Origin of the sequence: Ideonella azotifigens (assembly GCF_021043325.1) — a bacterium.
GTDB classification, from domain to species: Bacteria; Pseudomonadota; Gammaproteobacteria; order Burkholderiales; family Burkholderiaceae_C; genus Ideonella; species Ideonella azotifigens.
Genome location: NZ_JAJNKD010000014.1, coordinates 111,621 through 167,006, shown reverse-complemented (window position 1 = coordinate 167,006; position 55,386 = coordinate 111,621). Strand labels below are relative to the sequence as shown.

The 55,386-nt window shown below is 66.7% G+C and carries 55 protein-coding genes and 1 tRNA gene (2 of these 56 running past the window's edge); 15 read left to right on the top strand and 41 right to left on the bottom strand.

Annotated features, from left to right (window positions below; genetic code table 11):
- Positions 1-815 carry the 5' portion of an inositol 2-dehydrogenase gene (gene iolG / locus LRH25_RS24490; protein WP_141288635.1) on the bottom strand. 196 nt of this gene lie to the left of the window's left edge, so the window shows 815 of its 1,011 coding nt (coding positions 1-815); it begins with the start codon at positions 813-815; the stop codon falls past the left edge of the window.
- Between the two features lie 47 nt (positions 816-862).
- Positions 863-1,645 carry a TIM barrel protein gene (locus LRH25_RS24485; RefSeq protein WP_141288640.1) on the bottom strand — a complete coding sequence of 261 codons (783 nt, stop codon included), beginning with the start codon at positions 1,643-1,645 and terminating at the stop codon, positions 863-865.
- A 345-nt stretch (positions 1,646-1,990) separates the two neighbouring features.
- On the opposite strand from LRH25_RS24485, the gene LRH25_RS24480 reads away from it, so the two are divergent.
- The 4 genes from LRH25_RS24480 (at position 1,991) to LRH25_RS24465 (ending at position 6,067) form a co-directional block, all read left to right on the top strand.
- Complete coding sequence (locus tag LRH25_RS24480; RefSeq protein ID WP_141288636.1) at positions 1,991-2,929, top strand: sugar ABC transporter substrate-binding protein; 939 nt, start codon at positions 1,991-1,993, stop codon at positions 2,927-2,929.
- A gap of 126 nt (positions 2,930-3,055) precedes the next feature.
- Positions 3,056-4,180 carry an ABC transporter permease gene (locus LRH25_RS24475; protein WP_141288637.1) on the top strand — a complete coding sequence of 375 codons (1,125 nt, stop codon included), beginning with the start codon at positions 3,056-3,058 and terminating at the stop codon, positions 4,178-4,180.
- Between the two features lies 1 nt (position 4,181).
- Complete coding sequence (locus tag LRH25_RS24470) at positions 4,182-4,970, top strand: ATP-binding cassette domain-containing protein (RefSeq protein WP_141288638.1); 789 nt, start codon at positions 4,182-4,184, stop codon at positions 4,968-4,970.
- Between the two features lie 62 nt (positions 4,971-5,032).
- Positions 5,033-6,067: a LacI family DNA-binding transcriptional regulator gene (locus LRH25_RS24465; RefSeq protein WP_141288639.1), complete on the top strand. Its 1,035-nt coding sequence runs from the start codon at positions 5,033-5,035 to the stop codon at positions 6,065-6,067.
- Positions 6,068-6,192: 125 nt separating this feature from the next.
- On the opposite strand, the gene LRH25_RS24460 is transcribed toward LRH25_RS24465, so the two are convergent.
- Positions 6,193-6,588, bottom strand: coding sequence for a DUF2917 domain-containing protein (locus LRH25_RS24460; protein ID WP_231012668.1), 396 nt, complete (start codon positions 6,586-6,588; stop codon positions 6,193-6,195).
- Between the two features lie 153 nt (positions 6,589-6,741).
- Here LRH25_RS24460 and LRH25_RS24455 point away from each other — a divergent pair, with 153 nt between their 5' ends.
- A complete protein-coding gene (locus LRH25_RS24455) occupies positions 6,742-8,250 on the top strand; it encodes an aminotransferase-like domain-containing protein (protein ID WP_231012666.1) in 1,509 nt (502 codons plus the stop codon).
- 2 nt (positions 8,251-8,252) lie between these two features.
- The gene (locus tag LRH25_RS24450; RefSeq protein ID WP_141286671.1) at positions 8,253-8,663 is read left to right on the top strand and encodes a PPC domain-containing DNA-binding protein; all 411 of its coding nucleotides are present in this window, start codon (positions 8,253-8,255) and stop codon (positions 8,661-8,663) included.
- A 22-nt stretch (positions 8,664-8,685) separates the two neighbouring features.
- Here LRH25_RS24450 and urtE read toward each other — a convergent pair whose 3' ends face one another.
- The 6 genes from urtE to LRH25_RS24420 form a co-directional block, all read right to left on the bottom strand.
- On the bottom strand, positions 8,686-9,378 hold the full coding sequence (urtE, locus tag LRH25_RS24445) for an urea ABC transporter ATP-binding subunit UrtE (protein WP_141286673.1): 693 nt from the start codon (positions 9,376-9,378) through the stop codon (positions 8,686-8,688).
- 3 nt (positions 9,379-9,381) lie between these two features.
- A complete protein-coding gene (gene urtD, locus LRH25_RS24440) occupies positions 9,382-10,260 on the bottom strand; it encodes an urea ABC transporter ATP-binding protein UrtD (protein ID WP_141286675.1) in 879 nt (292 codons plus the stop codon).
- Positions 10,257-11,447: an urea ABC transporter permease subunit UrtC gene (urtC, locus tag LRH25_RS24435; RefSeq protein ID WP_141286677.1), complete on the bottom strand. Its 1,191-nt coding sequence runs from the start codon at positions 11,445-11,447 to the stop codon at positions 10,257-10,259. Before urtC ends, urtD begins: the two co-directional genes overlap by 4 nt.
- 36 nt (positions 11,448-11,483) lie before the next feature.
- A complete protein-coding gene (urtB, locus tag LRH25_RS24430) occupies positions 11,484-13,067 on the bottom strand; it encodes an urea ABC transporter permease subunit UrtB (protein ID WP_141286680.1) in 1,584 nt (527 codons plus the stop codon).
- Positions 13,068-13,212: 145 nt separating this feature from the next.
- Positions 13,213-14,472 (bottom strand): urea ABC transporter substrate-binding protein, encoded by a 1,260-nt coding sequence (gene urtA / locus LRH25_RS24425; protein WP_141286696.1) that lies wholly within the window; start codon positions 14,470-14,472, stop codon positions 13,213-13,215.
- 169 nt (positions 14,473-14,641) lie between these two features.
- Positions 14,642-15,700, bottom strand: a complete 1,059-nt coding sequence (locus tag LRH25_RS24420) for a glycosyltransferase (protein WP_141286682.1) — start codon at positions 15,698-15,700, stop codon at positions 14,642-14,644.
- Positions 15,701-15,928: 228 nt separating this feature from the next.
- On the opposite strand from LRH25_RS24420, the gene LRH25_RS24415 reads away from it, so the two are divergent.
- Complete coding sequence (locus LRH25_RS24415; protein WP_141286684.1) at positions 15,929-16,522, top strand: hypothetical protein; 594 nt, start codon at positions 15,929-15,931, stop codon at positions 16,520-16,522.
- Between the two features lie 25 nt (positions 16,523-16,547).
- On the opposite strand, the gene LRH25_RS24410 is transcribed toward LRH25_RS24415, so the two are convergent.
- Together LRH25_RS24410 and LRH25_RS24405 are read right to left on the bottom strand one after the other, a co-directional pair.
- Positions 16,548-17,579, bottom strand: coding sequence for a stealth family protein (locus LRH25_RS24410; RefSeq protein ID WP_170200795.1), 1,032 nt, complete (start codon positions 17,577-17,579; stop codon positions 16,548-16,550).
- A gap of 165 nt (positions 17,580-17,744) precedes the next feature.
- Positions 17,745-18,752, bottom strand: coding sequence for a stealth family protein (locus LRH25_RS24405; protein ID WP_170200794.1), 1,008 nt, complete (start codon positions 18,750-18,752; stop codon positions 17,745-17,747).
- Between the two features lie 117 nt (positions 18,753-18,869).
- Between LRH25_RS24405 and LRH25_RS24400 the strand changes: the two genes are divergently transcribed.
- The gene (locus LRH25_RS24400; RefSeq protein WP_231012663.1) at positions 18,870-19,802 is read left to right on the top strand and encodes a hypothetical protein; all 933 of its coding nucleotides are present in this window, start codon (positions 18,870-18,872) and stop codon (positions 19,800-19,802) included.
- Between the two features lie 116 nt (positions 19,803-19,918).
- Positions 19,919-20,821, top strand: coding sequence for a hypothetical protein (locus LRH25_RS24395; RefSeq protein WP_231012661.1), 903 nt, complete (start codon positions 19,919-19,921; stop codon positions 20,819-20,821).
- 7 nt (positions 20,822-20,828) lie between these two features.
- Here the strand turns inward: LRH25_RS24395 and LRH25_RS24390 are convergent, their stop codons facing one another.
- The 6 genes from LRH25_RS24390 to LRH25_RS24365 form a co-directional block, all read right to left on the bottom strand.
- Complete coding sequence (locus LRH25_RS24390; protein WP_231012658.1) at positions 20,829-21,818, bottom strand: response regulator; 990 nt, start codon at positions 21,816-21,818, stop codon at positions 20,829-20,831.
- Complete coding sequence (locus tag LRH25_RS24385; RefSeq protein ID WP_141290008.1) at positions 21,796-25,305, bottom strand: hybrid sensor histidine kinase/response regulator; 3,510 nt, start codon at positions 25,303-25,305, stop codon at positions 21,796-21,798. The genes LRH25_RS24390 and LRH25_RS24385 overlap by 23 nt, the downstream gene beginning before the upstream one ends.
- A gap of 162 nt (positions 25,306-25,467) precedes the next feature.
- Positions 25,468-26,487: a recombination-associated protein RdgC gene (locus tag LRH25_RS24380; RefSeq protein ID WP_231012656.1), complete on the bottom strand. Its 1,020-nt coding sequence runs from the start codon at positions 26,485-26,487 to the stop codon at positions 25,468-25,470.
- A 19-nt stretch (positions 26,488-26,506) separates the two neighbouring features.
- Positions 26,507-27,127 (bottom strand): GNAT family N-acetyltransferase, encoded by a 621-nt coding sequence (locus tag LRH25_RS24375; RefSeq protein WP_141289032.1) that lies wholly within the window; start codon positions 27,125-27,127, stop codon positions 26,507-26,509.
- Between the two features lie 15 nt (positions 27,128-27,142).
- On the bottom strand, positions 27,143-29,887 hold the full coding sequence (secA, locus tag LRH25_RS24370; RefSeq protein WP_141289033.1) for a preprotein translocase subunit SecA: 2,745 nt from the start codon (positions 29,885-29,887) through the stop codon (positions 27,143-27,145).
- A gap of 247 nt (positions 29,888-30,134) precedes the next feature.
- Positions 30,135-31,169, bottom strand: a complete 1,035-nt coding sequence (locus LRH25_RS24365; protein WP_141289034.1) for a M23 family metallopeptidase — start codon at positions 31,167-31,169, stop codon at positions 30,135-30,137.
- A 15-nt stretch (positions 31,170-31,184) separates the two neighbouring features.
- On the opposite strand from LRH25_RS24365, the gene LRH25_RS24360 reads away from it, so the two are divergent.
- On the top strand, positions 31,185-31,502 hold the full coding sequence (locus LRH25_RS24360; RefSeq protein WP_231012654.1) for a hypothetical protein: 318 nt from the start codon (positions 31,185-31,187) through the stop codon (positions 31,500-31,502).
- A 23-nt stretch (positions 31,503-31,525) separates the two neighbouring features.
- Here LRH25_RS24360 and LRH25_RS24355 read toward each other — a convergent pair.
- The 6 genes from LRH25_RS24355 to petA form a co-directional block, all read right to left on the bottom strand.
- Positions 31,526-31,601 (bottom strand) — tRNA-Thr (locus tag LRH25_RS24355).
- 133 nt (positions 31,602-31,734) lie between these two features.
- Positions 31,735-32,328: a ClpXP protease specificity-enhancing factor gene (locus LRH25_RS24350; protein WP_231012653.1), complete on the bottom strand. Its 594-nt coding sequence runs from the start codon at positions 32,326-32,328 to the stop codon at positions 31,735-31,737.
- Positions 32,329-32,355: 27 nt separating this feature from the next.
- Positions 32,356-32,967, bottom strand: coding sequence for a glutathione S-transferase N-terminal domain-containing protein (locus tag LRH25_RS24345; protein WP_141289726.1), 612 nt, complete (start codon positions 32,965-32,967; stop codon positions 32,356-32,358).
- A 129-nt stretch (positions 32,968-33,096) separates the two neighbouring features.
- The gene (locus tag LRH25_RS24340; RefSeq protein ID WP_141289725.1) at positions 33,097-33,885 is read right to left on the bottom strand and encodes a cytochrome c1; all 789 of its coding nucleotides are present in this window, start codon (positions 33,883-33,885) and stop codon (positions 33,097-33,099) included.
- Positions 33,886-33,908: 23 nt separating this feature from the next.
- Positions 33,909-35,342, bottom strand: coding sequence for a cytochrome b (locus tag LRH25_RS24335; protein WP_141289724.1), 1,434 nt, complete (start codon positions 35,340-35,342; stop codon positions 33,909-33,911).
- Positions 35,343-35,376: 34 nt separating this feature from the next.
- On the bottom strand, positions 35,377-35,973 hold the full coding sequence (petA, locus tag LRH25_RS24330; RefSeq protein ID WP_141289723.1) for a ubiquinol-cytochrome c reductase iron-sulfur subunit: 597 nt from the start codon (positions 35,971-35,973) through the stop codon (positions 35,377-35,379).
- A gap of 269 nt (positions 35,974-36,242) precedes the next feature.
- Between petA and mscL the strand changes: the two genes are divergently transcribed.
- Positions 36,243-36,665 (top strand): large conductance mechanosensitive channel protein MscL, encoded by a 423-nt coding sequence (gene mscL / locus LRH25_RS24325; protein WP_231012651.1) that lies wholly within the window; start codon positions 36,243-36,245, stop codon positions 36,663-36,665.
- A gap of 13 nt (positions 36,666-36,678) precedes the next feature.
- Here mscL and pdxA read toward each other — a convergent pair whose 3' ends face one another.
- Both pdxA and LRH25_RS24315 read right to left on the bottom strand, forming a co-directional pair.
- Positions 36,679-37,704 carry a 4-hydroxythreonine-4-phosphate dehydrogenase PdxA gene (gene pdxA / locus LRH25_RS24320; protein WP_231012649.1) on the bottom strand — a complete coding sequence of 342 codons (1,026 nt, stop codon included), beginning with the start codon at positions 37,702-37,704 and terminating at the stop codon, positions 36,679-36,681.
- A complete protein-coding gene (locus LRH25_RS24315) occupies positions 37,701-38,456 on the bottom strand; it encodes a Nif3-like dinuclear metal center hexameric protein (RefSeq protein WP_231012646.1) in 756 nt (251 codons plus the stop codon). Before LRH25_RS24315 ends, pdxA begins: the two co-directional genes overlap by 4 nt.
- A 20-nt stretch (positions 38,457-38,476) precedes the next feature.
- Between LRH25_RS24315 and LRH25_RS24310 the strand changes: the two genes are divergently transcribed.
- Positions 38,477-39,703: a Do family serine endopeptidase gene (locus LRH25_RS24310; protein WP_141285436.1), complete on the top strand. Its 1,227-nt coding sequence runs from the start codon at positions 38,477-38,479 to the stop codon at positions 39,701-39,703.
- A gap of 46 nt (positions 39,704-39,749) precedes the next feature.
- Here the strand turns inward: LRH25_RS24310 and tatC are convergent, their stop codons facing one another.
- The 14 genes from tatC to LRH25_RS24240 form a co-directional block, all read right to left on the bottom strand.
- On the bottom strand, positions 39,750-40,544 hold the full coding sequence (gene tatC, locus LRH25_RS24305) for a twin-arginine translocase subunit TatC (protein ID WP_141285438.1): 795 nt from the start codon (positions 40,542-40,544) through the stop codon (positions 39,750-39,752).
- Positions 40,541-41,044, bottom strand: coding sequence for a Sec-independent protein translocase protein TatB (gene tatB / locus LRH25_RS24300; RefSeq protein WP_141285440.1), 504 nt, complete (start codon positions 41,042-41,044; stop codon positions 40,541-40,543). The genes tatC and tatB overlap by 4 nt, the downstream gene beginning before the upstream one ends.
- Positions 41,045-41,126: 82 nt before the next feature.
- Positions 41,127-41,363, bottom strand: a complete 237-nt coding sequence (gene tatA, locus LRH25_RS24295) for a Sec-independent protein translocase subunit TatA (protein ID WP_141285442.1) — start codon at positions 41,361-41,363, stop codon at positions 41,127-41,129.
- A 167-nt stretch (positions 41,364-41,530) separates the two neighbouring features.
- A complete protein-coding gene (locus LRH25_RS24290) occupies positions 41,531-41,878 on the bottom strand; it encodes a histidine triad nucleotide-binding protein (RefSeq protein ID WP_141285444.1) in 348 nt (115 codons plus the stop codon).
- A 1-nt stretch (position 41,879) separates the two neighbouring features.
- Positions 41,880-42,245 carry a DUF4870 family protein gene (locus LRH25_RS24285; RefSeq protein ID WP_141285446.1) on the bottom strand — a complete coding sequence of 122 codons (366 nt, stop codon included), beginning with the start codon at positions 42,243-42,245 and terminating at the stop codon, positions 41,880-41,882.
- Positions 42,242-42,592, bottom strand: a complete 351-nt coding sequence (locus LRH25_RS24280) for a phosphoribosyl-ATP diphosphatase (protein ID WP_141285448.1) — start codon at positions 42,590-42,592, stop codon at positions 42,242-42,244. The genes LRH25_RS24285 and LRH25_RS24280 overlap by 4 nt, the downstream gene beginning before the upstream one ends.
- Before the next feature lie 34 nt (positions 42,593-42,626).
- Positions 42,627-43,031 (bottom strand): phosphoribosyl-AMP cyclohydrolase, encoded by a 405-nt coding sequence (hisI, locus tag LRH25_RS24275; RefSeq protein ID WP_141285450.1) that lies wholly within the window; start codon positions 43,029-43,031, stop codon positions 42,627-42,629.
- Between the two features lie 22 nt (positions 43,032-43,053).
- Entirely contained in the window at positions 43,054-43,503 is a 450-nt protein-coding gene (locus LRH25_RS24270) for an NUDIX domain-containing protein (protein ID WP_141285452.1), read from the bottom strand.
- The gene (locus LRH25_RS24265) at positions 43,500-44,393 is read right to left on the bottom strand and encodes an ATP-binding protein (protein WP_141285454.1); all 894 of its coding nucleotides are present in this window, start codon (positions 44,391-44,393) and stop codon (positions 43,500-43,502) included. The genes LRH25_RS24270 and LRH25_RS24265 overlap by 4 nt, the downstream gene beginning before the upstream one ends.
- A gap of 125 nt (positions 44,394-44,518) precedes the next feature.
- Positions 44,519-46,375 (bottom strand): bifunctional metallophosphatase/5'-nucleotidase, encoded by a 1,857-nt coding sequence (locus LRH25_RS24260; protein WP_231012639.1) that lies wholly within the window; start codon positions 46,373-46,375, stop codon positions 44,519-44,521.
- A gap of 164 nt (positions 46,376-46,539) precedes the next feature.
- Positions 46,540-47,196 (bottom strand): nucleoid occlusion factor SlmA, encoded by a 657-nt coding sequence (gene slmA, locus LRH25_RS24255; protein WP_141285476.1) that lies wholly within the window; start codon positions 47,194-47,196, stop codon positions 46,540-46,542.
- A gap of 41 nt (positions 47,197-47,237) precedes the next feature.
- Positions 47,238-47,951 carry a pyrimidine 5'-nucleotidase gene (locus tag LRH25_RS24250; RefSeq protein WP_231012637.1) on the bottom strand — a complete coding sequence of 238 codons (714 nt, stop codon included), beginning with the start codon at positions 47,949-47,951 and terminating at the stop codon, positions 47,238-47,240.
- 8 nt (positions 47,952-47,959) lie between these two features.
- A complete protein-coding gene (argB, locus tag LRH25_RS24245; protein ID WP_141285456.1) occupies positions 47,960-48,868 on the bottom strand; it encodes an acetylglutamate kinase in 909 nt (302 codons plus the stop codon).
- 156 nt (positions 48,869-49,024) lie between these two features.
- Positions 49,025-51,130 carry a pectate lyase-like domain-containing protein gene (locus LRH25_RS24240; RefSeq protein ID WP_231012635.1) on the bottom strand — a complete coding sequence of 702 codons (2,106 nt, stop codon included), beginning with the start codon at positions 51,128-51,130 and terminating at the stop codon, positions 49,025-49,027.
- 418 nt (positions 51,131-51,548) lie between these two features.
- Here LRH25_RS24240 and LRH25_RS24235 point away from each other — a divergent pair, with 418 nt between their 5' ends.
- Positions 51,549-51,839 (top strand): copper-binding protein, encoded by a 291-nt coding sequence (locus tag LRH25_RS24235; protein WP_141285458.1) that lies wholly within the window; start codon positions 51,549-51,551, stop codon positions 51,837-51,839.
- Positions 51,840-51,906: 67 nt separating this feature from the next.
- Entirely contained in the window at positions 51,907-52,455 is a 549-nt protein-coding gene (locus tag LRH25_RS24230) for a phasin family protein (protein WP_141285460.1), read from the top strand.
- Between the two features lie 66 nt (positions 52,456-52,521).
- Here LRH25_RS24230 and LRH25_RS24225 read toward each other — a convergent pair whose 3' ends face one another.
- Together LRH25_RS24225 and LRH25_RS24220 are read right to left on the bottom strand one after the other, a co-directional pair.
- Positions 52,522-54,015: a carboxypeptidase M32 gene (locus tag LRH25_RS24225; RefSeq protein ID WP_141285462.1), complete on the bottom strand. Its 1,494-nt coding sequence runs from the start codon at positions 54,013-54,015 to the stop codon at positions 52,522-52,524.
- Between the two features lie 95 nt (positions 54,016-54,110).
- Positions 54,111-54,593, bottom strand: coding sequence for a YqaA family protein (locus tag LRH25_RS24220; protein ID WP_141285464.1), 483 nt, complete (start codon positions 54,591-54,593; stop codon positions 54,111-54,113).
- Between the two features lie 145 nt (positions 54,594-54,738).
- Between LRH25_RS24220 and dusB the strand changes: the two genes are divergently transcribed.
- A protein-coding gene (gene dusB / locus LRH25_RS24215) for a tRNA dihydrouridine synthase DusB (RefSeq protein WP_141285466.1) crosses the window boundary here: on the top strand, positions 54,739-55,386 show its 5' portion. Its footprint extends 396 nt past the window's final position; 648 of the gene's 1,044 nt are visible here — the first part of the coding sequence; the start codon lies at positions 54,739-54,741; its stop codon lies beyond the right edge, outside the window.

Below are 55,386 nucleotides of genomic sequence, written 5' to 3'. Positions count from 1 at the left end.
AATTCAGGCTTGGCGCTCAGGGCGCCGGCTGTGGTCGTCTTGGCGACGGTGTTCTCCAGCATGTTGCCGGCTTGCAGCAAGCCAGTTGCACCCAGCAGCTCCAGGCGCTGGTCGTAGCCGTAGACGGCGCGGCGGCTGTTCTTGATCACCGCGATGCGCCCATCGGCAAAGCGGAGCGTGGTGACAGCGGTGTCGACATCACCGGCCGCGCCGATGGCTGGATCGACGATGCTGCTGCCGACCGCCGTCACTTCGACCGGTACGCCGCCGAAGATCCAGCACGCCATGTCGAAATCGTGAATGGCCATGTCACGGAACAAGCCCCCCGACACCTTGATGTAGCTGACCGGCGGCGGTGACGGGTCGAACGAAGTGATCGACAGCAGCTCGCCCGCGCCGATTTCGCCCGCGTCGAGCGCATGCCTCACTGCTGCGAAGTTCGGATCGAAGCGGCGGTTGAAGCCGATCATCACAGGGCGCCCATGGCGTGCGGCAACCGCCTGGCAGGCCAGCGCGCGTTCGAGGTTCAAGTCCACAGGCTTCTCGCACAGCACGGCCTTGCCCGCAGCGGTGGCCGCCTCGATCAGACCGGCGTGTGTGTCGGTCGATGTGGCGATCAGAACGGCGTCAATGTTGCGGTCCTGAATGATGTCATCGACCGTGCGGGCCCGCGCGCCGTATTCCGCGGCGAGCTTTTCGGCGGCCGGGTGGTTGACGTCGGCAATCGCAACCAGCTTGCTGGCCGTGTTGGCAACGATGCTCTTGGCGTGAACGTTGCCGATGCGACCAGCGCCCAGCAGTCCGACTTTGATCATGGTGTCGTCTCTTTCGATGGTGATTGGGTGGATGCGATGCCGGTCCGTCAGACCGTGAACGCGGAACGGAAAGCTTCGAGGCCAGCGTCGGCGTCGCCGGAAGCGAACGCCTCCATGCAGACGGTGCCGCGGTAGCCCATGCGCTTGAGGGCGCGTGCCACGCCGGCGTAATTGATCTCGCCGGTGCCCGGCTCCTGGCGACCGGGCACATCGGCCACCTGCACCTCTCCGATCCAGGGCAGGCAGCGGCGGCAGAGTTCGATCAGGTTGCCCTCGCCGATCTGCGCGTGATAGAGGTCCAGGTTCAACCTCAGACCGGGGCGATTGATGGCAGACACCAGCGCCAGCGTGTCTTCCGCCTTCGCAAAGGGAACGCCTGGGTGGTCTACGGCGAGGTTGAGGTTTTCGATCATGAAGGTGACGCTGTGCTGCTCAGCCAGATCGGCGATGCGGTTGAGCGTCTCGCGCGCCTTCAGCCACATCGCGCCGGTCATCGTTTCGCAAGGCGTGACCGGCAGGCCACGGTCGCCAAGTCCGGTGCCGTGCAGGTTCAGCCGCGCCACGTTCAGACGCTTGCTGACCTGAATTGCTTCGGCCGCGGTCGACAGCAACTCGGCAGCGCCTTCGTCATCGGTGAGACGCCCGCGCAAATAGCCTGTCATCGACGAGAACCGCGCGCCGGACTTCTCCAGCATCGTCAGATCGTGGTTGGACCAGTTCCAGATGCCGACGTCGAAGCCCATTTCGGTGAGCCGCGACAGGCGCCAGGACATCGGCTTGTCGGGCCAAAGCATTTCGGCACAGGCGGCCAAGGCAAACGGAGCGGGCATGAGGGTGCTTTCAGGAAGTGGTGGGAGATCTGTAAGGGTCGGAGCCGGGCCCGCAGGGCCTTGGCCCTCCAAGAGAAAATTCTAAGCAATGAATGCATCCGGTTGCAATGCGCGCATCCACTCCCATTGCCAGTGTTTACCCTGTAATCTGAGGCGCAAGCTGTTGGCAACGCAGTGGAACCGCCCTCTAAGTGAAACCATTTAGAGATTCGTTTCCGGAAGCACTCTATGATTTATGCGCCCGGTTGCATCCGCCCGGTGCGGCAGCGCAGGGCGTCACGCAAGTGATCACTTGAGTTGCCAAAGCGGCTCACAGACCGTTCCTGCCCATCCCATGGAGACAACATGAAATTCCCTTTCAACACCGCGAAAAGCATTGCCGTAGCCGTAGTGGCCCTGCTGGTTTGCGCTGGCGCACACGCCCAGAACATCGCCGTGGTGACCCACGGTCAGGCCAATGACCCGTTCTGGTCGGTTGTGAAGAACGGCGTCGAAGCCGCGGCCAAAGACTCGGGCGTCAAGGTGACTTACCGAGCACCGGAGTCCTTCGACATGGTGGCCATGAGCCGCCTCATTGATGCCGCCGTCAACCAGAAGCCTGACGGTCTGGTGGTCTCTGTGCCCGACGCCTCTGCGCTCGGCGCCGCGATTCAACGTGCCGTCAAGGCAGGCATCCCGGTGATCACGATCAACGCGGGCCTCGAGTCCTCGAAAAAGCTCGGCGCCCTGCTGCACGTCGGACAGTCGGAGTACGACGCGGGCAAGTCCGCCGGCGAGAAGCTGAAAGAGATGGGTGGCAAAAACGGCATCTGCGTCAACCAGGAAGTCGGCAACGTTTCACTGGACCTGCGTTGCAAGGGCTTCGCCGATGGCTTTGCCGGCAAGACGAAGGTCGTGCCCACCGGCAATGAACCGTCCGAGGTGCGGGCCAAGGTGAAGGCCGCGCTGGATTCCGACACATCGATCGACACGATCATGGCGCTCGGTGCCGCGACCGCCGGCGAGCCGGCGGTCGCGGCGGCCAAGGACTCAGGTCGCCTGGCCAAGATCCGCATCGCGACCTTCGACCTCTCCGCTGGTTTCCTGAAGGCCATCGCCGCCAAAGAAGCCGCCTTCGCGATCGACCAGCAGCAGTTCCTGCAGGGCTACATGCCGGTGTCCTTCCTCGCGTTGCACGCCAAGTTCGGTCTGATGCCGGGTGGCAACGTGCCATCGGGTCCGAACCTGATCACATCTGAAAAAGTGTCGCAGGTGATCGAGCTGTCGGCCAAGGGCATTCGCTGAGCTGACGCATCAGACCGTCGCCACCCCGTCAAGGGAACTGGCGGCGGCAGACGCCACCTTCGGAACTCACGCCATCTTTGGCGCCACCCTCCGCTTCCATTTCTTTCGCTACCCACGGCCGACCACATGAATCCCCCAGGCATCCTCCAGTCGAGCCCCGCCGTCCCGGTCGACGAACGCATCAAACGCATCTCACCCTTGGCGAAGTTGATGCGACGACCCGAACTCGGCGCCGTCGCCGGACTGATTCTGGTGACGGGCTTCTTTCTCGCTGTCGCCGATCCGGTCATGTTCAACCTGGCCGGACTGGTGAACTTCCTGACACCGGCGGCCCAGCTCGGGATCATGGCGCTCGGCGCGTCGCTGCTGATGATCGGCGGCGAATTCGACCTGTCGATCGGCTCGATGGTCGCCTTCGCCGGGCTGATCTTCGGTGCCAGCATCACTGTGCTGCACCTTCCGCTGCTGGCGGCGGTGCCCTTGACCCTGGCGGTCGCGGGCATCATCGGCGTGGTGAACGCCGCGATCGTGATTCGCACCGGCTTGCCCAGTTTCATCGTCACGCTGGCGGCATTGTTCATCCTGCGCGGACTGAGCCTCGTGGGCCTCAAGTGGGCGACGGGTGGATCGACCCAGCTCCGAGGCATCGCCGAGGCAGTGCAAGGCCAGGCGTTCCTGGGCCTGTTCAGCGGCAAGGTCTTCGAGGGCTTGTTCGCCACATTGACCGAGCACCGTTGGCTTCCCCGCTTCGACAATGGTGAACCGATGATCACCGGCCTTCCGGTAGAGATCGTGTGGTTTGTCGGCCTCACCGCCCTCGCCACCTGGGTGCTGCTGCGCACACCCCTGGGCAACTGGATCTTTGCGACGGGCGGCGACCCGGCGGCGGCCAAGAACTCGGGGGTACCGGTGCGCCATATCCGGATCGGCTTGTTCGTCGTGGCTGCCATGTGCGCCGCGCTGGTCGCCATCATCACCGTGCTCGACAGTGGCTCCACTGACGCCCGCCGCGGCTTCCAGAAGGAATTCGAGGCCATCATCGCCGCCGTCATCGGGGGGTGCCTGTTGACAGGCGGCTACGGCTCTGCGGTCGGTGCGTTCCTTGGCTCGATCATCTTCGGCATGGTCATGATCGGGTTGACCTACACTCGCATCGACCAGGACTGGTACCTGGTCTTCCTCGGCGGCATGTTGTTGGTCGCCGTGTTGTTCAACAACAGCATCCGCAAGCGCGTGACCGGGGAACGTTGAGATGAGCCACCCAGAACATCCGCTGCTCGAGATGCGCAACATCGAAAAGCAGTTCGGCAATATTGTGGCCCTCGCTGGCGTTTCGTTCGCGGCGCATGCGGGCGAGTGCCACTGCCTGCTGGGCGACAACGGCGCGGGCAAGTCGACCTTCATCAAGACCATGTCGGGCGTGCACCCACCGACCAAAGGAACGATGCTCGTCAACGGGCAACCGGTTGTCTTCGATACCCCTCGCACGGCCATGAACGCTGGCATCGCCACGGTGTTTCAGGACCTCGCGATGATTCCGCTGATGTCGGTCACCCGCAACTTCTGGATGGGCCGCGAGCCAACCAAGGGCTGGGGTCCGTTCAAGCGTTTTGACGTCAAGTTCGCCAATGCCGTGACGATGGCCGAGATGTCGAAGATGGGAATCCGGCTGCGTGAACCTGATCAGGCGGTCGGTACCCTGTCGGGCGGCGAACGGCAGACGGTTGCGATCGCGCGCGCGGTGTACTTTGGCGCCAAGGTGCTGATCCTCGACGAGCCAACTTCGGCACTCGGTGTGCGCCAGACCGCCAGCGTGCTGGCGACGATCGACCGCGTTCGCAAGCAGGGGGTCGGCATCGTCTTCATCACGCACAACGTGCGGCATGCGATGGCGGTGGGAGACTGCTTTACGGTGTTGAACCGGGGCCGCACGCTTGGCACCGCGCGGCGCGGCGAAATCAGCGCGGAGCAGTTGCAAGACCTGATGGCCGGCCGGCAGGAAATCGCTTCGCTGGAGGGCTCGCTCGGCGGCACGGTCTGATTCGCTCGGGCGGCTGATGCCGAGTCGATAATGACAGCCCGACAAAAGCGACGCCAACGAACATGCCCCAGCACCGCCCCGTCGAGACACGCGCCAAGAAGGTTACCGCCAAGGATGTTGCCGAGAGGGCCGGTGTGGCCAAGTGGACGGTATCGCGGGCGTTTGCCGAAGGGGCTTCAGTCGCGCCGGAGGTGCGTGACCACGTCCGCAAGGTGGCGGCCGCCATGGGGTATCGGCCGAACCTGCTGGCGCGCAGCCTGACCACCCGCAGCACGAACCTCATCGGCATCCTGGTCGATGAACTGGGAAACCTGAATCAACTGCGCGTGCTGAACGAAGCCACCCGCCAGGTGCAGGCGCAGGGTTACAGCACGCTGCTGCTCAACATCAACCCCGACTATGGTCCTGCCGAGGCGCTGCGGCTGGCCGATCAATTCCAGGTCGACGGACTGATCTTCCTGGGTGCCACGTTGACGCGCCAACTGATCGAGCTGGCGCAGAACATCAAGCACATTCCGCTGGTGGTATGCCTGCGCAACAGCGGGGAGGCCGGCATCCCCTACGTCAGCACGGACGGCCACCCCGCGGGCGCAGAGATTGCGGACCTGCTGATCGAGCAAGGCTGCGAACGCATCGGCTACATGGCCGCACCGATGTCAGAGCGCACCGGACTGCGACGCCTGGAGGGTTTCAGGGACAGGCTCCAATCGCGCGGGAAGACCTTGTCGGTCGTGCTCGAAGCCAGCCATTACCGTCGCGGCGAGGGCATGAACACCATGCTGCGATACCTCGAGGCCACCCCGCGCGCCGAGAGAGTGGAGGGGCTGTTCTGCGAGAACGACATTCTGGCCATCGGCGCGATCGATGCGCTGGTCGCCACCAACAACCGCAACAAGATCGCCATCGTCGGCTTCGACGACATCGAACTTGCCAGCTCACCCAGCTTCGAGCTCACGACCTACCGGCAACCGGTGGATTTCCTGGTCAGTGAAGCCATTCGACGCATCATCGAGCCCAATGCCGAACAACTGGGCTCGTTGATGGCTCCGGGGACCTTGGTCCTGCGCAACTCGCATCGGCACACAGCGGGTCAGTAGCGCTCATGCGCAGCACGGCCAGATTGGTGTCCTGGTCGTCGTCCACCAGCGGGGCCACGGCCGGGAAAGCCCCTTTGTATTTCTTCAAGCGGATCAGCCTGCGGCGGCCCGCTTCAGTCCAACGATCACACCACGCGCCGGGCTGGCTGCCAGCCGCCGCTGCGCCACCGCCGCCAGGCTTGGCCCCAGCGCTGCCTGCGGCCCGGCGTTGGCGCTTGCACTTGCAGGCACAAGCGGGCCGCCCCGCGCCAGATGCGCGGCTCCGCCTCGACCAGCACCGTCACGCCGGCCGGCACCTCGACCTGTTCGCCTACCGACAGGAACACATCGTCCCCGCAACCCGGCCAGGTGACCCACACCGCGCCGGCCTGCACCTGCAGCCGCCACGGCGCCGCCGAGGCGCCCAGCACCGGCCCTGCCCGTCCGGCCGGGCCCAGGTGGACGAGCTGGCCCTGGGCCAGCACAAAGGACGCGCCCGGATCGACCAGGCGGAGCGAGACAGGGGCGGTGGTGGGGTTCATGGGCTCGACCTTAGGCAAGCCCGCAACCGGCGCACAGGCACAACGCGGCGGCTTGTTGCGGTACAGATGCGGTACCTCTGCTGTTCTGTACCGGTCGATCCAGCCACCCTCTGTACCGGTTCTTCACGCAAGACCGGCCGCAGAATCAAGGCCATGCCGCCCGTCGAAGCCGCCGCCACCCCGGAGCCCTCCCTGTACGCGCAACTGGCCGAGCGCATTGGCGCGCTGATTGCCAGCGGCGCGCTCAAGCGCGGCGACCGCCTGCCCTCGGTGCGCGACATGGCGCAGCAGCAAGGCGTGTCCATGGCCACCGTGCTGCAGGCCTACCGCACGCTGGAAGACCAGCGCCTGGTCGAGGCCAGGCCGCGCTCGGGTTATTTCGTCACGCTTCGGCGCACGCCCGTCGCTACCGCAGGCCGCGGCAGCCCGCCCGCCCCGCAGCCGTTGACCGAGATGACGCAGCCGCCCAACCAGTCCCAACCGGTGGAGCTGCCGGACATCGTGGACCGGGTGATGGCCGCCGCCAGCGACCCGTCCATGGTCTCCTTCGGGGCCGCCTGCCCCGGTGGCGACATGTTCCCCACGGATCGCGCGCGCCGCGCCATCACCCGCGCCGCGCAGCGCCACCACCACGCGCTGAGCCGCTACCCGTTTGCGCCCGGCACGCCTGCGCTGCGCGAGGCGATTGCCCGCCGTGCGCTGGCCATCGGCTGCCAGCTGGACCCGGCCCGCATCCTGGTGACCAACGGCTGCGTCGAGTCCATCAGCCTGTGCCTGCGCGCGGTCACCCAGCCGGGTGACACGGTGGCGCTGGAGTCGCCCACCTACTGGGGTTTCCTGCAGATCCTGCAAAGCCTGCACCTGCGAGCACTGGAGATCCCCACCGACCCGCGCACCGGCATTTCGCTGCCGGCCCTGGAACTGGCGCTGGACACGCAACCGGTGAAGGCCGTGCTGGTGGTGCCCACCTTGTCCAACCCGCTGGGCGCGACCATGCCGCTGGCCGCCCGGCGCCAACTGCTGCAACTGCTGGAAGCGCGCGACGTGCCGCTGATCGAAGACGCGCTGATCAACGACCTGGCCGGCCGCGCCGAAGGCCGCCGCGCCGTGAAGTCCTTCGACACGCGCGGCCAGGTGATGATCTGCAGCTCGTTCTCGAAGACGCTGGCGCCGGGGCTGCGGCTGGGCTGGGTCGAGGCCGGCCGCTGGTCGGCACAAGTGCAGCGCCTCAAGTCCACCCTCAGCGGCGGCCACACCGAATTGGTCGAGATCGCGATGACGGACCTGCTGAACCAGCCCGGCCACGAACCCGCGCTGCGCCAGCTGCGTGCCCTGCTCGCCAGCCGCCTGGACCAGGCCCGCCGGCTGATTGCCGCGAGCTTTCCCGCCGGCACCCGCATCACCGCCCCCGAAGGCGGCTTCACGCTGTGGCTGGAATTGCCACGGGCTGTGGACGCGGTGGCCCTGTTCCACGCCGCTTTATCCGAACAGATCTGCCTCGCCCCCGGCCCGATGTTCAGCAGCACCGGCCGCTACAGGCACTGCATCCGCCTGGGCCTGGGCCGCGCCTGGGGCACGGCCGAGCAGCAGGCACTGCAACGCGTGGGTCAGCTGGCCAGGCAGATGGCCGACGCGGCAGGCGCGGCGCCCAAGGCGGCATGACGATGCCACTGCTGCCCTTGCGCCTGCCGCCCGGTGCGGACTTGCGGGAGGCCCTGGAAGAGGCTACTCGACAACCCGGCGTGGGTTCGGCTTTCGTCGTCTCCGGCATCGGCAGCCTCACGCAGGCCAGGCTGCGCTTCGCCCAGGCGGATGTGGAGACCGTCATCGAGGGCCCGCTGGAAATCCTCAGCCTGAGCGGCAGCCTGGCAGAGAACGGCGTACACCTGCACATGGCCGTTTCGCGCGCTGACGGCAGCGTGCTGGGCGGCCATGTGGGGCACGGCTGTGCCATCCGAACCACCGCCGAAGTCTTGCTGGCGCTGCTGCCGGATTGGCAGTTGACGCGCGCGCACGACGCCGAGACTGGCTACCAGGAATTGGTGGCGATGCCGAGGCCGCCGAAACGCGGCTGAGCGACCGGTCTCATTGCGGCGTTCAGATCGACATCAGGTCCCGCACGCCGTTGGCTTCCATGTCCTCGCCCCGCCCGCGGGCGATGATTTCGCCGCGTTCCATCACCAGGTACTGGTCGGCGAGTTCGGCGGCGAAGTCGTAGAACTGCTCGACCAGCACGATGGCCATGGTCTTGCGGTCGGCCAGCATGCGGATGACGCGGCCGATGTCCTTGATGATGCTGGGCTGGATGCCTTCGGTGGGCTCGTCGAGGATCAGCAGCTTGGGGCCGGCGGCGAGCGCGCGGGCGATCGCGAGCTGCTGCTGCTGGCCGCCGGAGAGGTCGCCGCCGCGGCGGTTGATCATCTGCTTCAAGACCGGGAACAGCTCGAAGAGTTCGGGCGGAATGGCGGTGCCGGCCTTCTTGTAGGCCAGGCCCATGCGCAGGTTCTCCTCGACCGTGAGCCGGCCGAAGATCTCGCGGCCCTGCGGCACGTAACCCACGCCCTTGCGCACGCGCTCGTAGGGCGTGTCCTTGGTGATGTCCTGGCTGTCGAGCTGGATACCGCCGGTCTTGATCGGCACCACGCCCATCAGGCTTTTCAGCAGCGTGGTCTTGCCCACGCCATTGCGGCCCAGCACGACCGTGACCTCGCCGAGCTTGGCCTGGAAGCCCAGGCCGCGCAGGATGTGCGAGCCGCCGTAGTACTGATTGAGTCCGTCTACTTTCAGCATCGCTCAGCGTCCCAAATAGACTTCGACCACTTTTTCATTCGACTGCACATCGGCCAGCGTGCCTTCGGCGAGCACGCTGCCTTCGTGCAGCACCGTGACCTTCTTCCAGCCCTGCGTCAGTTCGCCGACAAACTTCATGTCGTGTTCGACGACGACCAGCGAGTGCTGGCCTTCGAGCGACAGGAAGAGTTCGGCGGTGCGTTCTGTCTCCTCGTCCGTCATGCCGGCCACCGGCTCGTCGAGCAGCAGCAGCTTGGGGTCCTGCATCAAGAGCATGCCGATCTCCAGCCACTGCTTCTGGCCATGGCTGAGCAGGCCTGCGGTGCGCTGCGCCTCGGGCAGCAGGTGAATGAGTTGCAGGATCTCGGCAATGCGGTCCAGCTGGGTGCCGGTGAGGCGCGAGAAGATGCTGGCGCGCACGCGGCGGTCGGCCTTCAGTGCCAGCTCCAGGTTCTCGAACACACTGAGCTGCTCGTAGACCGTAGGCTTCTGGAACTTGCGGCCGATGCCGATCTGCGCGATGTCGTTTTCGCGCAGGCGCAGCAGGTCGATGTTGGAGCCGAAGGAGGCCGTGCCGTGGTCCGGCCGCGTCTTGCCGGTGATGACGTCCATCATCGTCGTCTTGCCTGCCCCGTTGGGACCGATGATGCAGCGCAGCTCGCCAACGTTGATCGCCAGGCTCAGCGCATTGAGGGCCTTGAATCCGTCGAAGCTGACGGTGATCTCGTCCAGGTACAGCGCCACGCCGTGCGCAAAGTCCGGCTGGGCGCCGTGCAGCACGCGGCCGAAGGCCGCGTCACGGCCGCCGGAAGAAGCTTCCTGCAACCTGGCTTGCGCGGCGGCCAGCTGGGCGGCGCCGGCTTCCTGCAGTTCGGGGGTCATGCGCGGGCCTCCTGTGCAATCTCGGTGGCTGGGTCCGCACCTTGTTCGGCAGCCCTTGACTGCTTGAGCTTGGCCGACGTGCTGGCGCGTTCCCGCAGTTGCGCGACCAGACCGACCAGACCATTCGGCAGGAACAGCGTGACGGCGATGAACAGCGCGCCGAGGAAGTACAGCCAGAACTCCGGGAAGATCTGCGTGAATGCGCTCTTCGCGCCGTTGACGAAAAACGCGCCGACGATGGGGCCGATCAAGGTGGCCCGGCCGCCGACTGCGGCCCAGACCGCGATCTCGATCGACGAAGCCGCGCTCATCTCGCCGGGGTTGATGATGCCGACCTGCGGCACGTACAGCGCACCTGCCACGCCGCACATCATGGCCGACAGGGTCCAGATCGCGAGCTTGTAGGCCAGCGGGTCGTAGCCGGTGAACATGACGCGGGTCTCGGCGTCTCGGATGGCCTGCAGCACGCGGCCGAACTTGCTGTTGACCAGGTAGCGCGCCATGACCCAGAAGCCGATCAGCACCAGCCCGGTCAGCACGAACAGCACCATGCGGGTGGACGGCTGGGCGATGGGAATGCCGAGGATGCGCTTGAAGTCGGTGAAGCCGTTGTTGCCACCGAAGCCGGTCTCGTTGCGGAAGAACAGCAGCATGGCCGCGAAAGTCATGGCCTGCGTGATGATGGAGAAGTACACGCCCTTGATGCGCGAGCGGAAGGCGAAGAAGCCGAAGATCAGCGCCAGCACACCCGGCACCGCGACCACGCAGATCATCTGGAAGATGAACGAGTCGCTCCAGGCCCAGGCCCAGGGCAGCGCCTTCCAGTCGAGGAAGACCATGAAGTCCGGCAAGTCGCTCTTGTAGTTGCCGTCATGGCCGATCTGGCGCATCAGGTACATGCCCATCGCGTAGCCGCCGAGTGCGAAGAACAGCCCGTGGCCCAGCGACAGGATGCCGGTGTAGCCCCAGATCAGGTCCATCGCCAGCGCGCAGATGGCGTAGCACATGATCTTGCCAATCAGCGCCACCGCGTAGTCGCTGAGGTGGAACACGCTGCCCTCGGGCACCACCAGGTTCAGCAACGGCGCCAGCACCGTGACGACGATCAGCGCCAGCATCAGCCCGGTCCAACCGGCCTTGCCGAGCAGCAGCCCGCGTTTGGGAGGAGGAAGCTTCAAGGTGGTCATCTCGCTCATTCCGTTGATTCGTCGGGCATCAGGCGATCAAGCTTCAGCACTTCTGCCCTTCATTGCGAAGATGCCTTGCGGGCGCTTCTGGATGAAGACGACGATGAAGACCAGCACCATGATCTTGGCCAGCACCGCGCCGGCCCAGCCTTCGAGCAGCTTGTTCAACACGCCCAGGCCCAGGGCAGCGTAGACGGTGCCTGCCAGTTGGCCCACACCGCCGAGCACGACGACCATGAAGGAGTCGACGATGTAGCTCTGGCCCAGGTCCGGGCCGACGTTGCCGACCTGGCTCAGCGCGCAGCCGGCGAGGCCTGCGATGCCTGCCCCCAGCGAGAAGGCGTAGGTGTCGATGCGGGCGGTGTTGACGCCCATGCAGGCGGCCATGCGGCGGTTCTGCGTGACGCCGCGCACGAACAGGCCCAGCCGTGTCTTGGCGATCAGCAGCGCCACGCCGCCCAGCACCGCAAAGGCAAACACGATGATGGCCAGGCGGTTGTAGGGCAGCGTGAGGTTGCTCATCGCGGCCACGCCACCGGACATCCACGAAGGGTTCTCGACCGGCACGTTCTGCGCGCCGAACAGGCCGCGCACGCCCTGCATCAGCACCAGGCTGATGCCCCAGGTCGCCAGCAGCGTTTCCAGTGGCCGGCCATAAAGCCAGCGGATGACCAGCCGCTCCAGCACCGCGCCGACCAGCGCGGCGGCCAGGAACGAAGCCGGCACCGCGAGCAGGATGTACCAGTCGAACAGGCCCGGCAGGTAAGCCTTGAACAGGTTCTGCACCAGGTAGGTGGCATAGGCGCCGATCATCATCAGCTCGCCGTGGGCCATGTTGATCACGCCCATCAGCCCGTAGGTGATGGCCAGGCCCAGGGCCACCAGCAGCAGGATGCTGCCCAGGCTGATGCCGGTGAAGACCACGCCCAGACGCTCGCCCCAGGCAAGACGGGCCGAGACCTTGTCGACCGAGCTGAGCAAAACGCCGCGCACTTCGGCGTCGGTCTCGCCGCCATCGGCCAGGCGCGCCTGCAACAGGCTCTTGACCTGCGACATGCCGCTCTCGCCCAATGACTGGGCGGCGGCCAGGCGCTGCGCCTTGTCCGGCGAGGCGATCTGCAACGCGGCGCGCATCAGGCCCAGGCGGTCTTTCAGTGAAGCGTCGGTTTCGGCGGCCAGCGCCTTGTCGATCAACGGCAGCTGGGAAGGGTCCAGCGTGTCCTTGGCAAGTTCGGTCACCGCTTCGCGGCGCAGCGCGACATCCGGTGACAGCAATTTGAGACCCGCCTGCGCCGCCTGCAAGGCGCCGCGCATGCGGTTGTTGTTGACCACGTCTTCGGCGTCTTCCGGCAGCGTGGCGATGGCACCGGTGGCCGCATCGGTGACCTTCTCGCCGTCGACGATCAGCACCTGCGCCGGCGTGAGCTTGACGGCATCGTCCAGCAGCGCCGAAACCAGCTTGGGCAAGCCGGTATCAGCACGCGCGACAGCATCGTTCAGCGCAGCAACGCGGGCATCCGTGTCCCCCGACGAAATGGCCTTGGCCTGCTCAGTCGTGAGGGCGTGCGCAGGCAGCGCCGCAAACAACACCAGCCCGAGTCCCGCAAGAAATCGAATCATCTCGAGAACCCTCGATTGAGAAGAAACGCGGGCCGCCAACGCCGCCCGCGCCTTCAAGCAGCCGCCGTGGATCCGGCTCTGCCGGTCCACTGGTGGCGCCCCAGTCAACAACGGCTGGGGCCGCAGCTTTGCTGCGGTAGGGGGGTTATTTCTTCTCGGGCACGTTCTTCTTGCCCTTGTTCTCGGGAATGTAGTCGCTCCACGGGTCGGCGACGACCGGGCCCGGGGTCTTCCACACCACGTTGAACTGGCCGTCGGCCTTCACTTCGCCGATGAAGACCGGCTTGTGCAGGTGATGGTTTTCCTTGTCCATCGTCGAGGTGAAGCCGCCCGGCGCCTTGAAGGTCTGGCCGGCCATTGCGGCGATGACCTTGTCGGTGTCGGTGGACTTGGCCTTGGCAACCGCCTGGGCCCACATGTGGATGCCGATGTAGGTGGCTTCCATCGGGTCATTGGTCAGCGGCTTGTCCTTGTGGCCCGGGATGCCCTTGGCCTTGGCGTAGTCGCTCCATTCCTTGATGAACGCCGTGTTGGTCGGGTTCTTGATGGACATGAAGTAGTTCCACGCGGCCAGGTGGCCGACCAGCGGCTTGGTGTCCACGCCGCGCAGCTCTTCTTCACCGACCGAGAAGGCCACCACCGGCACGTCGGTCGCCTTCAGGCCCTGGTTGCCCAGTTCCTTGTAGAAGGGCACGTTGGAGTCGCCGTTGATGGTCGAGATCACGGCGGTCTTCTTGCCTTCGCCGGCAAACTTCTTGATCTTGGCGATGATGCCTTGATAGTCGGAGTGCCCGAAGGGCGTGTACTCCTCCATGATGTCGGTGTCGGCCACGCCCTTGCTGTGCAGGAAGGCGCGCAGGATCTTGTTGGTGGTGCGCGGGTACACATAGTCCGTGCCCAGCAGCACGAAGCGCTTGGCGCCGCCGCCGTCCTTGCTCATCAGGTATTCCACTGCGGGAATGGCCTGCTGGTTCGGCGCTGCGCCGGTATAGAACACGTTCTTGCTGAGCTCTTCGCCTTCGTATTGCACCGGGTAGAACAGCAGCGAGTTCTTCTCTTCGAAGACCGGCAGCACCGACTTGCGCGAGACCGAGGTCCAGCAGCCGAAGACGACGGCCACCTTGTCCTGGTCGATCAGCTGCTTGGCCTTCTCGGCGAACAGCGGCCAGTTGGAGGCCGGGTCGACAACGACCGGTTCCAGCTTCTTGCCCAGCACGCCGCCCTTGGCATTGATCTCGTCGATGGTCATCAGCGCGACGTCCTTCAGCACCGTCTCGGAGATGGCCATGGTGCCGGACAGCGAGTGCAGGATGCCGACCTTGATGGTGTCGGCGGCCTGGGCCAGCGAGGTGAAACCGAGCGCGCAGGCAGCGGCAGCCAGCGCGGTGATCGAACGGCGGGACATTTTCATGGGGTGGGTGCTCCGAAACCTGTGGGGTATGTGTCAGCCAAGCCTCTGAGGCGAGGCGGTGTGCCGTGTCTCACGGCTGACGCAAGCTTAGGAGCCGCCCGGGTTCGCACCTATACGCAGGTTGGCGTATAGGTGACGCGTGCAGGGCCCACGCAGTGACGCCTCAGAGCGCGAGTTCGGCGTCGGCTTCGGTCAGCAGCTGGCGGTCGCGGCGGGCCAGCAGCTCGCGGTAGAAGCCCAGCATGACCTGGCCGCTGACCGCGATGTCATGCGCCGACAGGTCGGGCCGGTGGCGAGCACGGGGGCGCGCCACATGGTCGGCCAGCAGGGCGGCAAGGGCCGGCACGTCGCCGATCGGGAACAGTTCGCCGCCGTGGTCCTCGACCAGCTCGCGGCAGCCGTCGGCCGTCGAGGTGATGACTGGCGTGCCGGCGTCCATGGCTTCGAGCACCACGCGCGGCAGCGGCTCGAAGCGCGAGGGGCAGACGAACACGTCGAAGGCCTGGTAGCAGTCCTTCACGTCGGCCCGGAAGCCCAGCAACTGGATGCGCGCATCGCCCGCGGCCTGGGCCTGCAGCCGAGCTTCCGCAGCGCCGAGACCGAACAGCACCAGCTTCAGCTGCTTCAGCTCCGGGCGGCTGCGCACCGCGGCGATCAAGGTGTCCCAGCCCTTGACGTCGGTCAGCCGGCCCACGCCGCCCACCAGCAGTTCGCCTGGCTGAACGCCCCAGCTGGCGCGCAGCCCGGCAATTTCTTCCGCTGACAGACGGCGGTGCGGAGTCAGCGAGTTGTGGGCCTTCAGCGCCTGGCCGGTATAGCTTTTCGGCAATTGCCGCACCTGCCAGCGCGCATTGCAGACCAGGCCGTCCATCTGCAGGAAATGCGGGCCATTGACGCCGATGTGCAAAGTGGAGACAGATGCGCAAGGAGGCTTCAGCTGGGCGATCAGGCGGGTGGCCCGGCGCAGGTGGCCGTGCACCAGCTCGGGCCGCCAGTGGCGCAGCACCCGGCCCAGGTGCCAGCGAGTGAACCAGAAGCGTGGCAGCTCGAAGCACTGGACCCGCGGGTCCAGGTGGTCACGGATGCTGGCGCCGTTCCTGCGGTGATCCCTGCGCAGCACCAGGGCCACGTCGTGGCGCTCGCACTGCGCATTGCAGGACTCGGCCGTGGAGCGCTCGGAACCGGCGAAACCGCGGGACAGGACGATGTGCAGGATTCTCATGGTCGGCGGGTTGCCAGTGGCAGATGCATGCCAGCTTCAACGGGTCGCACGACGCGGCGATGACAGTGCCAAAGGCATGGACAGCGTGCCGACAGCTCGTGTCGGCTCAGCCACAGCAGGCAAGCGAGACTCCCGGAACAGGGACCACTTCACACGCTGGCGACACGCAGCAGCAGGGCGCTCTGCCACAATCTGCACAGCCGTACATAAAAGCATGAAAGGACCGTCGTGGGGGCGTTCGTCATCAAGTCATGGAAGAGCGGTAACAAGCCTGTCGATGAACAGGGCAACTATGTGCACATCGTGGGCCGCAACGGCGGCCTGATTGCCTGGTTGCTCGCCCGGCTGCGCGTGGATCCGACCACCCGCATCGCAGTCGGCATCGAGCGGCTGGAGTTCACGCGCTCGTCGCTGTCGGGCGTGCAAGCGCGCCTGATCCCGCTGGAAAGCATCTCGTCGACCTACTACGGCTATCACAAGCCGTGGAAGACGGCGCTTTCCATCGTGCTGCTCTTTGGCCTGGTGGCCGGCTCGCTGATGCGAGAGCCCAGCAGCGGCACGATCGGCGCGGTGGTCATCGGCTTCGGCCTGCTGTTCGCCGCGGCCTACTACCTGCTGAACCGCACGCTGACGCTGGGCTTCATCGAGCACAGCGGCGTGGTCAGCGGCATCCAGTTCAAGCGCTCGGTGATCGAGGGCCAGGACATCGACGAGCACGAGGCCAGGCAGATCTGCAAGCTGGTGCAGCGCCTGCTGGAAGCCCGCCAGCGCCGCCTGCAGACGCCGCAGCCGCAGATGGCGCAGGCACAACGCTACGGCTGAAATGCGGCAGTGCAGGCTGCGCCGTTCAGCAGAACTGGCGCAGCACCTGGTCCAGCGGTCCCACCACCTGGTCGAGCCACTGCACCACCATGCCTTGAACATCGGACGGCGCCTCGTCCAGGCTCTGGATGCAGGCGAACAACACAGCGGGATCGCCCGCGGCGCCGCGCAGCTTGCGTGCCAGCCGGCCGGGTGCGGTACGGGCCGGTTTCAGGTTGACGGTCTGTGGATCGGGCTGCAGCGCAGCGCTACCGGCCCGGATCTCCAGGTGCCCGGCCAGCATCGGCGGCAGGAACTGCCGGGCGTCGCGCAAGCGGTGCACGATGTTCTGCCGCAAGGCCTGCGGATGCGCCGCGAAATAGGCTTCCAGCGTCGAGCGGCGCAAGGGATGCGGGTGATGGTCGTGCTCCAGGTAGCGGCCGTCGTAGCCCGCCAACCGGGCTGACAGCGCCTGTCCCTCCTGGTGGCCCGGTCGGCGATCCGGCACGGGCGAGCCCCGCCTCGCCTGCCACCAGTCGCGCAGCCGGCGGTGCCAGCGCTGCTCCGGCGCCACGCGCCAGTGGCCGCGCAGCACCGGCTGGCCGTCGCGGAACCAGTCTTCCGGCTGCACCGGCTTGATCAGCATGAAGTCGTCATTCAGGTAGACGAATTGCTCGGCCAGGCCCGGAATGCGATGAAGCAGGGTTTCGATCGAGCGGCAGTTGAAGGTCGGCAGGCAGTCTTCATGGCCGGCAAACAAGGCCTTGTGGTCCACCAGGCGCAGCTTCTCCCCGGCCTGGGCAGGCCACTCCTGCACCCGCTCGAAAAAGGCCGGCGCCTGCTCATCGGCCACGATGTGGATGCGCCTGAGGAATGGTGCGAAGCGCAGCAGCGACGCCACGCAGTAGTCGATCTCGCCCACGGAGTTGAACCGTGTGGGGGCAGCCGCCGCAGGCCTGCAGCCCAACTGGGCCAGGTAGGCCTCCAGCTTGGCGCGGTGGCGTGGGTCCTGGCCATCCACCCAGGCGATGACGGCGTCTATCGGCTCGGCAGTGTGCAGCGCGGCAGTGGGCTGCACACTGGCAGGGGTGGTGGTGAATGCGTTTGCTGGTGCCAGCGCGGATCGCCTGGCAAGGGGGACAGTGACAAGCATTGGCGCATTTTCGCCAAGCGCTTACACATCTTCACAATGGTGTCATTTCCCCGTCAAAAGCATGTGGATTTGGCCGGGGCGGCCAGCGGCTCACACCGGGTCCCGACCAATCGTCGCATCCAGCCAGGCCAGCACCGTCGCCTGCGCTGCCGGCGAGGCCTGGTCCAGGCTCTGGATGCAGACGAACAGCAGATCGGGCGTTTGCGCCACCGCGCGCAAACGCCGCACCAGCTGTGCCGGCGACAGCGAATCCGGCTTGATGTTGGCCGTCTGGGAGGACGGCTCCAGCCATGCGGTGCCAGCGCGCACTTCGAGGTGGCCGGCCAGCATCTGCGCCAGGAACTGGGACGCGTCGCGCAAGCGCGGCGAGATGTTGCGGCGCAGGACTTCCGGGTGGTCGTCGAAATAGCGCGCCAGCGTGCTGCGCCGCAAGGGATGCGGATGATGGTCGTGCTCCAGGAAGCGATGCTCGTAGCCGGCCAGGCGCGCGGCCAGCGCCTGCGCATCCTGGTGGCTGGGCCGCTTGTCTTTCGCGGGCCGGCCGATGAGCGCTGCCCAGCGCGCGCGCAGACGGCGCGACCAGCGCAGCTCAGGCGCCGATCGCCACCGCCCATGCAGCACCGGCTTGCCATCGCGAAACCAGTGCTCGGGCCGCACCGGCTTGACCAGCATGAAGTCGTCGTTCAAGTAGACGAACTGCTCGGCCAGTCCGGGAATGCGGTAGAGCACCGTCTCGATGGCGCGGCTGTTGAAGCTCGGCGTGACATCGTCATGCCCGGCGAAGATCTGCTGGTGGTCGACCCGCACCAGCTTGTCTCGCCACTCGGCCGGCCAGTGCTGCGCACGCTCGAACAGCGCCGGCACCTGCTCGTCGGTCACCACATGGATGCGCCGCAGAAATGGCGCGAAGCGCAACAGCGAGACCACGCAGTAGTCGATCTCGCCGACCGACTGGAAGCGCGTGGCAGCGGCCGCCGCCGGCTGCCGGCCGATCTCGCTCAAGTACGCATTGAGCTTCGCCCTGTGCCGCGGATCGCTGCCGTCGACCCAGGTGATGACGGCGTCGATCGGGGCTGACTCGGCGACAGGGACATGCATCTGCTGCATTGTGGCCGAAGGGCCTGGACCTGCCTGCGCCGGTAAACTGCGGCGCCCCGGTCCCGTAGGCGTCTGTCAGCGAGCCGACCCACATGGACCGCCACCTGAGCGCTTTGCATGACACTCGCCGACACCTCTGCCCTTGCCCGCGCAGCAGACCGATTGGTCGCCCGTTTCCGCCGCAGCATCAAACGTCCCTGGCGCAAGCTCAAGCTGCGGGAACTGCGCCGGGCCAACGCGCTGAGCAGAACACCGGTCACGGGCCATGACGGCCCGGTGGTCTCGCTGACCAGCTTTGGCCCCCGGGTGGCCACCGTCTTCTACACGCTGGAGACGATTGCCCAAGGCAGTCTGCGTCCCAGCCGGTTGATTCTCTGGCTTGAAGATGCGCTGCACGCCCAACCGCTGCCAGACACGCTTCAGCGTCTGGCCAGGCGCGGTCTGGAGATTCGGTACTGCAAAGACTGGGGTCCGCACAAAAAGTACTTCCCCTACGTGATGTCCGACACGCCTCTGGATGTGGCACTGGTGACGGCCGACGACGATCACCTGTACCCACGCGACTGGCTGGCCCGGCTCCACCAGGCGCATCGCGCAATGCCCACCGTCATCCACTGTTTCCGGGCCTATCGCTTGCGCTTCCAAGCCAATGGCAGCATTGCACCTTACAAGCAGTGGGACCGCTGCGAATCCATGCAGCCAAGCCCCTTGAACTTCTTCACTGGCTGCTCCGGCGTGCTGTACCCCCCGGCCATGCAGCAAGCCCTGCACCGGCGCGGCGAGGGTTTCGCAGACTGCTGCCCCCGCGCAGACGACGTATGGCTGAACGCGGTGGCCACCTGGGAAGGCATTCCCACCCGGCAGGTCGTGCCGCTCCCGCGCGACTTCCCGGAACTGCCCGGCTCGCGCCAGCAAGGCCTGGCCCGCAGCAACGTGGACAGCGGCGGCAATGATGTGCAACTCGCCGCGACATTTCGCAGCGAAGACTGGGCATGGCTGCACGCTCAGACCCAGCCTGCGACTGCCAGATCCAGGCCGAAGCCCGCCTAGCAAATCCGGGCAAGTCAGTCCAAAGCCCGACCTTCAGGGCAGGTGCCCATCGCCTGTTGAACTGGCGTTGCCTACACTCCGGTCCGCTGATGTGGCCATACCCTTGCGGAGGTGACATGGTTCAGGTTATCCAGGCCTCGGCGCTGACGCAGGTCCGATACCGGCTCTCGGCGAAACTTCGGCGGGCCGTGAAGCGCTGCGTTCGGCCCGTCTGGTTGGCCCGACTGCGCCATCAGAACGTGCACAGCCAGTCACCAATGACCTCGCCAGGCGGCCCGGTACTCTCGATCACGACGACGGCGGTCAGGCTGCCTACGGTCTTCTACACGCTGGAGACCATCGCCAATGGTTCATTGAAACCGAGCAGATTGGTGTTGTGGCTGGACCAAAGCCTCATCGACAAGGGCTTGCCAGCCTCCCTGGTGCGCCAGCAGTCGCGTGGGCTCGAAATTCGCGGCTGCCGGGATGTTGGCCCTCACACGAAGTTTTTCCCGCAAGTGATGTTGGAGCCTGCACCAAGCCTGCCGCTGGTCACCGCAGACGACGATCAGTTGTATCCGCGTCAATGGCTGCAGACATTGCAGCAGGCGTACCTGGCCGACGACACAGCCCTGCACTGCTTTCGCGCTTATGTGATCGCGCTCACGACAGACGGACATCTCCAGCCCTACAAGCGCTGGCCCAAATGCCATTCGACAGAGCCCAGCCTGCTGCACTTTGCCACCGGCGTGTCAGGCATCATCTACCCGCCTGCGATGCAGCTCGCCTTGCGGGCCCGCGGGCTGGACTTCCTGAGCTGCTGCCCACGGGCGGATGACATCTGGCTCAATGCGGTAGCGCTGTGGGAAGGCTTTCCGGTGAGGCAGATCGAGCCGGTGCCAGTGAACTTCTACGAAATGCCGGGCTCTCGGGCACAGGGCTTGGCGCGCAGCAATGTGGACCAGGGTGGCAACGACCCTCAGCTGGACGCGACCTACCGGCGGGAAGATCTGGCAAGGCTGCGGGAACTGACTCGCTGAGGCGGGCTCAATCGCCGCCCTGCCGCCGCACCTTGCCCAGCGCCAGCGCCGCAGCCGCGGTGCGCGTCTCCACGCCCAGTTTCTCGAAGACGTGCTCCAGGTGCTTGTGCACGGTGCGCGGGCTGGTGCCGAGGATGTCGCCGATGTCGCGGTTGGTCTTGCCCTGGATCACCCAGTACAGCACCTCGGCCTCGCGCGCGGTGAGCGGCAGGGCCTGGGACAGGGCTTGCAGCAGCGCCGTCTCGGACTCTTCGCGCAGCACCAGCAGCCACTCGCCTTCGCTGAACTGCTCGCCGTTCATCGGGTGCAGCGCAAAAGAGATGCGCTGCGCGGCACGGGCCACCGTCAGCGCCTGGGCCTCGGCACCGGCGCGGCGGCGCAGCGCCTCGCGGGCCAGCCAGGCCTGCACTTCGGCCGGCATCGCCGATTCAGGCACCTCAGGGAAATAACGCGCCATCAGCTCGCGCGCCAGCCCGGTCTGCCAGACGCGCTTGCCATCGCGCTCGCGGGCCACCAGCGTGGCGTGGCCGAAGGCGTCCAGCGCGTTGCGGGCCTGGCGCTGGCTGCGCGCGCTTTGCAAATGCGTGGCCAGGCGGGCCAGCACTTCGCGCGTGCGGATGGGCTTGGTCACGTAGTCCACGCCGCCGGCAGCGAAGGCGGCGACCACGTGTTCGGTGTCGGTCAACCCGGTCATGAAGATGATAGGGATGGCGGCGGTGGCCGGGTCGGCCTTCAGGCGGCGGGCCACCTCGAAGCCATCCATGCCGGGCATCACCGCGTCCAGCAGCACGATGTCCGGCCGCGCCTGGCGGGCGCTTTGCAGCGCGGCCTCGCCATGCGTGGCGACCAGCACGGTGTAGCCGGATTCGTCCAGCGCGTCGTGCAGCACCGCGAGGTTGTCCGGCACATCGTCGACGATCAGCACCCGCTCGGCAGTGCCGGCGTCCAGCCCGTTGCCAGGGTCTTCCGGGCCTTCATCCAGCACGGCGGCGTTCATCGAGGGCTTTCGTCAAGGTGTGTTGGATGGCATCGAGCTGGAAGCCGCGAGCCATCGCGCGCAGCCGGGCGACGAAGGCCGTGGCGGCCGGGTGCTCGGCCTCGATCTGGTCGAGCTTGCGCGTCACGCCGCGCACATAGCCCAGGCCGACCAGTTCCTGCAGCGCCTCCAGTGCTTCGACCGGGGGCAGCACCTCGGCAACGGGCTCTGCAACGGGCTCGGCCCGGCGCGGCGCGGCGTCGATCCAGCGCAACTGCAGCCGGCTGCCCAGCCAGTCCAGCAGGTCGGCCAGGCGCACCGGCTTGACCAGGAAATCCGACGCCGGCAGGCCGACGATGTTGTCCAGGCCCTGGTCGAAGGCATTGGCCGAAATGACCGCCACCGGCGCGGTGGACAGCGCCTGGGCGCGCAGCCGGCGGATGGTCTCCCAGCCGTCGATGCCGGGCATCGCCAGGTCCATGAAGATCGCGTCGGGTTGCAGCGTGGCCAGCCGCGCCAGGCCTTCTTCGCCAGACGCCGCCTGCTCGATCACGAAGCCCAGCGGTTGCAGCAGATCGGCCAGCAGTTGCCGGTCGGCCTCTTCGTTGTCGACCACCAGGATGCAGCGGCGCGGGCCTTCGTAGCCGATGTGCGCGGCGCGCGGTGCGCTGACCTGGCCGCCCTGCCCGCCCCTGACTTCGGGCAGGAACAGGCGAAGCCGGAAGGTGCTGCCGTGGCCAGGCATGCTGTGCACCGTCATCTCGCCACCCATCAGGTCGGTGAGCATCTTGCTGATGGTCAGGCCCAGGCCGGTGCCGCCTACGCTGGCGCTGCCGGCGGCCGAGCCGCGCACGAACGGCTCGAAGACCCGCGCCAGCTCGGCTTCGCTCATGCCGGGGCCGGAGTCGATGATCTCGACGCGGGCCATCTCACGTGCGTAGGCCACGCGCAGCGTGACATGGCCAAAGGTCGTGAACTTGACGGCATTGCCCAGCAGGTTGATCAGGATCTGGCGCAGCCGGCGTTCGTCTGCGCGCACCCATTCGGGCAGCGTGTCGCCGCACTCGAAGACGAAGCGGATGCCCTTGCCCTGCGCCTGCAGCTCGAACATGCGGGCCAGCTCGTGCAGGCAGTCGGCAAAGCGCATGGGCTTCAAGTCCAGCGTCAGCTTGCCGCCTTCGATGCGGGCCACGTCCAGCGTGCCTTCGATCAGGCTCAGCAGATGGTCGCCGCCGCGGCGGATCACGCTGACGGCCTGGCGCCGGTGGGCCGGCATGCTGTCGTCATCCTCCAGCAGCTGGGCGTAGCCGAGGATGCTGTTGAGCGGCGTGCGCAGCTCGTGGCTGATGGCGGTGATGTAGCGGGTCTTGGCCTGGTTGGCGGCGTCGGCCACGCGCTTGGCCTGCTGCAGCGCCAGGTCGGTCTGCTGGTGCGAGGCGATCTCGCGCATCAGCGCCTCGGTCTGGCGCAGCGTTTCTTCCTGCGCCACCTGCCGGCTCTTGTGCGCCAGTACCAGCCACCAGGCGACCACGGCCGAGACCAGCAAGAGGGCCGCATAGGCCTTCACGAAGCTGCCCTGCAGCGAAGGCGCCAACTGCGCCGCGACCTCGCCGCCGCGCTCGACCAGCACCTTCAGCTCCTGGTGGTACAGCAGGCCGAACAGCGCGCCCAGCGCCGGCACGATCAGGCCCATCAGCAGCAGGTATTGGCCCAGGCCGGTGTCGACCTGCGGCGCCAGGCGCTGCGGCAGCACGCGCAGCAGCAACTGGCGCCAGGCCTGCCAGAAGCGGTCCACCGCGCGTTGTTGCGGCTTGCACTGGTCGCCGCAGCGGGCGTCCAGCGTGCAGCACAGCGAGCAGATGAAGCCGCCATACGCGGGGCAGCGGGCCATGTCCTCGCCTTCGTAGCTGCGGGCGCAGACGACGCAGGTGTGGGCGCGCAGCCGGGCGTAGCCGCCGCGGCCGTCACCGCGCTCGGTGTGGCTCTCCGGCGCTTCCGGTTCGCGCGCCAGGTAGTAGCGGCCACCGGTGTACCAGGCGATCAGCGGTGACGCGACGAGTGCGGTGACCAGCGCGATCAGCGCCGAGAAGGCCTGGGCCATGGCGCCAAACGCGCCCAGGTGGGCGGCCACCGACAGCAGCGAGGCCAGCCCCATGGCACCGACGCCGACCGGGTTCACGTCATGCAGGTAGGCGCGGCGGAACTCGATGCCGGGCGGGCTCAGGCCCAGCGGCTTGTTGATCACCAGGTCGGCGACGACCGCCATGATCCAGGCGATGGCGATGTTGGAAAACAGGCCCAGCACGCCACCCAGCGCCTGGAACACGTCCAGCTCCATCAGCATCAGCGCAATGCCGATGTTGAACACCATCCAGACCACGCGGCCCGGGTGGCTGTGGGTCAGCCGCGAGAAGAAGTTGGACCAGGCCAGCGAGCCGGCGTAGGCGTTGGTGACGTTGATCTTCAGCTGCGAGACGATGACAAAACAGGCCGTGGCCGCGACCGCCAGGCCGTAGTGCGGGAACACGTATTCGTAGGCCGCGAGGTACATCTGGTTCGGGTCGACCGCGCGGTCCACCGGCACCGAATGTTCGATGGCCAGCCAGGCCAGCAGCGCGCCGCCCAGCATCTTCAAGACGCCCGGCAGCACCCAGCCCGGGCCGCCGACCAGCACCCCAAACCACCAGCGCTTGCGGTTGGCAGGCGTGAGCTCGGGCATGAAGCGCAGGTAGTCGACCTGTTCGCCCATCTGCGTGATCAGCGCCACGCCCACCGTCATGGCCGCACCAAAGGCCTGCAGCGAAAAGCCGGGGAAGCGGCCGCTCTCGCCAGCGTAGGCAACCAGCCCTTTCAGCAGGCCCGGATTCTCGCGGAAGACGTAGAAATACGGCGCGACCAGCATCAGCAGCCACAGCGGCTGGGTCCAGACTTGCAGCCGGCTGATGATGGTCACCCCATGGGTGACGAGTGGAATGACCGCCAGCGCGCAGAGCAGGTAGCCCCAGACCGGCGGGATGTCGAAGGCCAGCTCGAGCGCATAGGCCATCACCGCGGCTTCGAGCGCGAAGAAGATGAAGGTGAAGCTGGCGTAGATCAGCGAGGTCAGCGTGGAGCCGAGGTAGCCGAAGCCGGCGCCGCGCGTCAGCAAGTCCATGTCCACGCCATGCCGGGCCGCATAGACGCTGATCGGCAGCCCCGCCAGGAAGATCACCAGGCCAGTGGCCAGGATGGCCCAGAAGGCATTGGCAAAGCCGTAACGCACCAGCAGCGTGGCGCCCACGGCTTCCAGCACCAGGAAGGACGCGGCGCCAAAGGCCGTGTTGGCCACCCGCCACTCGGACCACTTGCGGAAGGCGCGCGGCGTGAACCGCAGCGCGTAGTCCTCCATGGTCTCGCTGGCCACCCACAGGTTGTAGTCGCGCCGGATCTTCACGACCTGCTGGTGCACAGCGGGCTGCGCGTCCGGCGGGGGCGGATCCAGGGTGGCGGTGGGCAAGGCGGCGTTCATGGGGCGCTGATCGGGATGCAGGTATCGATCAAGATCCGCACCATGCCGTGTCGCGGCCTGTCGCCCAGCGATGGGTCAGGCCGGCGGTCGGATGTCACGGCTGGCATCGCAACCCTCGCGCCCCCCGCACCGCCGCGGGGCACCATGCACCAGGGCCGGGTTTCAGTCCCAGGGCGCGGTGTCGGTCGCCAAGGCAGGCGAAGCCTCTGGCGCGGCCGGCGATGCGGCCGCAGCGGGCTTGGCCGCGGGTGCCGCACCGGTCAGCTCGGAGGGCAGCTCACCCGGCTGCAGCTCGCCATCCAGCGCCTCGATCAGGTCCGGGATCAGCTGCACCAGCTCGCCGGTGGTGATGGCCACGTCGGTGTCGAAGGCGTCCTCGGGTCGGTCGGCCGAGCCTTGCTTGCCTTCGAAGACGACATCCTCGAACTTCAGCTTCTTGACCTGCAGTTGGTCCGTCAGCACAAACGAGATGCGCTCGGCCCAGGTCATCGCCAGGCGGGTGGGCTGCTTGCCCAGCTCGATGTGCTGGCGCACCTCGTCGGTGTCCAGCGGGTGGCGGGCATAGCGCACGACGGATTTCATCTCGTCGGTGGACTTCAGCTCGCATTCGCGGTCCACGCTGAAGCCTGCCGGCGGCTCGCCGGTGGACAGCCAGTTGGCCATGGCCACGGCCGGCGAGCAGCGGGTCTGCAGCAACTGCACCGCAAAGCCGGGCAAGGCCTTGACCAGGTGCGTGACCACCGTGTCGGCCCGGCTGGCGCTGCCGGCGTCGAGGATCAGCAGGCGGCGTTCGGGGTCGATCCAGGCCTGCGCCGCGGACTGCTTGGTGAAGGCCATCGGCAGCAGCTCCAGCGTGGCCTGCTCCTTGAGTTCCTTCTGCTGCTTCTTGCCCGGCTTGCGGCCGGTCTGCAGCTCGATGTGGTGGGCAATCTCGTCGGTGCGGCGCTTGACGACCGACGACGGCAGCACCTTCTGCTCGACCATCAGCTTCATCAGCCACTGGCCGCCAATGCTCTCGACCAGCGGCGCATGCACCACGCCACGCGGCGGCGTCCAGCCAGAAGACGTGGGCTGGGTGGCGCCGCAGGGCACGAAGGGTTCGTGCTCGAAGGCTTCCAGCGCGGCGCCGAGGTCCGGCACCCAGTCGGGGCCGATGCGGTAGACGATCAGGTTCTTGAACAAGGCGAATTCCTAGCGTGGATCAAGGCGCTGGCGGCGGCTCGGTGGCGAGCACCAGGCCCGGCCGCAGCGCGGCAAACATGACCTGGGTCGTGGGCGCACCCCAGGGATCGGGTTCGTAGCCCCGCAGCTCGCCTTCGCGCCGGAAGCCCGGCAACGATTCGGCGAAGTGCAGCGCGCGGGTGTTGCGTGCATCGCTCAAGGCCTGCACGCGGATGAAGCCGAGTTCAAAGGCGATCTCGGTCGCCGCCATCACCGCTTCGCGCATCAGGCCGCGGCCGGCCTGGCGCACGTCGCCCACATAACCCAGCTCGACCCGCGGCGCTTCGAAGTCGAAGCTGTGCAGGTCGATCAGGCCAACGACGGCGCCCGCTTCGGCGCCGGCCTCGGCCGTCCGCAACACCAGGTAGTGCAGCGAGCTGCCGCTGCGGTGGTAGCCCAGCAGCCGGCCGCCCAGGTCTGCGGCCTCCTGCAGCGTGAACGGACCACTGCGGCGCTGTGCCCAGTGGATGAAGCGGTAGGCCGGCAGCGAGGCGTTGAAGCTGTCCATCAGCAGCGCGCCGTCTGCCGGGCCTGGCACGCGCAGCAGCAGCCGCGCAGTGCGCCGCTGGTCCGGCGCAGCAGCCAGATCAGCGAGCTTCAAGGCAACTCCGAACGCTCAGGCCAGCTTGCCGTGGCAGGCCTTGAACTTCAGGCCGCTGCCGCAGGGGCAGGGGTCGTTGCGGCCGACGCGGGGCATTTCGCCTGCCACCGTGGCCGGATCGGTCTCGGCGCTGACGCTGCCGTCTTCGTTCGGATGGGTGTAGGTGATGTTGCGCAGCTGTTCGGCCTGTTCCTCGATGGCCTCGGCCGCCTGGCTGACCTGCTCCTGCGTCTGCACGCGCACGGTCATCAGCACGCGGGTGACTTCCATCTTCACGACATTCAGCAACTGGGCGAACAGCTCGAAGGCCTCGCGCTTGTATTCCTGCTTGGGGTTCTTCTGCGCATAGCCGCGCAGGTGGATGCCCTGGCGCAGGTAGTCCAGCGCAGCCAGGTGCTCGCGCCAGTGCGAGTCGATGGCCTGCAGCAGCACCATGCGCATGAAGGGCGTGAACTGGGTTGCGCCGACCAGGTCCAGCTTGGCCTGGAATGCGGCGTTTGCGGCGGCCTGGACCTTCTCCAGCACTTCCTCGTCGGTGATGCTGCTGGCACCGGCGACCAGCGCCTGCAGCGACAGGTCCAGCTGCCACTCTTCCTTCAGCACCTTCTCCAGGCCCGCCAGGTTCCACTGTTCCTCGACGCTGTCGGCCGGCACGAAGTCGCGTGTCACGTCCTCCATGGTCGCGGCGCGCAGGTTGGTGATCTGCTCGGTCAGCTCGCTCGCTTCGAGGATCTCGTTGCGCTGCTGGTAGATGACCTTGCGCTGGTCGTTCGACACGTCGTCGTATTCGAGCAGCTGCTTACGCACGTCGAAGTTGCGCGCCTCGACCTTGCGCTGCGCGGACTCGATGGAGCGCGAGACGATGCCGGCCTCGATGGCCTCGCCTTCGGGCATCTTCAGCCTGTCCATGATCGCGCGCACGCGGTCACCGGCGAAGATGCGCATCAGCGGGTCTTCCAGCGACAGGTAGAAGCGCGAGGCACCCGGGTCGCCCTGGCGGCCGGAGCGACCGCGCAGCTGGTTGTCGATGCGGCGCGACTCGTGGCGCTCGGTGGCGATGATGCGCAGGCCGCCGGCTTCCTTGACCGCGGCATTCAGCCCCGCCCATTCGTCCTTCAGCAGCTGGATGCGCGTGACCTTGTCGGCCTCGGCAATCGTGTCGTCAGCCTCGATGAACTGGATCTGCTTCTCGACGTTGCCACCCAGCACGATGTCGGTGCCGCGGCCCGCCATGTTGGTCGCGATGGTGATCACGCCGGGCCGGCCGGCCTGGGCCACGATTTCCGCTTCGCGGGCGTGCTGCTTGGCGTTCAGCACCTGGTGCGGCAGCTTCGCCTTGGTCAGCAGTTCCGAGACCAGCTCGGAGTTCTCGATCGAGGTCGTGCCGACCAGCACCGGCTGGCCACGCGTGTGGCAGTCGCGAATGTCTTCGGTGACGGCGTTGTACTTCTCGCGCGCGGTCTTGTAGACCAGGTCCAGCTCGTCCTTGCGGATGGTCGGCCGGTTCGGCGGAATCACCACCGTTTCCAGGCCGTAGATTTCCTGGAATTCGTAGGCTTCGGTGTCGGCCGTGCCGGTCATGCCGCCCAGCTTGCCGTACATGCGGAAGTAGTTCTGGAAGGTGATCGAGGCGAGGGTCTGGTTCTCGCTCTGGATCTGCACGCCTTCCTTGGCCTCGACGGCCTGGTGCAGGCCGTCGGACCAGCGGCGGCCTGTCATCAGGCGGCCGGTGAATTCGTCGACGATGACGACTTCGCCGTTCTGCACCACGTAGTGCTGGTCGCGGTGGTACAGGTGGGTGGCGCGCAGCGCTGCGTACACATGGTGCATCAGCGTGATGTTGGCCGGGTCGTACAGGCTGGCGCCTTCGACCAGCAGGCCAGCCTCGGCCAGGATGCGCTCGGCATTCTCGTGGCCGTCCTCGGTCAGGAAGACCTGGTGGCTCTTCTCGTCGACCGTGAAGTCGCCCGGCTCGATTACACCTTCGCCAGTGCGCGGATCGGCTTCGCCGATCTGCTTCTTCAGCTTGGGCGCCACGGCGTTGATGCGCACGTAGAGCTCTGTGTGGTCCTCGGCCTGGCCGGAGATGATCAGCGGCGTGCGGGCTTCGTCGATCAGGATCGAGTCAACTTCGTCGACGATGGCGTAGGCCAGGCCGCGCTGCACGCGCTCGCTAGGCTCGTAGACCATGTTGTCGCGCAGGTAGTCGAAGCCGTATTCGTTGTTGGTGCCGTAGGTGATGTCGGCAGCGTAGGCGGCCTGCTTTTCCGGCTTGTCCATGCCGGGCACGTTCACGCCCACGCTGAGGCCCAGCCAGCTGTACAGCCGGCCCATCCACTCGGCGTCGCGCCGGGCGAGGTAATCGTTGACCGTGACCACGTGAACGCCCTTGGCCGGCAGCGCATTCAGGTAGACCGGCAGCGTGCCCATCAGCGTCTTGCCTTCGCCGGTGCGCATTTCGGCGATCTTGCCGTTGTGCAGCGTCATGCCGCCCAGCATCTGCACGTCGAAGTGGCGCATCTTCAGCACCCGCTTGCCGGCTTCGCGCACGGTGGCGAAGGCTTCGGGCAGCAGGTCGTCCAGCGTCTCGCCCTTTTCCAGGCGGGCCCGGAACTCGGCCGTCTTGCCTTGCAGCGCAGCGTCGTCCAGGGCCTGGAACTGCGGCTCCAGCGCGTTGATCTGCTCGACGACGCGGCGGTATTGCTTGAGCAGGCGGTCATTGCGACTGCCGAAAATCTGGGTGAGAAGCTTGGGCAACATGCAGCGTCAGGGCCTGGTGATTCGGGTGGCGACAGCGCCCGCGGTGGCCGAGATGCCGGCCACGCGAGCCACGGCCTGCACAGATGCGCACAGGCCATGTTCCAGCGGATGCAGATGGGGGCGGCGCGCGATCTTGCAAGCGCGATGCGCTTCGCAAAAGCGAGCGAGTTTAGCACCGGGGTGTGGCAGGTCTCAGCCCAGTCCCAGGGGTGCCAGCAGCACCCTCGCGAGGCATGGAAACGGGCGATCAGTGGGTGCCGAGCGGGCCCGACGGCGTCGGCACCAAGGTCCGCTGCGCCAGTGCCGGCAGTGCAGGTGCCGGTCCGGCAGCGAGGAACTTGGCCGGGTCCTGCGGCACGCCGTCGACCACGACCTCGAAATGCAGGTGCGGCCCGGTCGAGCGGCCGGTGGTGCCCACACGCGCCACCGGCTGGCCGCGCTTGACCAAGTCACCGGCCTTGACCAGGATGGCGGAGGTGTGGGCGTAGCGGGTCACCAGGCCGTTGCCGTGGTCGATCTCCAGCAGATGGCCGTACTGCGGATGCCAGTCGGTGGACAACACAACACCGCCGGCCGCGGCCAGGATGGTGGTGCCGACGTCGGCTGCGAAGTCCAGCCCGGTGTGCAACGCCGGGCGGTTGGTGAAGGGGTCGGTGCGGAAACCGAAGCCTGAGCCGATCACGTCGCTGGCGATCGGCCGGCTGTTGGGCACCATCAGCGCGCGCAGCCGGGTCTCGAACAACCGCGACTCGGCGAAGGTCAGCAGGTCGGTGCGCTGCTCGGCCTGGCTTTCCAGGCCCTGCAGCGCGAGGTTGAGCTGGTCCAGCGTCGGGTGGTCCAGCGGCACATAAGGGCCACCAACGCCGGGCGTGGCGCGGAACGCGCCACTGGCAGCCGGACCAGGCGCCGGCGCCGGCGCCGGCGCCGTCATCACCTTGAGGTCATCTGGCTTCACGCCGGCCAGCCCGGTGACGCGGTCGCCCATCGCTTCGAGCTTGACCATGCGGGCCTGCATCTCGCCGACCTTGACGGCCATGGCGTCCAGGTTCTCGCGCATGAAGCGGTCGCGCTGGGCGATTTCGTCATGCACCACCAGCTTGACCAGTTGGCTGACGATGGGCCAGCCCTCGCGCGCCGCCTTCAGGAAGATGAAGTGGTAGACCGCGCCGGAAGCCAGCAGCAGCACCAGCACCAGCGCCGCAATGGCCAGGCTCAGCTGCATGCGGCTGAAGCTGACGACGCGGGTGCGCGCCAGTCCGCCGTGGGTGATCATGATCTGCATCGCTACACTCCTGCCATGCCGTTGCCCATGCACCAGCCCTTCACTCGCCCCATTGCCGAAGCACTGGGCGCCAATGCCACGCTGGGCCGGCTGCTGGAACGCCTGCGCGAATCGGAAGCCCGCATGGCGACCGTGCGCCTGGTGCTGCCGGCCGCGCTGGCGGCCCATGTGCGGCCCGGTGTGCTGGACGACGAGGGATGGAACCTGCTGGTACCCAACAGCGCGGTGGCCGCCAAGCTGCGGCAATGCGTGCCGCTGCTGGCGCAGGTGCTGGCCGATCAAGGCTGGCCCCGCCGCGAGATCCGGGTCAAGGTTCAATCCGAACGGGCCTGAACGCCGGGCGCGCCGGGGTGACGTGGTGCCGGCTATCCGAATCGAACGGATGACCTACCGCTTACAAGGCGGTTGCTCTACCAACTGAGCTAAGCCGGCATTCAAACACTTCGGGAGCCGCGATTCTAGGCGTGCTTTTGGCGCTGGCAAGCCAGCCCCAAAGCCGATTTGAATGGCCCCGTGCAACAGGGTGTAGAAGCGGGGCGAGCGGCGGTTGCGCCGCCGCTGCTGCCTACTTGATGCGCTTGAGCGCCGGCCGGCCACCGCCTGGTGCGGCGGGTGGCGGCGTGTCGTCGCTTGCGTCGGGTGCCGTGGCAGCACCTGGCGCGGCGGGTTCAGGCTCCGGCACCGGAACGGACGCCAGCGGCGCCGGCCGGGCCGGTGTGCTGCCGCTCGCCTCGGTGCCCGCTAGGCGCAGACCGCGCGGCGCGCGCTCAGCCGGGTCGTCACCCGCCTGTGCGTCGCCGCCTTCGTCCGCGGCCGGCGCGCTGACCGGCATCGGGAAGGCCATGCCCTGCCCGTTTTCACGGGCATAAATGGCCACCACGTGGTCCACCGGCACGACGATCTCGCGTGCCACGCCGCCGAAGCGCGCCTTGAACTCGATGTAATCGTTGCCGAGCTTCAGGCCACTGGTGGCCTCGAAGCCGACATTGAGCACGATCTCGTTGTTCTTGACGTACTCCATCGGCACCTGCACGCCGCGGTCGACATACACCGCCAGGTACGGCGTGAAGCCGTTGTCGGTGCACCAGTCGTGCAGGGCGCGGATCAGGTAGGGCCGGGTCGAACTGCCTTGGGCATCCGAAGGGGTGACGGGACTCATGAGACTTCTCTGCTTACCGGCGCACGATCACTTGCGCATGACCTTTTCCGAAGGCGTCAGCGCCTCGATGTAGGCCGGGCGCGAGAAGATGCGTTCGGCGTACTTCAGCAGCGGTGCAGCATTCTTCGACAGGTCGATGCCGTAGTAGTCCAGGCGCCACAGCAGCGGCGCAATGGCCACGTCGAGCATCGAGAAGTCGTCGCCCAGCATGTACTTGTTCTTCAGGAAGATCGGCGCGAGCTGGGTCAGGCGGTCGCGGATCTGCGAGCGGGCTTTTTCCAGTTGCTTGTCGGTGCCCTTGATCCCGCGGCTTTCGAGGATGTTCACGTTGGCGAACAGCTCCTTCTCGAAATTGAACAGGAACAGGCGCACGCGGGCACGGGCCACCGGGTCGCCAGGCATCAGCTGCGGGTGCGGGAAGCGCTCGTCGATGTACTCGTTGATGATGTGCGACTCGTACAGGATCAGGTCGCGCTCGACGAGGATGGGCACCTCGTTGTACGGGTTCATCAACGCAATGTCTTCCGGCTTCGCGAACAGGTCGACGTCACGGATCTCGAAGTCCATGCCCTTCTCGAACAGCACAAAGCGGCAGCGGTGCGAGTAGGGGCAAGTGGTTCCGGAATAAAGCACCATCATGGAGGTGGGCTCCTTCAAATAGCTGTGTCGACGGCAGGCGCCGAAAGAAGAAAACGCAGTGGGCCTGGATTGAACCCACTGCGCATGGTGTCTGGCCGCGAACGGCCAAGCCGCGTATTTTCGGCTATTTTATTTCACGTCTTTCCAGTACGCCGCATTCAGGCGCCAGGTCAGGGTCGTCAGCACCGCCAGGAAGATCAACACCCACACCCCCAAACGCACCCGCTGGTTCTGGGCCGGCTCGCCCATCCACTGCAGGTAAGCGACCAGATCGGCCACTGCGCTGTTGTATTCGGCGGTGCTGAGCTTGCCCGGTGCCAGAGGCTCGAAACCCTTGAAATGTTGCTCGGTCTTGCCGTGCTCGTGCGGGTCAGGCACTTCCTCGTAAACCGCCTTCTGCGGACCTTGCAGTTCCCAGAGCACGTGAGGCATTGCCACACTGGGGAACGCGGTGTTGTTCCAGCCGGTGGCTTTGCTCTCGTCGCGGTAGTAACTGCGGAGGTAAGTGTAAAGGTAGTCGGCGCCACTGCCCTGGGCGCCCGCCCGCGAGCGGGCGATCACGCTCAGGTCAGGGGGCGCTGCACCAAACCATTCCTTGGCCGACTTCGCGTCCAGCGCGACCTTCATCGTGTCGCCCACCTTCTCGGTGGCGAACAACAGGTTGGCCTTGATCTGCGCCTCGGACAGACCGATGTCGCGCAGGCGGTTGTAGCGCATGTAGGCCGCGCTGTGGCAGTTCAGGCAGTAGTTGACGAACAGCTTGGCGCCGTTCTGCAGCGCCGAGACATCGGTGACGCGCTCGGTCGGGAACTTGTCCCAGGGGGCGCCGCCTTCGTTGGCCTGCGCGGCCCCCACCAGGGCGCCGACCATGCACAGCGCCGCGACGGCGCCGCCAATGATTTGCTTGAGCTTGATCATGTTTGTATGGCTCCTGCTCGGGCTCAGTGCGGGTGGAAGGTCACGCGGTCGGGCACGGTCTTGAAGGTGCCCAACCGGCTCCACCACGGCATCAGCAGGAAGAAGCCGAAGTAGTACAGCGTGCCGACCTGCGCGACCAGGGTGCCGATCGCGGACGGCGGCTGGATGCCCAGGTACCCCAGCACGAAAAAGAACACCACGAACACCGCGTACAGGTACTTGTGCCAATCGGGCCGGTAGCGGATGGATTTGACCGGGCTGTGGTCCAGCCAGGGCAGGAAGAACAGGATGATCACCGCGCCACCCATCACGACCACGCCCCAGAACTTGGCGTCGAAGCCGGCGAACACCGCCAGGCCAGTGAACTTGAAGGCACCAAAGCAGGCCAAGGCAGCGAACGCCAAAGCCGCGATGCCCAACTTCACAGCCGACGAGAAGCGGCCGCGCACAATGGCCGCCAGGGCCGCCAGCACGACCACGGCGTCGAAGGCCAGCAGCATGTCGTCGGTGGTCGCTCGCAACATCGAGTAGAACGGCGTGAAGTACCAGACCGGCGCGATGTGCAGCGGCGTCTTCAGCGGATCGGCCGGGATGAAGTTGTTGTACTCGAGGAAGTAGCCACCCAGCTCCGGCGAGAAGAAGATGATGGCGCTGAAGACCATCAGGAAGACGCCGACACCCAGCATGTCGTGCACCGTGTAGTACGGGTGGAACGGGATGCCATCCAGCGGCCGACCCAGCGCATCCTTCTTGGCCTTGATCTCGACACCGTCGGGATTGTTCGAGCCCACTTCGTGCAGCGCGATGATGTGCGCCACCACCAGGCCCAGCAGCACCAGCGGCACGGCAATCACGTGGAAGCTGAAGAAGCGGTTCAGTGTCGCGTCGCCCACCACATAGTCGCCGCGGATCAGCAGCGCCAGGTCGTTGCCGACGAAGGGCACGGCGGCAAACAGGTTGACGATCACCTGCGCACCCCAGAACGACATCTGGCCCCAGGGCAGCAGGTAGCCCATGAAGGCCTCGGCCATCAGGCACAGGAAGATCGCGCAGCCGAAGATCCAGACCAGCTCACGCGGTTTGCGGTACGAGCCGTACAGCAGGCCGCGGAACATGTGCAGGTAGACGACGACGAAGAACGACGACGCGCCGGTCGAGTGCATGTAGCGGATCAGCCAGCCCCAGGGCACGTCCCGCATGATGTATTCGACCGAGGCGAAGGCCTGGGCCGAATCGGGCTTGTAATGCATCACCAGGAAGATGCCGGTGACGATCTGGATCACCAGCACCAGCATCGCCAGCGAGCCGAAGAAATACCAGAAGTTGAAGTTCTTCGGCGCGTAGTACTCCGACAGGTGCTCCTTGTAGAGCTTGGACGCGGGGAAGCGGTTGTCCACCCAGGTCAGCAGCTTCTCACCGGTCGACGCGTCTGCCGGCGCGACTTTGAATTCAGCCATGATTGCCTTTCGTCCTCTTGTCTCGGGTGCCCGTTCAGGCCTTCTTGTCTTCGCCGATCAGCAGCTTCGCGTCGGAGAGGTACATGTGCGGCGGCACTTCCAGGTTGTCGGGCGCTGGCTTGTTCTTGAAGACACGGGCCGACATGTCGAAGGTCGAGCCGTGGCAGGGGCAGAGGAAACCGCCCTTCCAGTCGTCGGGCAGCGAAGGCTGCGGGCCGGCGGCGAACTTGTCGGAAGGCGAGCAGCCAAGGTGGGTGCATACGCCGACCACCACCAGCACTTCCGGCTTGATCGAGCGGTACTCGTTCTTCGCGTACTCGGGAATCGGGTAGGCGGTACGCTCGGACTGCGGATCGGCCAACTGGCCATCGAGCGACTTCAGCGAGGCCAGTTGCTCAGGCGTGCGGCGCACCACCCAGACCGGCTTGCCGCGCCACTCGACCGTCATCTTCTCGCCGGCCTTCAGCGCGCTGATGTCCACTTCCACCGGGGCGCCGGCCGCCTTGGCGCGCTCGGAGGGCGCGAAGCTGCTGACGAAGGGCACGGCCGTTGCCACACCACCGACCGCACCCGCACAACTCGTGGCGATCAGCCATGTGCGTTTGCCTTGGTCCACCGCGTTGTCACTCATGGGGATCCTTCTCTGGGACTCTGTTGGAACTCTGCAAAGACTGCCAAGCCCTTGCAATTCGGTTCTGGGCAACCCGGCATTTTAGCGGACGCCGCCGGCTTTCAATTTGCGATTTCTCAATCTTGTGGGCACCCCTTGGTTCTCAAGGTTGACAGCTGATGGCTGCTGGCAATACTGCTGCAGCGTGTACCAAGGGGTGTACCCTAAGCCGCGATACTGCAGGCCGCGGGAGAACCCGCCATTCAGTCGAACCAACAAGGAGTAGCGCCGTGGGATTTGCCACCGAGTTCAAGGAATTTGCCATCAAGGGCAATGTCGTCGATCTGGCGGTCGGCGTGATCATTGGCGGCGCTTTTGGCAAGATCGTCGATTCGGTGGTGACCGACCTGATCATGCCGCTGGTCGGCCTGGCGATTGGCGGGTTGGACTTCTCGAACTACTACATCCAGCTCTCGGGCGCACCAGCGGCCACGCTGGCCGAGGCCCGCAAGGCCGGCGCAGTGTTCGCCTATGGCAACTTCCTGACCGTGCTGCTGAATTTCATGATCCTGGCCTTCATCATTTTCCTGATGATCAAGCAGATCAATCGGCTGAAGGCTGCCAACCCCCCCGCACCCGCGCCTGCGGCACCGGCCCCCACGCCGGAAGACGTGCTGCTGCTGCGCGAGATCCGCGACTCGCTCAAGCGCTGAAGCCGCCCCGGCTTCAGGCCGGGTCGGCAAGCCGGCGCGCCATGCGCACCGCCGCCTCGAAGCTCGCCGGATCCGCCCGGCCCGTGCCGGCCAGGTCAAACGCGGTGCCGTGATCCGGGCTGGTGCGCACCAGCGGCAACCCCAGCGTCACATTGACGCCTTCTTCGACGCCCAGGTACTTGACCGGGATCAAGCCGTGGTCGTGCGTCATCGCCACCACGAAGTCGAATTCTCCGGGGTGGCCGGCGGCATCCCGCGCCCGCATGAACACCGTGTCCGGCGCATGCGGCCCGCTGACGTTCAGCCCTTGGGCGTGCGCCGCCTCAATCGCCGGGCGGATCAGGCGGATCTCTTCATCGCCGAACAGCCCGCCCTCGCCCGCATGCGGGTTCAGTCCGGCCACCGCAATGCGTGGCGAAGCCATGCCGAAACCTTGGCCGGCGGCATGCGTGATGCGCAGCGTCTCCAGGATCAGGCCAGGCGTTTCCAGCAACTCGATGGCTCGCCGCAGCGCGACGTGAATCGTCACCAGCACCACCCTCAACTGCTCGTTGGCCAGCATCATGCGCACCGGCGGCAAGGGTTCGCCCGGCTGGCCGCACAAGGCCTGCAGCATCTCGGTGTGGCCCGGGTAGGCCACGCCGGCCGCGCTCAGCGCTTCCTTGTGAATCGGCGCGGTGACGATGGCCGCGCCCTGCCCGGCCAAGACCAGCGCCACCGCAGCCTCGATGCAGCGCGCCGCCGCCGCGCCTGCTGCAGCATTCACCCGGCCCCAGGCCAGCTCGGCCAGGCCGGCGGGCAGGCCTGCAGGCTCGATGACGGCCAGCGCGCCCAGCGGCACCGCAGCCAGGTCCGCAGGCGTGTCCACCTTCGCCACGGTGCAGGCGTGACCGACGGCATGCAGCGCCCGCCGCATCACGGCGACATCACCGATCACCACCGCCTGGCCCAGCGTGCCGCGCCCAAACGCCTTGGCGATGATTTCCGGCCCGATGCCACAGGCGTCGCCCATGGTCAGCAGCAGCGTGTCGGCCGTCATGCGGGGTTCTCGATCTCGATGAATTCATGCGCCAGCCCGAGCTGCTTCGCCACCGCGCCAGCCAGCGCAGGCGCGCCGTAGCGCTCCGTCGCATGGTGGCCGCAGGCCAGGAAGGCCACGCCGGTCTCGCGCGACAGGTGGGCTTGCGGCTCGGAGATCTCGCCGGTCAGGAACAGGTCCGCGCCGGCGGCAATGGCCGCCTCGAAGTAGCCCTGCGCGCCGCCGCTGCACCAGGCCAGCCGGCGCAGCGGCCGGCCGTCCCCCGGCAGCAGTACCGGCGGGCGGCGCAGCACAGCGCCCACCTCATCGGCCAGCACCTGGGCGCTGCCCGGCACGCCGGCGGCACGTGTGCCCAGGAAGCCCAGGGACTGCTCGGCAAAGCGGCCGTCCGCCGTCCAGCCCAGCTGCAGCGCCAGCTGCGCGTTGTTGCCCAGCTCCGCGTGCGCATCCAGCGGCAGGTGGTAGGCAAACAGGTTCAGGCCGCTGGCCATCAGGCGCTCGACGCGGGCCTTCAGCCAGCCCGTCAAGCGCCCATCCTGGCCGCGCCAGAACAGGCCGTGGTGCACGATCAGCGCATCGGCACCTGCATCGATGGCTGCCTCGATCAAGGCCAGGCTGGCGGTGACGCCGGAGACGATCTTGCGCACCTCCGGCTTGCCCTCCACCTGCAGACCGTTCGGCCCATAATCCTTGAAACGTTCAGGCTGAAGCCACTGGTTGAGAAGGCTCTCGATCTCGGCTCTCGCGGCCATGGGCTCCATCCTTCCAAGTCATGCGCAGAATCTGGCTCATTTTCTCCCAGGCCGTCACCGTCGCGGTGGCCATGGTGTTTGTGGTGAGCACCTTCAAGCCGGGCTGGCTGCAGCAGCGCCCGCAGGCCTGGTGGCCCAGCAACACCCGCGCCGAAGGCGGCACGGTGCCGGTGCAGGTGGCAGACGTCAACGTGCCGATCCAGCCGCTCAGCGCGGCCGCGCGCAAAGCGTCGCCCGCCATCGTCAGCGTGACCGCCAGCCGCAGCGCCAAGCCTGGCGCTTCAGCGAACTCGCAGGACCCGTGGTTCCGCTTCTTCGGCCAGCGCGGCAAGCCGCAACTGATGCCGCAGGAAGAAACCGAGCCGCAGGTCGGCCTGGGTTCAGGGGTGATCGTCTCGCCCGAGGGTTACCTGCTGACCAACAACCACGTGGTCGAAGGCGCGGACCAGATCCGCGTGCGGCTGTCGGACGGCCGCGAGGCCAAGGCCAAACTGGTTGGCACCGACCCGGAAACCGACGTCGCGGTGCTGAAGATCGACCTGGACCGGCTGCCGGTCGTGAGCCTGGGCCAGATGGACCAGCTGCAGGTGGGCGACTCGGTGCTGGCCATCGGCAACCCCTTCAACGTCGGCCAGACGGTGACCGGCGGCATCATCAGCGCGCTGGGCCGCAGCGGGCTGGGCCTGTCGACCTTCGAGAACTTCATCCAGACCGACGCCGCGATCAACCCCGGCAACTCCGGTGGTGCACTGATCGACGTCAACGGCAACCTGATCGGCATCAACACCGCCATCTACTCGCGCAGCGGCGGCAGCCTGGGCATCGGCTTTGCCATTCCCATCGACCTGGCGCGCCAGGTGATGGAAGGCCTGGTGCGGGACGGCCAGGTGACCCGCGGCTGGATCGGCGTGCAGCCGCGCGACCTGGACCCGGAATTCGCGCAGAGCTTCAAGATCCCGGTCGAAGAAGGCGTGCTGATCACCGGCGTGCTGCAGGACGGCCCGGCCAGCAAGGCCGGCATGAAGCCGGGCGACGTGGTGGTGCGCATTGCCGGCCAGCCGATCCGCAACACCTCGCAGTTGCTGAACGCCGTGGCTGCGCTCAAGCCGCTGAGCGACACCGTGATCGGCGTGCAGCGCGGCAACCAGGCGCTGGACCTGACGGTGCACGTGGCGCAGCGACCCAAGGCACAGGTCCAGGCACCGCAAGCCCCCGGGCCGATGGACGAGGAAGACGACGCGCAGTGAGCGCCCAAGTCACGCGGCGGCAAGGCGCCGCGTCCGGCTCAATGCATCAGGTGGAGGACGAGGGGGACGAAGCGTCCGCGTCCGGCGCCTGGGTGTGCTTGATGAACACCTTGGCGGCGATCAGACCCACCTCGAACAGCAGGCACATCGGGATCGCCAGCGAGAGCTGCGAGACCACGTCCGGCGGCGTCAGGATGGCGGCAATGATGAAGGCCAGCACGATGAAGTAGCCGCGGAATTCGCGCAGCTTCTCGACGCTGACCACGCCCATGCGCGTCAGCACCACCACCACCACCGGCACCTCGAAAGCGGCGCCAAAGGCGATGAACATCGTCATCACAAAGCCCAGGTAGGCCTCGATGTCAGGCGCGGCCGTGATGCTCTTGGGCGCAAAGCCCTGGATGAACTTGAAGACTTGGCCAAAGACGAAGAAGTAGCAAAAGGCCACGCCTATCAGGAACAGCAGGGTGCTGGAGATCACCAGCGGCAATACCAGCCGCTTTTCGTGGTTGTACAGGCCAGGCGCCACGAAGGCCCAGACCTGGTAGAGCACGATCGGCAGCGCCAGCAGGAAGCCGGCCATCAAGGTGATCTTCAGCGGCACCAGGAACGGCGAGATCACGTTGGTCGCGATCATCGTCGCGCCCGCCGGCAGCGAGTGCACCAGCGGCGCGGCGAGCAGGTCGTACAGGCCGCCAGGACCTGGCCAGATGGCCAGCGCGCCGAAGGCAATGCCGATGGCGATCACCGACTTGACCAGGCGGTCGCGCAGCTCGATCAGATGAGAGACAAACGGCGCTTCGGTGCCCGCCAGTTCGTCTTGAGGTTCAGGACTGCTCATGTGGAAGACGAAGATCCGCTGTGGGGTGGGCGGAAACGCGCCACACGGGCCGCACCGGATTGGGCATGCTGGCGCACGCCATTGCGTTGCTTGTACCAGCGCGGCACCGCACCGCGCTTGACCCGCCAATGCTTGCGCGGGGGCTGGTAGACGGGCGGCGGCGGGCTCCAGTCGACAGCGGAGGCCGAACCGGACGTGCTGTTCAGGCCATCCGCGGCCTCGGACCAGGTCTTTTCCAGTTCGGTGGAGGCCGAGTGGATTTCCTGGCGCACGCTGTTGCTGACGTCGTTCGCCGCGGTCTCGAACTGGCTCTTCATCTTCTGAAGCTCCTCCAGTTCGATCGAGCGGTTGACCTCGGCCTTCACGTCGGCCACGTAGCGCTGCGCCTTGCCCACCAGGTGACCCACGGTGCGGGCCACGCGCGGCAGCTTTTCAGGGCCGATCACGATCAGGGCCACAGCCCCGATCAACGCGATCTTGTCAAAACCAAAATCAATCATGCGAGACCCGGGCGGACATCACGAGGCGACGCGGCTGCGCCGCAAAGGCGCAGACAGCGACGTTGCAAGCCAAGTCAGCCGCTCAGGATTTGCGGCGGGCTTCCACGTCCACCGTGTCGGCGTCCGCGGTCTTCGGGCTGCCGGTGACTTGCTGGTTCGGCGGCACCGGCGCATCGCTGCCGCCGTCGCGCATGCCGTCCTTGAAGCCCTTGACGGCGCCACCCAGATCGGAGCCGACGTTCTTCAACTTCTTGGTGCCGAAGATCAGCACCACGACGACCAACACGATCAGCCAATGCCAGATGCTGAACGATCCCATGACGATTCTCCAGAAAACGAATGCGTTGATTCTACGGGGCCGTCCGTGACGGTCCTCGGGCAGGAGGCGCAAAACGCCCCTGCAGCAAGATGGGGTCGCGACGGCGCGGCGCAAGCCGTGTCCGCCACGTCCGGAGGGTCTTGTCCGAGAGGACTCGTCCTGTCAGCTCAAGCTTTGGCCCATGGGCGCGGGCCGCCAACAGCGTGCATGTGCAGGTGAAACACCTCCTGCCCGCCGTCAATGCCGGTGTTGATCACCTGCCGGAAGCCGTTGGTGACACCCGCCTCGGCCATCAGCTTGGGCGCCAGCACCATCAGCTTGCCCATCAAGGCCTGCTCGGCCGGCGTCACGTCGACCATGGAGACGATGTGGCGTTTCGGGATCAGCAGCAGGTGCACCGGCGCCCAGGGCTGGATGTCCTTGAAAACCAGGACCTCGTCGTCTTCGAAAACCTTCTGCGCCGGGATCTGGCCGGCGACGATCTTGCAGAAGATGCAGTTCGGATCGGCACTCATGTCAGACCGGCACCGGCATCGGCTTGCCGTCGCTCCAGTTCAGGAAGCCCTTGACGATGCGGTAGATGACCCAGATGCCATCGGCCGCCCAGACCAGGAAACCCAGACCCAGCATCCAGAACGTGGCCCAGCCCACGATGAACCACAGCAGGCTCCACCAGAAGGTACGGATCTGCCAGGTGAAGTGGCTGGCGTAGATCGTGCCCTGCGTGTCCTCGCGCTTCACGTAGTTGATGATGATCGCGACGATGCTGGTCAGCGTGCCGGTGAAGATGCCAACGGCATACAGCACGTACACGATCATCGTCAGCTGCTTCAGATTGGCCACCCGTTCTGCAGACGGCGTGGTGTCGTAAACCTCGTTCATGAACCCTCCTGTTGTTCCCTGACTTGCGCCTTGCGCGCGGCAAACTCTTCCAGGCCGGACAGGCCTTCGCGGCGTTCCAGCTCGGCCAGCACCTCGGCCGGCGACAGCCCGAACTGTGCCAGCGCAATCATCGAATGAAACCAGAGATCGGCCACCTCGTAGACGATCTTCTGCCTGTCGCCATCCTTGCCCGCCATCACGGTTTCGGTGGCCTCTTCGCCGATCTTCTTCAGGATCGCATCGGTGCCCTTGTGGAACAGGCGAGCCACGTAGCTCTTGTCCGGGTCGCCCTGGCGGCGGGTCTCGATCACGGCATGCAGCCGCATCAAGGTGTCCTGGGAGGTCATCGTCGAATCTCGGTGAAAGTCTGGAAAGGAAAGCTCAGCGGTAGATGGTGCCAGGATCCTTCAACACCGGCTCCACCGCGCGCCATTCGCCATCTTCCAGCCGCTCATAAAAGCAGCTGTGGCGGCCGGTGTGGCAGGCAATGCCGGGCTCATGGCCGTGCTGGGTGATCTTCAGCAGCACGACATCCTGGTCGCAATCCAGCCGGATTTCATGCACCGTCTGGAAGTGGCCGGATTCTTCACCCTTGTGCCACAGCTTCTGCCGTGAGCGGCTGAAATAGACCGCCTGGCCCAGCTCGACCGTGCGGGCCAGCGCCTCGCGGTTCATCCAGGCAAACATCAGCACGTCGCCGCTGCCCTGCTCCTGCGCGATGACGGGCACCAGCCCGTCGCGGTCCCAGCGAACGCGGTCCAGCCAGGCGGAGGATGCTGTGCTCATGCCGGCGAGTGTAAGAGCAGCTTCAACCATGGTGAGTGGGCCCGGCATGGTGTCGCTCTTGGGCAAACCACTCGAGGACCGGAATCGTGCCCGGCAGCACCGGCTGGCTTTGGACCGGCAGCTGCTCCCAGGCCATGGTCTGTTGCTCGCGCATCTGGAACTCGCCCTGCCAGTCGAACACCTTGCAGAAATGCAGCCGCACACGGGCATGCGGATAGTCCATCACCAGCTTGCGCCAGGCATGGCTCTCACCGATGGTGATGCCCAGCTCCTCGTGCAGCTCACGCGCCAGCGCCTGGTGCACGCTTTCGCCGGCTTCCAGCTTGCCACCCGGGAATTCCCAGTAGCCGGCATAGACCTTGCCCTCGGGCCGCGAGGTCAACAGGAAACGGCCTTCGTTGCCAGCGGCATCCCGCTCGATCAGCACGCCCACGGCCACGTCGACAGGCGTGCGTTCCGTGGCCTCGCTCACGATGCATCCTCCACTGCGCCGATCGCGCGCCGGCCGGCCAGATCGCGGGCGAACTGGTAGGCCACGCGGCCGGAACGCGAACCACGCTCCAGCGCAAACAGCAGCGCCTGGGGCCGGGCCGCAGCAATCGCCGCCTCGTCCAGCGCAAAGTGCGACAGCCACTGGTGCACGATGGCCAGGTACTCGTCCTGGCTGAACGGATAGAAGCTGATCCACAGCCCGAAGCGCTCGGACAGCGAGATCTTCTCTTCGACCACTTCGCCCGGGTGCAGCTCGCCGTCCTCGGTGTGGCGGTAGCTGAGGTTGTCCTTCATGGTCTCGGGCAACAGGTGGCGGCGGTTGCTGGTCGCGTAGATCAGCAGGTTGTCGCCGGCCGCGGAGACGGAGCCGTCGAGGATGGACTTCAGCGCCTTGTAGCCGGGCTCGCCTTCCTCGAAGCTGAGGTCGTCGCAGAAGACGATGAAGCGCTCGGGCCGGCCGGACACCAGCTCCACCAGGTCCGGCAGGTCCACCAGGTCGGCCTTGTCGACCTCGATCAGGCGCAGGCCTTGCGCCGCGTATTCGTTCAGGCAGGCCTTGATCAGCGAGCTCTTGCCGGTGCCGCGCGCGCCGGTCAGCAGCACGTTGTTGGCGGTGGCGCCGGCCACGAACTGCGCGGTGTTGCGCTGCAGCCGCGTCTTCTGGCCGTCGATCTCCTGCAGGTCCGCCAGCCGGATGCCGGCCACCAGTCGCACCGGCTCCAGCCGTGCCTGGCCTTTGCGCTTGCGGTAACGGAAGGCGGCCGAAGCGGTCCAGTCAGGCGCCGGCAGTGGCTGCGGCAGGTTGGCTTCCAGGCGGGCCAACACCCGCTCGGCACGGGCCAGCAGCGGTTCGAGATCGTCCAGGGTCATGGGCGGCAAGTGTAGGGGAGGCCCTGTCGTTCCATCCTGGCCTCCCCGGCCTGCAGCCTTCGCGATCCGCGGGCGCTGCCTTGCCGCCCGCGGTCACTCCAGCACGGTCACGCCAGCACGGTCGCTCAGGGACAGACGGTGCCCGCGTCCACGCGCACGATGCGCGGCTTGCCGAGGTTGGCCGCGGCCGGGTCGTACGGCGGGTTCGGCGCCTGGGTACCGGCCAGGTAGGCGGTCAGCGCATCGATGTCCTGCCCGCCGCCCACACGGTTGGTGCCGCCCTTCAGCACGCTGAAGCCATCGCCACCATCGGCCAGGAAGTTGTTGACCGTGACACGCCAGGTCTTGCCCGGGTTCAGCACGGTGCCGCTGACGTCCACCACGGTTTCGCTGCCGGCGCTGGTGGTGATGGTCAGATTGCGCACCTTCGCGCCGCAGGCCTGGGCGTTGTCCCACTCGTAGTGCACGCCGTTGGACGGCAGCAGCACCTTGGAGAAGGTGACCTGGCCGAAGCAGTTCGGGAACTGCTGCTCCAGCGTGTCGTGCAGCTGCTGGTTGCTCAGCGTCAGCGTCACCAGGCTGTTGCCGAAGGGCTGCACAGTGAAGGATTCGCTGTAGGTCACGTTGCCGTCGCCTTCGCCGATGGGGCTGCCGGCGTAGATGAAGCCCGGGCTGCGCACGCCGCCCGGGTTCATCAGCGCCAGCTGCGCGCCGCCGGCCTGCACGGTGGCGGCCAGCTGCGAGTCGGCGATCAGGTCACCGGCGGGCATGTTGCAGGCGGCGTCCTTGGTGTTGGGCACATCGGCGGCAATGCGGCCGATGACCTGGTTGGCGACTGGTGCCACCAGCGTCTTGTAGCCGGCGACGATGCCGGCGATCTGCGCGTCCGGCGTGATCGCCACGTTGCTGCGGTCGACCACCACGTTCTTCGCGGTCACGGCCACCACGTCGCGGTTGCCGCGCTGCAGCGTCAGGTCGATGTCGGTCAGCACCCGGCCTTGCGTGTTGGCGCTGGTGACCGGGATGTTGCGACCCGAGGCCAGCGGCAGCTGGCAGTTGTAGGCCGCGTGGGTGTGGCCGCTGATGACCAGGTCCACCGCATCGTCCAACTGGCTGACGATGGTCTTGATCGGCGAACCGTCCAGGTTGCCCACGCAAGCGTTGATGTCCACCGGCGTGGTGCCCGTCTGCGCGCCGCCCTGGTGGATCAGCACGACGATGGCTTCCACGCCGGCCGCCTTCAGCACCGGCACCAGGTTGTTCACCGCAGTGGCCTCGTCGGTGAACACCAGGTCCTTGATGCCGGACGGCGAAACGATCTGCGGCGTGTCCTTCAGCGTCATGCCGATGAAGGCGACCTTGATCTTCTTGCCTTCGATGTCGAAGGTGCGCGTGCCATAGGGCGGGAACAGGGTTTCGCCGTTTTTCTTCTTGACCACGTTGGCGGCCAGGAACTTGAACTTCGCACCTTCGAACGGCACCGGCGTGCCGACGCTGGCGCCCTTGCAGGTGTTGGCGGTGTCGGTCGGGTGGCAGCCACCCTTCTGCATGCGCAGCAGCTCGTCCTTGCCTTCGTCGAACTCGTGGTTGCCCACGGCGTTGAAGTCCAGGCCGGCGCGGTTCATGGTCTCAATGGTCGGCTCATCGTGGAACAGCGCCGAGATCAGCGGGCTGGCGCCGATCAGGTCGCCGGCCGAGACGACCACGGTGTTCGGGTTCGCGACGCGGGCGGCGGCAATGTAGCCGGCCACGTAGTCCACGCCACCAGCGGGCACCGCAGCGGTACCGGCATTGGTGAAGGTGCCGGGCGATTCCAACGCGCCGTGCAGGTCGTTCAGCGCGAGGATCTTGATCGTCAGCGTCGGCTTGGCCTTGGCGGTGGCGGCCGGGACCGAAGGCGCGGCGGCGGTCGCCAAGCCAGGCTGGGCGCAGGCGGCCAGCGCGATGCTGGCGGCCAGCAGGCTCATCTTGAAAACGGACATGGCAATTTCCCTGGGGTTCATGTGGTGCCCTCATTGGAGATCGCCGGCGTGACATCTGCTTGACGCCCCCACGGCCGGCACTAGGGATTGCCCTTGGCCCGCCAGCGCCTCAAGCTTCGCCAACTGCAACAAGACGTGAGCGCCGCAGCAAGCGGCTCCGCCATTCAGCCGAGCAAGTGCAAGGCCACGTCCAGCTGTTCGGTCGGCAGGCGCTTGAAGCCGCTGCGCGCGTAGCGCTGCAAGCGGCCGATGACCAGGCAGGTCAGCGCCGAGGCCTGGCCGTTGGCCTGCACCGTGGGCGTGGCCACGCCGGCCTGCTCGGCCGCCACCCGCAGGCTTTGCCGCAGCTGGGATTCGACACGGTCGAAAAACTGGCCCATGCGCAGGCCCAGGCGTTCGTTCTCGAAGACCAGCGCGTCACCCACCATCACGCGGGTCATGCCGGGGTTCTTCTCGCCGAACTGCAGCAGCACCTGCACCATGCGGTGGGCCTGCAGGGCGCCGGTGATCTCGCGCTCGGCGATCTGGTTGATCAGCGTGAAGACGCTGGATTCGATGAACTCGATCAGGCCCTCGAACATCTGGGCCTTGCTGGCGAAGTGGCGGTACAGCGCAGCCTCGCTGACCGACAGACGCGCGGCCAGCGCAGCGGTGGTGACGCGGTCGGCACCGGGCTGCTCCAGCATCGCCGCCAGGGTCTGCAGGATCTGCACCCGGCGCTCGCCCGGCTTGGGCCGTTTGCGGGCCACCGCCACGGCGGGATCACCAGCGGCTGCCACAGCAGCCAACGGTGCTTGCGCAGCAGCAGACACCTCGGGCATACCCGGCACGGACAACTCAGACGCTTCGGGCATTTCGGACATCACAGCACACTTCGCAACTGTTGAAGCGAGCGGATTCTGGCATACACATAGGGGGGGCGGCGGCGCCAATTTTGGGTCCCCGGCAGCGTGTGCGCAGCCCTCAGCCAGCGCTGCATCCAGACCGTGCGCATGCCCAAGGAATGTGCCGCCTTCTGGTGCGCCAGCGTGTCTTCCACCAGCACACAACGGTGCGCCGGCACGCCCAGCCGCGCCACCAGCGCCTGCAGCATGCGCCTGTCCGGCTTCGGCCGCAACTGGCCGAACATCGCCATCTGCTCGATCGCGACCACGCCATCGAACAAGCCGCGCAGCCCCAGCGCGCCCAGCACCCGCTCGGCATAGGCCAGCGGCGCGTTGGTCAGGATCAGCCGCGGGCCGGGCAGCCGCTGCAGCGCCGCCACGTCGTGTGCATGCGTCTGCAGTTGCTGCTCCAGGCCGGGCAGCACATGCGTGTTGTGCAGGAAGTGGTTGGCGTTCACGCCGTGGTGGCGCACCAGGCCGAGCAAGGTGGCGCCGTAGCGCTGCCAGTAGAGCTGGCGCAGCCGGTGCGCCTCGCCAGCCTCCAGCCCGAGCTCGCGCGTCATGTAGGCGCCCATGCGCTCGTTGATGCCGCGAAAAGCCGAGGCAGACGCGTTGTGCAGCGTGTTGTCGAGGTCGAACAGCCAGACACGCTCGCCCTCGCGCAGGCGCGCCACGCGGCGCACAGCCTTCACGGCAGCGCTCAGTGTGAGCGGATCATCGTGCCGTAGGCCTGCTCGGTCAGGATCTCCAGCAGCATCGCATGCGGCACCCGGCCGTCCACCACGTGCACGGTGTTGACGCCGCTCTTGGCCGCGTCGATCGCGCCGGCCAGCTTGGGCAGCATGCCGCCGCTGATGGTGCCGTCGGCGATCAGGTCGTCGATGTCGCGTGCCGTCAGTTCGGTCAGCAGCTCGCCGGCCTTGTTCAGCACGCCCTTGATGTTGGTCAGCATCATCAGCTTCTCGGCCTTCAGCACCGTGGCTAGCTTGGACGCCACCAAATCGGCATTGATGTTGTAGCTCTCGTTCTTCTCGCCGAAGCCGATGGGGCTGATCACCGGGATGAACTGGTCGTCCTGCAGCGCCTTCACCACCGCCGGGTCGATGGCGGTGATCTCGCCGACCTGGCCGATGTCGTGCTCCTTGCTCGGGTCATCCTTGTCGGCCAGCTTCATCTGGCGCGCGCGGATCAAACCGCCGTCGCGCCCGGTCAGGCCCACGGCCTTGCCGCCGGCGGCGTTGATCAGGCCGACGATGTCCTGCTGCACCTCGCCGCCCAGCACCCACTCGACGACCTCCATCGTCTCTTCGTCGGTCACGCGCATGCCCTGGATGAAGGTGCCCTTCTTGCCGATCTTGGCCAGCGCCTCGTCGATCTGCGGGCCGCCGCCATGCACCACCACCGGGTTCATGCCGACCAGCTTCAGCAGCACCACGTCCTCGGCGAAGTCCTGCTGCAGGGCCGGGTCGGTCATGGCGTTGCCACCGTACTTGATGACGATGGTCTTGCCATGGAACTTGCGGATGTAGGGCAGCGCCTGGGCCAGGATCTCGGCCTTGTCGCGCGGCTGGATGTGGGCCAGGGAGTCGTCGGCGGGCTGGGTGCTCATGGTGGTGCTGGCGGCGCCAGTGCTGAAAGGGGATTGGCCGGCATTCTAGGGATTTGCGTTGGTGGCAGCGGCCCAATTGCGACCGAAGCCAGCCGAAAGCAAAAAGGCCCGCCGCATCGCTGCAGCGGGCCCGGCCGTCAGATCAGCGGAAAGGGATCAGGGAAAGTTGATCACGTTGACCGGCACCGTGGCCGTGCCCTGCGCGGCGCCGCCAGTGTTGTTGATCACGTGGTCGATCACGCCCACGCCGCCCAGCGAAACCGTCAGCGCGCTGTGGAACCTCACGCCCGCGACGGCCGGCACCTCGAAGGCGTGCGCCGCGTGGATGCTGGGGTTGACGTTGAAGTAGCAGTAGCTGCCCACGCCCCAGGCTTCGTGGGTGGTCACGCTGTCACCCACCTTGTAGGCCGCGTAGCCGATGGCGTCCGCGCGCCAGGCGGCCTGGCTGGGCGGGTCGTACGGCATCTCGTTCTGGAAGAAGATGGTCCGGCCACCCTGGCCATTCCACACCACGTTGAACTTCTGGTAATGCTCGACGAACAGGCCGGTGGCCAGCACGTTGTTGCCGTTGACCAGCACGCCGGTGTCGGCCGTGTTGATGGTCCAACCGGTGGGCTGGCTGCCATGGTCCGCGCGCCAGGCCCAGATGTGGTCGATGATGACGTTGTTGCTGTTCACCACCAGGCTGTTCGTGGCCTTGCCGGCGACCGCGCCGCCAATGCGGAAGTACACGTCCTGCACCGAGCTGGGATTGCCGGCATGCGAGACGACCGAGGTGGTGTCACCGAAGCTCAGCAGCGCGTTGCTGTTGACCGTGCCGGCATCGAACAGCAGGCCGGCGATGGACACGCCGTCCACGTCGGACACCAGCATCGCGTTCACGCCGTTGTCCGGCACCAGCGTGGGGAAGCCGATGCCCAGCACCACGGTGCCGGCACGCGTCACGCGGATCGTGTCGCTCAGGTGGTAGGTGCCGGGCGTGAAGAACAGGTTCAGGCCCTGGGCCAGCGCGGCGTTCAGCGTGGCGGTGCTGTCGGTCGGCTTGGCGACGTAGAACTGGCTCATCGGGATGGACGTGCCGGCGCTGGCGCCATTGGCCCAGCTGGCGCCGGAAGCATTCGTGCGCGTGCTGGGCACGAAAACGCGGTACTTGCCTGCGCTGTCCACGTACAGGTAGGGCTTGTCGCGCGACACCGGCGTGGTCGCCAGCGCGGTGTACGGCGGCGACGGGAAGCTGGTCGCCGGGCCGCCGACGACGCCGGAGAACACCATGTTCCACACGCCGTCGTACCAGTTGCCCAGGTTGCTGTCCCGCGTGTACCACTGCTGCTGCGAGCCGGAAGCGATCAGGCCGTCGACCTTGGTGTCGGCGATGTAGCCGCCGCTGGCGTAGCCCTGGCCGTTGCCCTGGTTGGACGGGCCCAGCACCAGGTTGCCGAGGATGTGCAGCCGACGCATCGGCGCAGCCTGCGACACAGCCCAGCGGTTGGTGCCGCCATTGGGGATCAGCGCCAGGTTCTCGGCCGAGCGCCAGAAGTTCTGCGTCGCGTTGCCCTGGTCGCCGTAGTTCCAGCCGCTGTCCACGTTGACCGTGCCGCTCAGCGTCACGTCGTCCGGGTTCTGGCCCAGGCCGGCGATGGCGGTGTAGAAGCCCAGGTTGGCGTATACGCCGTTGTAGCTGCCGGGCTTGAACAGGAAGGCATGGCGCTGGCTGCCGAACTGCGCGGTCGGGCTCAGCAGTTGGCCGTTGAAGGCCGCGTCCAGCTTGGACTGGATGGTGGCGATCGACGTGGCAGTGTCGAAGATCGACACGTTGGCACCGAAGTCCGGCGTGTCCGAGGTCGGCGGAGGCGTGGTGCCACCCACCGTGTAGGTTTCCTGCGGCGTGTCATAGGCCGGGTTGCCGTTGTTGTAGGTAAAGTTGAACCTCAGCACGGTGCCCGAGGCCACGCCGTTGACGGCCTGCTCCCAGCGCGCGTTGGCCGACGAATACGTCATGCGCACGTTCAGCTGGCCGCCGCTGTTGACGCTGTAGTGCGCGTCGACCCAGGTCGTCGCCACGTTGGACTTGAACCAGATCGTCGCGGTGCTGCCGGAAACGGCAACACCATCGGTGTAATCCGCCGCACGGGCTGGCAGCGCGAAACTGCCCAGCAGCAGCGCGCAGATCGAGAGCCAGACCCAGGCCAGGGACCAGGTCGGCGTCGCTCGCGGGCTGCGCCGCATTGCGCCGCCTCCCAGGTTTGCCATGGATGCATGCATGCCCTTGTCTCCTTCTTCACATGAGCTGCGCCACAGCGGGCGCATGGAGGGCAGGCTTGTTGGCGCAAGGCCCTCAACCCGCCCACGAAGCGAAGCAATGGCATCCAGACTGCCTGCCGGCGGCTTCGCGGAGGCGGATTCTGGAACCGATTCCAATTTCGTCCATCAGGGCCGAACTGCGCAACTTCACACCAGGCGTGTCCGGCGTGTCGGGATGTTTCGGGATCGGGCTTCGCTTCGTCACTGCAGCGCTGCCAAACATGGCATCAGCCTGCGCTGCAACAGCTCCGCAACAGTTACGGTTGCTCACATGCGGCCGCGAGCCCGGTGCTCGGTCTACCATCGGGCATCGCCGTGACGGCCCAGGTCATCCTGTGCTGGCTCCACCGCGTTGCAGTCAGGCAAGGAGAAATCTGAAATGAACACCTGGACCCCGCGTTGGGCCCGCATGTTGACCGGCCTGTCCCTGGCCGGCCTGGCCCTGGTGGCGCATGCCACCGATGGCGAAATCCGCAAGATCGACACGGCGCAGGCCAAGGTCACGATCAAGAGCGGCGCGATCAAGAACCTGGACATGCCCGCGATGACCATGGTCTTCAAGGCCCGCCAGCCCTCGCTGCTGAACGGCCTGGCCGAAGGTGACCTGGTCGTCTTCGAGGCCGACAAGATCGACGGCCAGTACACCGTGACCGCCATCCGCAAGAAGTGAAACCTGCAGGCGCACCGGCCTCAAGCCGGCGCGCCTGCGCTGTTTTTTTGACTGGAGAGACTCGCCCATGCCCAACCACCGCAAGGACTTCGACCCCGCCAGCCTGTTCGACGGCCCGCTGGCCGACGCGGTGAAAGCCTCGGCGCAGCAGATCTGGCTGGCCGGCGTGGGCGCGTTTGCCAAGGCCCAGGAAGAAGGCAGCAAGGCCTTCGACACGCTGGTGCAGGAAGGCGCCGAGTTGCGGCGCAAGCGCCAGGGCACGCAAGCCGCAGCCGAAGACAAGTTCGGTGAGTTCGGCGAGACGCTGAACGCGATGGCCGGCGAGGCCATGCACAAGGCCGGCGCCTCGTGGGAAAAGCTCGAAGCCAAGTTCGAGGCCCGCACCGCCCAGGCGCTGAAGAAAATGGGCGTGCCGACAGCGCAGGACATGGCCTCGCTGAGCGCCCAGGTCGAGGCGCTGACGGCACAGGTCGCCAAGCTCCACGCCCAGTTGCACAAGAGCAAGCAACAAAGCGCCAGGACCGCCTCGGGCTTGCGCGCGAAGAAGGCGGCGGCTGCAGCAGCCAAGCCGGTTCGCAAGACGGCCCGCAAACCGGCGGGCGGCAGCGCCGACTGAGCCGCCCTCGCGCCATGAAAAAAGACGGCTCGCGGGCCGTCTTTTTCGTTGGGGCCTGGCGTCGCTTCAGCTGAGGTAGCGCTGCGTCAGGTGGGCGCGGAAATGCGCGGGGTTCAGCGTCTCTCCGCTGGCGCGCAGCGCGAGTTCGTCGGTGGTCCAGCGGCTGGCCTGCTGCCAGATGTTGCGCTTGAGCCAGTCGAACACCGGGCTGAGGTTGCCGGCAGCGATCTGCTCATCCAGCGCCGGCATTTCGCGCCGCATTGCGGCGAACCACTGTGCGGCGTACATCGCGCCCAGCGAATAACACGGGAAGTAGCCGAAGGCGCCGGTCGGCCAGTGCACGTCCTGCATCGGGCCATCCTTGTAGTTGCCGCGCGTGTCCTGGCCCAGCAGGTCGCGCATGCGCTCGTCCCACATCGCCGGGATGTCTGCCGCCTCGGCCTCGCCTTCGATCAGCGCACGCTCGATCTCGAAACGCAGGATGACGTGGGCCGGGTAGGTCACCTCGTCGGCCTCGACGCGGATCAGGCTGGGCTTCACGCGCGTCAGCAGCTTGTGCAGGTTGGCCGGCTCGAAGGCCGGCTGCGCGCCGAAGGCCTCGCTGACCAGCGGCGACAGCAGCCTGGCAAAACCCGGGTGGCTGCCCAGCTGCATCTCGAAAGCCAGGCTCTGGCTCTCGTGGATGGCCATCGAACGCGCCAGCGCCACTGGCTGGCCCAGCAGGTCGCGCGGCAGGTTCTGCTCATAGCGGCCGTGGCCGGTCTCGTGCACCGTGCCCATCAGGCTGGGCAGGAAATCGTCTTCGTAGAAGCGCGTGGTCAGGCGCACGTCTTCCGGCACGCCGCCCGAAAATGGGTGGGTGCTGACGTCCAGCCGGCCCGCCGAAAAATCGAAGTCCAGCAGCTTCATCACGCGTTCGCACAGCGCGCGCTGGGCCGGCAGCGGGAACGGGCCGACGGCCGGCACCACCGTCTCGCGGGCCTGGCGTTCGCCCACCGCACGGATCAGCCCCGGCAGCCAGGTGCGCAGCTCGCCGAAGACGCGCGCCGCGGTGGCGCTGGTCATGCCGGGCTCGTACTGGTCCATCATCGCGTCGTACAGGCCCAGGCCGCTGCGCTCGGCCAGCAGCCGCGCTTCCTCGCGCGCAACAGCCAGCACCTCCTGCAGATTGGGCAGGAAGCCGGCCCAGTCATTGGCCGGCCGTTGACTGCGCCAGGCGTGCTCGCAGCGCGAGGTGGCCTGGGAGCGGCGTTCGACCAGCGCTTCGGGCAACGCATTGCTGCGCCGCCATTCGCGCGACATTTCGCGCAGGTTGGCGCGCTGGGCTTCGTCCAGTTGCTCGGCTTCGGCGCCGCTCAGCTGGGCCTGCAGCATCGGATCGGTGCGCATGCGGTGCAGCAATCCTGCCATTTCGGTGAGCGCATCGGCCCGCGCCTGGTTACCGCCAGGCGGCATGTTGGCGGCCTGGTCCCAGGAGGCCATGCTTTCCAGATGAGTCAGCCGGTGCAGGCGGCCATAGGTGCGCTTCAGCGCTTCGTAGTGCGGATTGGCGATCGACATCGGGCCATTGTGGGCCCGGCCGTTGTCACAATCCGGCGGAAATAACCCGGCGGCTCTCCCCCTCTTGGGGGATGGCAGGGCCGGGTACGCTTGGCTCAAGCCGCCGCGTGTGGAAACCAGTAGAGCGCCACCGAGGTCATCGTCAGGTAGCGCGCGGCCTTGCCGATCAGCATGTAGCCCACGCAGGGCCAGAACGGCAACCGCGACCAGCCGGCCAGCGCGCACAGCGGGTCGCCCACCAGCGGCAACCAGCTCAGCAGGCAGGCCTTGGGGCCGAAACGCTGCAGCCAGGCCAGCAGCCGCATCTCGCGCGGTGGGCGGTGCTTCACATGCTCCCAGGCCTTCTCGGCACCGTAGCCAGTCCACCAGCTGATCGCGCCGCCCAGCGTGTTGCCGGCGGTGGCCACCGCGATCGCTGGCCAGAACAAGTCGGGTTGCAGGTAGAGCAGCCCCAGCAGCGCCGGCTCCGAGCCGAGCGGCAACAGCGTGGCCGAGATCAACGCGACGACAAACAGCGTGGACAGGCCGAAGCTCGGCAGCGCCAACCAGCCGAGCAGGGATTGCAACCAAAGCTCCATGCGTCGATTGTCACCGCCAGGATGTCCGCGGACCGGACGGGGCCGCTCTATAATCTTGCCTCCTTTTTGAGCAACCGGCGCGCCGCCTGCCGGCCACGCTCCGCCTCTCCCCCGCCCGCCACCCACACGCTTTCGCACCGAACCCATGCAGCTCGGCCCCTACACGCTCCCGAACGCCTTGTTCGTCGCCCCCATGGCCGGGGTGACGGACCGGCCGTTCCGCAAGCTGTGCAAGCAGTTGGGCGCGGGTTATGCGGTCAGCGAGATGGTGACCTCGCGCAAGGACCTGTGGCAGTCGCTGAAGACCTCGCGCCGGGCCAACCATGAAGGCGAAAGCGCGCCCATCGCGGTGCAGATCGCCGGCACCGAGCCGCTGATGATGGCCGAGGCCGCGGCCTACAACATCGACCGCGGCGCGCAGATCATCGACATCAACATGGGCTGCCCCGCCAAGAAGGTCTGCAACAAGTGGGCGGGTTCGGCGCTGATGCGCGACGAGCTCGGCGCACTGGCCATCGTCGAGGCGGTGGTCGCCGCCTGCGCGCCGCGCGGCGTGCCGGTCACGCTGAAGATGCGCACCGGCTGGTGCGACACCGAGCGCAATGCGCTGGCGCTGGCAAGGGCGGCGGAGAGCGCCGGCATTGCGATGCTGACGATCCACGGCCGCACCCGCGAGCAAGGCTACAAGGGCTTTGCCGAACATGACACGGTGGCCGCCGTGAAGGCCGCGCTGCGCATCCCGGTGGTCGCCAACGGCGACATCGACTCGCCCGAAAAAGCCGCCGACGTGTTG

Bases quoted from the DNA above. Each gene is read 5' to 3' on its own strand.
- LRH25_RS24485 (WP_141288640.1), bottom strand. From the start codon at position 1,645: ATGCCCGCTCCGTTTGCCTTGGCCGCCTGTGCCGAAATGCTTTGGCCC.
- LRH25_RS24480 (WP_141288636.1), top strand. From the start codon at position 1,991: ATGAAATTCCCTTTCAACACCGCGAAAAGCATTGCCGTAGCCGTAGTG.
- LRH25_RS24475 (WP_141288637.1), top strand. From the start codon at position 3,056: ATGAATCCCCCAGGCATCCTCCAGTCGAGCCCCGCCGTCCCGGTCGAC.
- LRH25_RS24470 (WP_141288638.1), top strand. From the start codon at position 4,182: ATGAGCCACCCAGAACATCCGCTGCTCGAGATGCGCAACATCGAAAAG.
- LRH25_RS24465 (WP_141288639.1), top strand. From the start codon at position 5,033: ATGCCCCAGCACCGCCCCGTCGAGACACGCGCCAAGAAGGTTACCGCC.
- LRH25_RS24460 (WP_231012668.1), bottom strand. From the start codon at position 6,588: ATGAACCCCACCACCGCCCCTGTCTCGCTCCGCCTGGTCGATCCGGGC.
- LRH25_RS24455 (WP_231012666.1), top strand. From the start codon at position 6,742: ATGCCGCCCGTCGAAGCCGCCGCCACCCCGGAGCCCTCCCTGTACGCG.
- LRH25_RS24450 (WP_141286671.1), top strand. From the start codon at position 8,253: ATGCCACTGCTGCCCTTGCGCCTGCCGCCCGGTGCGGACTTGCGGGAG.
- urtE (WP_141286673.1), bottom strand. From the start codon at position 9,378: ATGCTGAAAGTAGACGGACTCAATCAGTACTACGGCGGCTCGCACATC.
- urtD (WP_141286675.1), bottom strand. From the start codon at position 10,260: ATGACCCCCGAACTGCAGGAAGCCGGCGCCGCCCAGCTGGCCGCCGCG.
- urtC (WP_141286677.1), bottom strand. From the start codon at position 11,447: ATGACCACCTTGAAGCTTCCTCCTCCCAAACGCGGGCTGCTGCTCGGC.
- urtB (WP_141286680.1), bottom strand. From the start codon at position 13,067: ATGATTCGATTTCTTGCGGGACTCGGGCTGGTGTTGTTTGCGGCGCTG.
- urtA (WP_141286696.1), bottom strand. From the start codon at position 14,472: ATGTCCCGCCGTTCGATCACCGCGCTGGCTGCCGCTGCCTGCGCGCTC.
- LRH25_RS24420 (WP_141286682.1), bottom strand. From the start codon at position 15,700: ATGAGAATCCTGCACATCGTCCTGTCCCGCGGTTTCGCCGGTTCCGAG.
- LRH25_RS24405 (WP_170200794.1), bottom strand. From the start codon at position 18,752: ATGCATGTCCCTGTCGCCGAGTCAGCCCCGATCGACGCCGTCATCACC.
- LRH25_RS24400 (WP_231012663.1), top strand. From the start codon at position 18,870: ATGACACTCGCCGACACCTCTGCCCTTGCCCGCGCAGCAGACCGATTG.
- LRH25_RS24395 (WP_231012661.1), top strand. From the start codon at position 19,919: ATGGTTCAGGTTATCCAGGCCTCGGCGCTGACGCAGGTCCGATACCGG.
- LRH25_RS24390 (WP_231012658.1), bottom strand. From the start codon at position 21,818: ATGAACGCCGCCGTGCTGGATGAAGGCCCGGAAGACCCTGGCAACGGG.
- LRH25_RS24385 (WP_141290008.1), bottom strand. From the start codon at position 25,305: ATGAACGCCGCCTTGCCCACCGCCACCCTGGATCCGCCCCCGCCGGAC.
- secA (WP_141289033.1), bottom strand. From the start codon at position 29,887: ATGTTGCCCAAGCTTCTCACCCAGATTTTCGGCAGTCGCAATGACCGC.
- LRH25_RS24365 (WP_141289034.1), bottom strand. From the start codon at position 31,169: ATGCAGATCATGATCACCCACGGCGGACTGGCGCGCACCCGCGTCGTC.
- LRH25_RS24360 (WP_231012654.1), top strand. From the start codon at position 31,185: ATGCCGTTGCCCATGCACCAGCCCTTCACTCGCCCCATTGCCGAAGCA.
- LRH25_RS24350 (WP_231012653.1), bottom strand. From the start codon at position 32,328: ATGAGTCCCGTCACCCCTTCGGATGCCCAAGGCAGTTCGACCCGGCCC.
- LRH25_RS24345 (WP_141289726.1), bottom strand. From the start codon at position 32,967: ATGATGGTGCTTTATTCCGGAACCACTTGCCCCTACTCGCACCGCTGC.
- LRH25_RS24340 (WP_141289725.1), bottom strand. From the start codon at position 33,885: ATGATCAAGCTCAAGCAAATCATTGGCGGCGCCGTCGCGGCGCTGTGC.
- LRH25_RS24335 (WP_141289724.1), bottom strand. From the start codon at position 35,342: ATGGCTGAATTCAAAGTCGCGCCGGCAGACGCGTCGACCGGTGAGAAG.
- petA (WP_141289723.1), bottom strand. From the start codon at position 35,973: ATGAGTGACAACGCGGTGGACCAAGGCAAACGCACATGGCTGATCGCC.
- pdxA (WP_231012649.1), bottom strand. From the start codon at position 37,704: ATGACGGCCGACACGCTGCTGCTGACCATGGGCGACGCCTGTGGCATC.
- LRH25_RS24315 (WP_231012646.1), bottom strand. From the start codon at position 38,456: ATGGCCGCGAGAGCCGAGATCGAGAGCCTTCTCAACCAGTGGCTTCAG.
- LRH25_RS24310 (WP_141285436.1), top strand. From the start codon at position 38,477: ATGCGCAGAATCTGGCTCATTTTCTCCCAGGCCGTCACCGTCGCGGTG.
- tatC (WP_141285438.1), bottom strand. From the start codon at position 40,544: ATGAGCAGTCCTGAACCTCAAGACGAACTGGCGGGCACCGAAGCGCCG.
- tatB (WP_141285440.1), bottom strand. From the start codon at position 41,044: ATGATTGATTTTGGTTTTGACAAGATCGCGTTGATCGGGGCTGTGGCC.
- tatA (WP_141285442.1), bottom strand. From the start codon at position 41,363: ATGGGATCGTTCAGCATCTGGCATTGGCTGATCGTGTTGGTCGTCGTG.
- LRH25_RS24290 (WP_141285444.1), bottom strand. From the start codon at position 41,878: ATGAGTGCCGATCCGAACTGCATCTTCTGCAAGATCGTCGCCGGCCAG.
- LRH25_RS24285 (WP_141285446.1), bottom strand. From the start codon at position 42,245: ATGAACGAGGTTTACGACACCACGCCGTCTGCAGAACGGGTGGCCAAT.
- LRH25_RS24280 (WP_141285448.1), bottom strand. From the start codon at position 42,592: ATGACCTCCCAGGACACCTTGATGCGGCTGCATGCCGTGATCGAGACC.
- hisI (WP_141285450.1), bottom strand. From the start codon at position 43,031: ATGAGCACAGCATCCTCCGCCTGGCTGGACCGCGTTCGCTGGGACCGC.
- LRH25_RS24265 (WP_141285454.1), bottom strand. From the start codon at position 44,393: ATGACCCTGGACGATCTCGAACCGCTGCTGGCCCGTGCCGAGCGGGTG.
- LRH25_RS24260 (WP_231012639.1), bottom strand. From the start codon at position 46,375: ATGTCCGTTTTCAAGATGAGCCTGCTGGCCGCCAGCATCGCGCTGGCC.
- slmA (WP_141285476.1), bottom strand. From the start codon at position 47,196: ATGCCCGAGGTGTCTGCTGCTGCGCAAGCACCGTTGGCTGCTGTGGCA.
- argB (WP_141285456.1), bottom strand. From the start codon at position 48,868: ATGAGCACCCAGCCCGCCGACGACTCCCTGGCCCACATCCAGCCGCGC.
- LRH25_RS24240 (WP_231012635.1), bottom strand. From the start codon at position 51,130: ATGCATGCATCCATGGCAAACCTGGGAGGCGGCGCAATGCGGCGCAGC.
- LRH25_RS24235 (WP_141285458.1), top strand. From the start codon at position 51,549: ATGAACACCTGGACCCCGCGTTGGGCCCGCATGTTGACCGGCCTGTCC.
- LRH25_RS24230 (WP_141285460.1), top strand. From the start codon at position 51,907: ATGCCCAACCACCGCAAGGACTTCGACCCCGCCAGCCTGTTCGACGGC.
- LRH25_RS24225 (WP_141285462.1), bottom strand. From the start codon at position 54,015: ATGTCGATCGCCAATCCGCACTACGAAGCGCTGAAGCGCACCTATGGC.
- LRH25_RS24220 (WP_141285464.1), bottom strand. From the start codon at position 54,593: ATGGAGCTTTGGTTGCAATCCCTGCTCGGCTGGTTGGCGCTGCCGAGC.